We start from the raw sequence: 55,209 nt of genomic DNA, 5'->3' as shown, positions 1-55,209 counted from the left end.
CCCGGCAGCGCCAAACTCTCCAATGTCGTCCAGCGCCGAGGCGCGGGCGAAATCGAGATGCGCCATGGACAGGCTGCCCGACTTTAGAAGCCGCCGAACGTTCTCCATCTTCTCAAAGATCTCATCACCGCGGCCAACATGCGTCAGGCCGCTGCGCATCCGGTAGAGCTCGCCGTCCAAGGGGCGCAACGTTAGGGCGCGATCGATGTCTTGTAACGCCTCGTCAAAATGCCCCAGCGTCTGATGCAGCACGGCGCGGCGGCCAAGATAGACACCGGGCTGTTTGGCCACGAAGATCGCGCGCCCCAGCGTTGCAATGGCCTCGGCAAAGAGGCCCAGGGTCTCTTCCAGATTGGCGCGCATTTCCAGGAAGCGGGCAGTCGAGTTCGGCCCGTCCAGTATCAGGATATCATCCAGCGCCTCCCGCGGGCGGCCAAGCGCCTGCAAGAGCCTTACGCGGAAGACCTGGGCGTCTCGCGCGGCGCGCAGCGCGGCCTCTATGGAGGTCAGCGCGCCCGCCAGGTCACCAGACGCCGCCTGCTTGCGCGCGCTTTCAAGGTTTCGCCCAAACTCGTCCAAAGCGTCCTCCGGCACCGCTTGGGCGGCGACTGAAAGGTACAGATGCGCGGCGCATGTCGCGACCGCAGTGAAGATGGGGCAGGAATTGGTATTGGGTCTTGAGCCCCAAAAGTTACGTACAGCCGAAATCAGGCCGTTATCGTGTAGTTATGTGCTGATCTATGCGCACGGTAGGGTTGTCGTCAAATTTTTTTCTCACGTCGTTGTGAGGTCGCGTGACCCGCGCAGATGGGCCGCGCTTAATATGGGGGCAGGCGCGCGGTTTTTGGGGCGAAACCCTAGGGCCCGCACCCATCAGGTACGGCGCTGACGCCTGCCGCAGGCAGGCGCCCCGAGAGCAATGACGTGAAACGCGGCCCGCCAAGCGGGCGGCGGCTCAGTTCTGCTTGGTGACCTGGGTGTATTCCAGCTCCACCGGCGTAGCGCGGCCAAAGATCGACACCGTCACCTTCAGGCGCTGGTTGTCGTCGTCGACCTCCTCGACCATGCCGTCGAAGCCCTCGAACGGCCCGTCGGTGACCGAGACCTGCTCGCCGATCTCGAAATGGATCAGCGTGCGCGGCGCCTCGGCGCCTTCCTCGACGCGGTTGAGGATGCCGTTCACCTCGGCGTCGCGCATCGGCATCGGGCGGCCCTGCGGCCCCAAAAAGCCGGTCACGCGGTTGATGTTGTTGATCAGGTGGTAGCCCTGGTCGGTCATCTCCATGCGCACCAGCACGTAGCCGGGCATGAAGCGACGCTCGGCGGTGACCTTCTTGCCGCGGCGCACCTCGATGACCTCTTCGGTGGGGACCAGGACCTCTTCGATCTCGTCCTCAAGCCCGGCCTCTTCAACCGCGACCTTGATCTGCTCGGCGATCTTCTTCTCGAAATTCGAGAGCACGCTGACCGAGTACCACCGCTTTGCCATCTGTCGTTCGCCTTTCGCTTGCCGCGCCTTGGGCGCGCTCTGACCATTACCCCGGGGAGCGGACAGTCCGCTTTTGTTTGGTCCAACCGTGTTGGGGATGGCCCCGCCATAATCGGAAGCGGTGCCAAGCGCAAGGGCCAAGACGGCCCGCGGTGCTCTGAGAGAGGGCGCTAGGCGCCGAGGCTAAGGATCAAATCCAGCCCGGTGCGGATCAGAAAATCCACAAAGAAGAAGAAGATCGCAAAGAGCGTGGCCATCACGAACACCATGGCCGAGGTCATGAGCACCTCGCGGCGCGTCGGCCAAACGACCTTCGAGACCTCTGCGCGGACCTGCTGGATGAACTGGAGCGGATTGGTGCGGGTGGCCATGGGATTCTCTTTGCTTCGACTTGGGGGCAGATAATGGCTCCGGGCGGCACATGCAAGCGGTGCTGACGGGAATGCGTCTTCTGGGCGGGTTGCGGTGGCGTGATGTGCCTTGGGAGAGTTGTGGCGGATTCTAGGCTGGAGTGAGCCTTTGCGCGACCCAAATCTCTTGCAAGAGATTTGCACTTTCCTTCCAAGGAAAGTTCGGCCCGCAGACGGGCAAGATGTTGCGATAAAGGTATCATTTTGGGGCGCGGTGAAGAAACTCTTGCAAGAGTTTCGCAATTTTCTTGCAAGAAAATTGTGACGCGCCAAGATCCCCTGGAGGTCATTTCTGTTCAAAAACAGTGCCTTACTGGCGCATAAGGCGGGGTTCTGAACAGCGCGCCAGCGCCTTCCTGGCCAGGCTTTGCGCGATTTTCTGATGGTTCGGGCGACATCTCTGGCGTCCTCTTGTTCTTCGCGGGTTATCTTGCGCTTTGCCAACCAGTCCAACCTGGGGCCCGAGCCATGGACCGTATCAGCAATCAGGCGTTCTGGGTGTAGGTCCAACCGGTCTTTGACCATGCCTCGATGATGGACGACTTCTTCAACAAAACAAACGCTAAGCTGGCCCATTCTCGCATATGAAACCGATCTCTGGCAGCCATGACCAGCGCCATCCGGTCACGCCCAATCTCATCAAGCATTGCGGTCGCTCACGGCAAGCCGGTCAGGTCTTTTTGCGAAGGCAGGCGTATTGGGCGTAGCTGCGCAGTAATGGTCTGAGGGTGACATCCGCCTCTGGCAAGCTCGCAAGAAAGCGCGGCAGATCATCCCGCGGCTCGACATGAAAACGCCTGAGCCAGCCGCGCAGGCCCTTGTCGAACCAGCGCGGCATCTGGGACTGATCGCCGAAATCCACGATGTGCAATTCGCCACCGGGGGCGAGGTGATCCACCGCCTCCCGGATTGCGGATTGCCACTGCGGGATCATTGAGACGCAGTAAGACATCACGATGCGGTCAAACTTGCCGCGCCCAAACACATCGGCCGGATCGAAGGCGCAGGCATCCCCCAGCGCAAGCCGGGCGCGCGCGCCCAGCTTTGCCTGTGCGGAAATCAGCATCTCCGAAGAGATATCAAGCCCATAGAGGCTCCGCCCCGGGTAACGCAGATCAATTTTTTCCAGGTTGCGCCCGGTGCCGCAGGCGATCTCGAGTATATTTGCATCGGCGTCAGGGTTGAGTTGACGCAGAGCGTGGTCACGGCCCAGCAGGTAGAACTTCCGCGTCGCATCATAGACAAGCCGCTGCCTGCGGTAGATCTGATCCATCAGCGCGCTATGGGTCGCGTCCATATGCTCTAGCCTTTGAAATGGTACAGGTGGAAGCCGCCGTAGATCGCGGAGCGATCCTCGCGCAGGCCCTTGGCCGAGGCATCGGCCTGGTAGACCCAGCGTGACAGCGTCCGCTGATCCACGCGACCGGGCAGGATGTCGTCCTTGCCGCCCGTTCGGAAGATCACCCGCGCGCCGGGCGCCGCGGTCCGCGTGATCTCGTCCCAGAGCGCGTTCAGCTGATCATCATTCATCCAGTCTTGCGCATCCAGCAGCACATAGCATTGCTTTGAGCGCGTGGGGTGTTGCGCCAGAAGGTCAGTGAGGGACCTGTTCAGCACCGTCACCCGCGCCGCGTTCGCGCGCACGGCCGCGAAGTTCTCGGGCGCCAAATATGGCGGCGCCGAGGGTGTCTTGACCGGCTGATAGCCGCGATAGGCGGCCTGCCATGCAAAGTAGTTATCCGCGATAGGGAAGTCGCAGAACAACTTGCGGGTCCGTTCCTGCAAGACCGCAACGATGTCGCCGCCCGCATCCGCGGCAAGCTTGTCATATTGGGCGGGCGGGATGCCCAAACCAAAGAGGGATGCCCTGCGCCGCGCCAGAAATCTGACAAGGCGGCTTTGATAAAGCGGGACAATCTGGTTCTCAAAGAAGGCTGTCTGCTCGGCCAGGGATCGCGAAGCCAGGAGCGGCGCAAAATCCACGCGGGCCAATTTGGCCACCAGATGGATTATCCCAATGAAGCGGCCCAGCAGGCCGTGACGGTAGAGCCCCCGCGCCAGTATGCGTTTGCGCCGACCGGTCAGGTTGCGGGCGTTCCAGTAGGTCCGCGCTTGGTCATCAAGATGAGGCGCGACATAGGTGTCAAAATGCGCAACATTGCTCGGCTGATCGCCCCGACCCAGCATCGCAAAAAGCGTCGCATGGTCGGGCACATTCTGCACCGTCGCGAGCTTGAGTTTGTTCAACATCACATGCGCCGGAGACAGATCAACGGCGGTGATGGAGGCCGGGTTCGCGGTCAGGTATGACAGCACGTTGCAGCCCCCCGAGGCGATGCAGACTATGTTGTCTTCGGGCTGAATTTGCAGCGCCTCCATGTCGACAACCGGGTCCTCCCAGATCTGCGCGTAGACCAAGCCGTGAAACAGCCGGGCGAAGGCGCGTTCAAGCATGCCTTCGCGGCTCATGCCGGCGTTCTGGTTCACGGCGGCGCTGAGTTGTTCGGTGACGGATGCCATCTCGCTCTCCTGTTAGCTGTCCGCCTCGGCGAGCTGCTTTGCGGTTTTGGGCGGTGGTTTGCGATCAAGGGTGGCTTTTTCTTCCCAATCGATCAGCTCGATTTCGCCAGTGGGATGTTCCACAACGGCTGTGCAGCTCTCGACCCAATCGCCTGTGTTGATATAGGCGATGTCCTGAATCCGGCGGATGGTTGCGTGGTGGATATGGCCGCAAATCACGCCATCATAGCCGCCGCGCCTGGCCTCTTCGGCCAAGACATTCTCGTACTGGCCGATGAAGTTCACAGCGGACTTGACCTGGCGCTTGGCCCATTTGGAAAGCGACCAGTATTGGCCCCCCCAAAGCGACTTGACGCGATTGATCTTCGGGTTCAGCCAGATCAGAAAACTATAGGCCGCGTCGCCAAAATGCGCGAGCCACTTGGCGTTCATCACAACGGCGTCGAACTGGTCCCCATGGGTGACCAAATAGCGCTTGCCGTTCATCCCCACGAAATCCGCGGTCTGCATCACCTCGATCCCGCCAAAATGGGTGCCCAGGTAGTTGCGCATCACCTCATCATGATTGCCGGGGACAAAGATGATCCGGGTGCCGCGCCTGGCCTTGTCCAGCAGGGTCTGAACCACGTTGTTGTGGTCCTGCGGCCAGTGCCAGCCGCGCCGGGTCAGCGCCCAGCCATCGAAGATGTCCCCGACCAGATAGATGGTGGCCGCGTCATGTTTGCGCAGGAAAGTGACCAGCAGATCAGCGCGGCAGCCACGCGTGCCAAGGTGAATGTCGGACAGGAATAGAGTTCTAAACAGCATATGCCACCTAGCGCGAATCCGGTTGGGAGGGGCTTAAGCATATTGTGTGACGTGCGCATGACGACCGCTACATCTTGAGGATGAGTGCGAGACAGCGCACAAGCGAACCGCCGCCATAAGGCCGCTAGAAAAAGCGCCCACCTTGGGCAGGCGCTTGCCAGTTGCAAGGCACCGGAGTTTCTACTCCCAGAACACTTCCTGCCATGTCATGTCGGGGATCTCCTCGACAATCTCAAAGGCAATCGTGTCACTATAGGTGCGACCGTGATGATCCTCGCCGGTGACGGTCAGCGAATGGATGCCCGCAGGCAGATCCGCCGGCAGGTCCACCGTCCACAGATGCGGCGATGAATTGGTCCAAAGCCAGCTATCCAGCGGCCCGGCCTTGCCGTCCCAGATGCTGCCTTGGAACATCTCATACCCGTTATTGCCATTGGCCGAGGCCAAGGCCCGACGCGTGTCCGCGAATTGCCGGAAAGGCTTGACGTCAGGCGACGGCCGCAAACCTCAGGTCAGCTAACGGCAGCCCTGTCAAAATCGCTGAAACAAGCGCGTTCTGCGGCAATGGAACCCAAAAAGCAGCACCCGATTGCTACCAGCAGCAGAACCCTCCATCGACGAGCAGGTCCACGCCCGTGCAATAGGAGGCGGCGTCGGACAGAAGAAAGACCGCAGGACCGACCATCTCGTTGACATCCGCCATCCGCTGCATCGGGGTTTGGTCTTCGAATTCCTTTGTCTGGTGCACCATTTCTGGCCGGGTGTTCATGGGTGTCGCGGTATAGCCCGGCGATATCGAGTTGACCCTTATGCCGCGGTCCACCCATTCCATGGCCATGGATTTCGACATGTGGATCACGCCCGCTTTGGACGCGTTGTAATGCACTTGGTTAAGGCCTCGGTTCACGATCACGCCCGACATGGAGGCGATGTTCACGATGGACCCGCCCTGGCCGTGGGCCAGCATGGCGCGTGCCTCGGCCTGACATGACAACCACACGCCCTTCATGTTGATGTCCATCAGCGTCTGGTATTGCTCCTCGCTCATGTTCTCGCAGGCTTCCGCGTTGGCGATGCCTGCCGCGTTGAGCGCCAATCGGAGCGGGCCAAGCTCGGCTTCTGTTCGCGCAACAGCCTCTGCGATGGCCGCACCGGACGTGACATCGGCGCCGATCTGGATCGCGCGTCGGCCCGTGGCGGCGATGGCGTCTGCGGTATCCTGTAGCCCGCCATCCGTTCGACGGTCCAGCAGCGCAACATCCGCCCCGCATTGTGCCAGACCCAAAGCGATCCGCTGGCCGATCCCGCTGCCAGCGCCGGTCACTAGGGCCACTCGGTTCGACAGATCAAAAAGGTTTGGGGCATTCAGATCAGCTTGGGACATAGGGGTGCCTTATCGTTCTTTCGTTCATTAGATCGTGGCCAATTCCATGACCGACACATCGTTGGCGTCGTTGCGGTCCAGAATGCCCGCCTGTTTGCCCTGCGCCATGACCATAACCCGGTTGGAGACCCCCAGCACCTCTTCGAGATCCGAGCTGACGACGATGACGGAAACGCCTTCCTCCGCCAGGCCAACAATGATCTCGTAAATCGAGGACCGGGCGCCGACATCAATGCCGCGTGTTGGTTCGTCCAGCACCACGACGCGGGGATTTCTGGCCAACCATTTGGCAATCACCAACTTCTGTTGGTTCCCGCCCGAAAGCTCGTCGGCCCTCTGCTGGCTCTCGCCCTTGACGCCAAACTTGACGATGCCTGCGTCAGCAAAGCCGCGCGCGCGCTTCTTTGTGATCCAGCCATTGCGCGCGACCTGGTTCATATTCGAATAGGCAAAGTTCTCGCCCAGCGAGTGCGGCAGGACCAGGCCCTGCTGCTTTCGATCCTCGGGCACAAGGATGATGCCATGGCGGATGGCGTCCTTTGGGCTCCGGGGAGAGATATCAGTGCCGTCCAGAAGAATCTGACCGCTCGACACCGGATCAATGCCGACCATGGCGCGGACAAGTTCTGTCCGACCGGCCCCCACCAGCCCCGCGATCCCAAGAATTTCACCCTTGGCGACCGAAAAATTGACATCCCTAAAACTGCCTTGCGCGGAGGTCAGGTTGCGAACCTCAAGGACGGTTTCCTCCTGCGGCGCCGGAATCGCCGGGAACATCCGCTCCAGGCTGCGCCCAACCATGGCCTCAACAATGGTGCGCACTGGGACATCGGCGCTGTCGAATTCTTGGACCTTCTCGCCGTCGCGCATAACGACGATGCGATCTGCGATCTGTTTGATCTCTTCCAGGCGGTGAGAGATGTAAACGATGCCGACGCCGTCCGCCTTCAGCCGCTCGATCTGCTCGAACAGTTTCTGGGTCTCGTCACCGCCAAGTGCGGCGGTTGGCTCATCGAGTATCAACAGCCGGGCATTCAGCGTCAGCGCCTTGGCGATCTCGATCAATTGCTGATTGGCGGTCGACAGGCCCTCCACCAGGCGGCGCGATGAGATGTCGAGGCCCAAGCGTTGCAGGCCATCATGCGCGCGCTCCTCCATGGTCTTGCGGTCGATCATGCCAGCTTTTGTGGGATAGCGACCCACGAACACGTTCTCCGCGATGGACAGATGCGGCAGAAGCAGCAATTCCTGGTGGATCATCGCGACGCCAGCGTCGATCGCTTCTCGGGGGGTGGAGGGCGCGAAGGACGCGCCCTGCCAGGTCATCTCTCCAGAGCTTGGGAGGATAGTCCCAGAGATGATGTTCGAAACTGTGGACTTGCCGGCACCGTTCTCGCCCAAAAGCGCCACCACCTCTCCCGGATGAATATCCAGATCGATCCCATGTAGCACTTCAATCGGTCCGAAGGACTTTCGGATGTTACGAAGGGACAGGATCGGTGCGGCGGTATCATCCGACATTGGGGTGGCGCTTTCGGTTCTAAGCTTCGGCCGGTGCCTCCTAGGGGTGCTTCGCGACGAATTGCGCAGCGTCGTCACAGGTCGTCAGAACCGCGTTTGGAATCTGACGGGCGGGGACGGAGGCATCGTTGGCAACCGCGATCGCCGAGTTCACCGCCAGCACACCCATGGCTTGGGTGCTCTGCGTCGCGGTCACGATGAACGGCGTGTCACAGGCAACCAGCGATTCCAGAGCCGCGCCGTCCCCATCGTATCCGCCAACGATGACCTGATCTGCCAAGCCCGCGACCTCAACCGCCTTCGCGGCGCCCATTGCAAGGCCATCAGCCTGACCGAAGATGAGCTTGATGTCGGGATTGGCCTGCAACATGTTCTGAGCGATCTGGAAGCCCTCATCCGGCGACCACTGCTGGCTCCATTGCTGTGCGACGAGTTCCACACCGGGGTTCTCGTCGATGGCCATCTTGCAGCCTTCAAAGCGCTGGACTTCCGGCGTGGTCCCCTTCTGGCCGTGGATCACGACCATTTTGCCTTCGCCCCCGGCCAGGCCGATGATGTGGTCGCACACTTGGTAGGCCGACACGACGTTCTCACCATAGATCACCGTGTCACCCGGGGCGCCCTCTGGTTCGCGGTCGACATTGATGACCGGAATACCCTCGGCCCGGGCCAGGCGGGTCGGCACCGCAGCGGCCGCAGCCCCGGCAGGAATGTAGATGAACGCGTCGATCCCCTGAGTAAGCAGGTCCTGGACCTGGCTGACCTGGGTCGCGGTATCGTTTTTGGCGTCAACGACGATGACTTCAATGCCCAGCTTGCCGGCATAGCCTTCGACACCAAGCTTGATCTGGTTGAAGAAGTCTGCCTGCAAGTTCGGCACTGCAAGGCCGATCTTCTCAATTCCTAAGCCCTCGGCACTTGCTGCGCCCGCTGTCGTGGCGAGTGCGGCGGCGGCCAGCGCGCTTTTAATACCTAGTTTCATGATTTCTCCTCCTTGGTTGGACGGCCCGTGGAAAGTATCTGGACCTCTTGTGGCCCGAGGCTACGGACCTTTAATTGACTTGTGCTATGTGCTCACCTTGCGTTGCGGTGCTTGAAGGTTTCCGCCGCGACCGCCAGCACTATGACGAGCCCGATGATCACGGCCTGTAGAAATGGCGAGACGCTAAGCAGGTTTAGACCGTTGCGCAGCACGCCGATAATGAGCACACCAATGATTGTGCCGACGATGCCGCCGGTTCCGCCCGAGAGGCTGGTGCCTCCGATCACCACGGCCGCGATGGCGTCTAACTCATAGGCAACGCCAGAGCTCGGCTGGACCGAATCCAGTCGCGCGGCCAGCAAGATGCCTGCCAACCCGGACAGAAGCGCGCAGACCATGTAGACCATGATGGTGGTCAAACGGACATTGATGCCCGCAAGCCGCGCGACCTCCGGATTGCCGCCAATGGCGTAAAGCGCACGCCCCTCCTGGCGAAACCGCAGGAACAGGGTGGCCACGACGAACACCGTTATCATCACCGCAACGGTGATGGTCAGAAAGCCGAAGTGACGGATGATGGCGCCAAGGTTGAACCAGGTCGGAAACCCAATGATCTGCGAGCCGTTGGTGATCATATTCGCAAGCCCGCGGGCGATTGACATCATCGCCAAAGTCGCAATGAAGGCCGGGACCCTGAACTCGGTTATCAACAGCCCGGACACCGCGCCGGCCACAGCAGAGGCCAGCAGCGCGCCGATAATTGCAACGCCCATGGGATAACCGGCTTCCACATTCAGATACCCCAAGACCATCATCGACAGGGCCAGTATAGAGCCCACAGAGAGGTCAATCCCGCCGATCAGGATAACGAACGTCATGCCCACGGCCATGATGCCCAGAACAGTGATCTGGTCCGCGATGTTCAGGAAGTTTCGAAACGAAAAGAAGGAATCTGTAGCGAAAGAGAGGAATGCGCACAGAACCAGAAGCCCGATCAAGGGCCCCGTCGCCCCGCTAAGTGAGAAGAAGTCAGAAAGATTTGTCTTTCTTTCCGACCCGTTCAGCGTCGTCATTCGTAACTTCCCTCCCCCGTATCGCATATTTATTCACTCGCGATATTAATTTCGTAACGCCTCCGATTTGATGTGTCAATGGTAGGTATGTGGGGTATGATTGGGGAGGGGCTCAAGGGGCGGGGGTCCCCTGTCGCGCTTGACAGCTGCTCGTTTTGCATGTTTTTTAGGGCGTGAATTTTTATACACAGGCCGCTCATGAACACTCACGATCTCCGCGTCATTGCAAACCGTGTCAGGCGGCGCGATCTGCAGGCCGTGTTTGAAGCAGGCGCGGGCCATATCGGCGGAGAGCTTTCGGTCACGGACCTGCTTACCGCATTGTACTTCAAGATAATGTCGGTTGATCCGGCCAATCCGCGTGCGCCGGAACGGGACCGCCTTGTGCTCAGCAAGGGGCATACCGCGCTCGCGCTCTACGTTGTGTTGGCCGAAAAGGGCTTCATCCCCAAGGACGAAATCGCAACCTTTCTGAAGCCGCATTCCCGCCTCAACGGCCACCCGAATCGCACCAAAGTTCCCGGTGTTGAGACCAACACGGGCCCTTTGGGTCACGGTCTTCCGGTTGGTGTGGGCATGGCCACGGCCGCCAAGCTTAATAGGGCAAATTGGCGGACCTTCGTGATCACCGGTGACGGAGAGATGCAGGAGGGCTCGAACTGGGAGGCGATCATGAGCGCGGCCCAGCTCAAATTGGACAACCTAACGCTCATCATCGACCATAACCGATTGCAGCAGGGTGCGCGGCTCGCGGATACCAACGACCTTGCGCCGCTGGCTCCAAAGCTCGCAGCTTTTGGCTGGGACGTGCAAGAGATCGACGGCCACAACATGGATCAGATCTGTGCCGTGCTGGATGCGGGGCAGATCGTGACCGGTAAACCCAAATGCATCGTCGCCCATACCAACAAAGGGCATGGCGTGTCCTTTATGTCTGACAATGTCGCCTGGCATCACAAGGTCCCGAATGAGGAGCAATACAACCAGGCCATGACCGAGCTGAAAGAGGCAGCGCCATGAATGCCCCCGTTGAACCTGCCAAGATGCACGATTGCCGCGACGCTTTTGTCGCAACGCTGGAACAGCTGGGCGCGGCCAACGCCGACATCGTGGCGGTCTGCAACGATTCCGTCGGCTCGTCCAAGCTGGCGGGTTTTCGCGACAAATTCCCCGAGCGACTGATCAATGTCGGCATCGCCGAGCAAAACATGGTCGGCGTGGGCGCGGGTCTGGCCAATGGTGGCAAGATCCCGTTTGTCTGTGCCGCCGCGCCGTTTCTGACCGGCCGGGCGCTGGAACAGATCAAGGCGGACGTCGCGTATTCGGAAACCAACGTGAAGTTGGTCGGCATAAGCTCTGGCCTTGCCTATGGCGAATTGGGCGCAACCCATCACTCGATAGAGGATTTCGCCTGGATACGCGCCTTGCCGAATGTGCCGGTCATCGCTCCGGCCGACCGCATCGAGACCGCCGCCGTCATCGAATGGGCGGCCGGGTTCGAGGGGGGGTGCTTCTTGCGCCTTAGCCGTGTGGGTGTGCCGGATCTGTTTGCCGAAAATCACAGGTTTGAACTGGGGCGGGCCAACGTTCTGCGAAAGGGTTCAGACGTTACTTTGATCGCCAACGGCACGTTGAGCTACCGCGCGATGACGGCCGCCGATTTGCTCGATGCAAAGGGGATCTCGGCGCGGGTTCTGAATATGGCAACGGTTAGACCCATCGACACAGAGGCGATCGTGTCGGCCGCGGCTGAGACCGGCGCAATCGTCACCTGCGAGGAGCACACAGTGTTCGGCGGTCTTGGCAGCGCAGTGGCCGAGGTGGTCGTGGATGAATGCCCCGTCCCGGTCCCGATGAAGCGCCTAGGCGTGCCTGGCGTGTTCGCCCCGACCGGCTCGGCGAATTTCCTGCTGGACGAATTCGGCATGTCGCCGCAAGGCATTGCGGACAGCGTGACCGACTTGCTGAAGCGCAAGAGGTGAGCGTGGCGCGAGACGTCGTTCTTGCCATCGACGAGGGCACGTCGAATTGCAAGGCCGTGCTGGTCGCGCAATCCGGAGAGATCATCGCCTCCGGATCAGCCCCGGTTCCCATCGAGCACCCGCAATCGGGATGGGTCCAACAGGACGCCATGGCCATCTGGTCGGCGACCCAAAAGGCCATCTCGATCTGCAAAGCTGAGGCGCCCGACGCCAGGATCGTGGCCCTCGGGATCTCCAATCAACGCGAGTCCGTTTTGATCTGGGATCGGAGAACCGGTGCGCCGCTTGGACCGGTCCTGACATGGCAATGCCGCAGAACGGCCGCCGAATGCGAGGCGCTGAAGGCCGCAGGTCACGCGCAGGATGTGATCGCGCGCACCGGCCTTCCCATTGACCCGCTATTCCCTCCGACGAAAGTCGCCTGGCTGCTGGCCCATCACGGCTCCGGAACGGGCGATGTTTGCGTCGGCACCGTGGATAGCTGGCTGATCTGGCAGCTCTCTGGCGGGCGGGTCCACGCCACCGACCGCTCCAACGCCGCGCGAACGCAGCTCTTCAACCTCGCCGATGGCGCATGGGACAGCAGCCTATGCGACCTGTTCGGGGTCGATCCCGCCTACCTGCCAGAGGTTCGCGATTCCGCGCATGTCTTCGGCGAAACCAGGAATGTTGATGCCCTGCCTGACGGCATCCCCATTGCCTCGGCAATCGGCGATTCCCACGCGGCCCTCTTTGGCCACGGCGCGTTTGTGCCGGGCGATGGCAAGGTCACGTTTGGAACCGGCTCGTCGGTCATGGCCACGATCCCCGAATTCGTGGCCCCGCCCGATGGGCTGACAACGACCATCGCGTGGTCTCTGCACGGCAAGTCGACATTCGCCTTTGAGGGCAACATTCTGGTCAGCGCCTCGGTTTTCCCATGGACGGCCAGGATGCTCGGGCTTGGCGACGTGGATGCCTTGCTAAAGCTTGCGGGCACGTCCGCCTCTGCAGAGGGCGTTTGCCTGGTCCCGGCCCATGTGGGCCTCGGCGCGCCGCATTGGGCCCCGGAGGCCCGCGGCATGATCTCGGGCCTGTCCTTTGTAAGCGAGCCCGCCCATATCGCACGCGCGGCCGCAGAAAGCATGGCGCAACAGGTTGCCGATATATTCGATGTCATTGAGCGATCCGGCATGACCATAGGCCGGCTATCCGTCGATGGCGGCCCAAGCGAGAACCGGTTCCTGATGCAGATGGTCGCCGATCTGTTGGCGCATCCGGTGACGCCATGCCGAGATTCCGAGACCTCGGCCATCGGAGCCGCCTACCTGGCAGGCCTGGCGACGGGCTTTTGGCAAGATCTCGACCAGTTGACGGGTTTGGCCGCGCGCGGCGGGCGCCTCGTCCCCGACATGCCCGCCAAGGATCGCAAGGCCCTGCGCAGTCTTTGGAAAGACGCCGTTGCGCGCACCACGTTGCGCCTGTAGTGCATAATTATTCACAAGTTGCCTGGAGACCCCGCTGAATGTCACGCCTGAACGAACTTCGAATGATTGCGCGTGTCGCGCAGATGTATCACGTGGAAAATCAGCGTCAGGCCGACATCGCCAAGCATCTCAGGATCTCGCAGGCCACCGTGTCGCGCATGCTGAAGCGGGCGCAAGACGAAGAGATCGTGCGCACCACCGTGGTCGCCCCATCGGGCACCTATGCCGATCTGGAGGCCGCGCTGCGTCGCAAATATGGGCTCGGAGAGGCGATTGTCGTCGAATGCTCGGAGGACCGGGACGGGGCAATCATGGCGCGGATTGGCGAGGCCGCAGCGCATTTCGTCGAAGCCACCTTGCAACCCAATGAGATTATCGGCGTCTCAAGTTGGTCCGAGACTATCTTGAAGATGGTCGAGAACATCCACCCGATGAAGTCGGGAAAGGCAAAGTACATTGTTCAGACCCTGGGAGGGATGGGCGACCCCACGGTTCAGATTCATGCCAACCAGTTGACCACCCGCCTGGCAAAGCTCACCGGGGCAGAGGCCCATCTGCTGAGCGCTCCGGGCGTCGCGCAGTCGCGGGAGGCCAAGCTGGTCCTTCTCGGCGACACCTATGTGCGCGAAACCATGGAACTGTTCGAGAAGGTCACGCTCTCTATCGTGGGGATCGGCGCGGTCGAGCCCTCTGGCATGCTGGCGCGAAGTGGCAATGTCTTCGCCCCCCGCGAGCTTGCGGCCGTCAAAGACGCGGGCGGCGTGGGCGACATCAGCCTTAGGTTTTTTGACAGCGACGGGCACCCCGTAAAGACACCGCTGGACGAACGCGTCATCGGCATGACGCTGGATGAGCTTTCAAACACCGACCGCGTCATTGCCCTGGCCGGCGGGCAGTCCAAGACAGGTGCCATTCACGGCGCGCTCAAGGCCGGGGTCATTGATCTTCTTGTGACAGACAAATTTACCGCAGGGCGGCTTGTTTCAGACGCCTTTGGCCAAGAGGGAGGCGATTGAGGCGCATGGACAGGTTCGCGGGGAAATGCGTTGTCATCACCGGCGGCAATAAGGGCATCGGCTATGCGATGGCCGAGCGGTTCGCCTCGGAAGGGGCCAAAGTCGTCATCGCCTCAATCGAAGAGCAGGTGCATGACGCCGCCGAGAAGCTGGGCGGCGGGGCAAAAGGCTTTGTCTGCAACGTGACCGACAGGGCGCAAGTCGCAGAGCTCTACGCAATGGCGGCCGCAGAATTCGGCGGCGTCGATGTCTCGATTCAGAATGCAGGTATCATCACCATAGCCAAGGTCGAAGACCTGACCGAGCAGGAATGGGATGACACGATGGAGGTGAACACCAAGGGTGTATTCCTTTGCTGCCAGGAAGCCATTCGCCACATGCGCGCCTCCGGCAGGGGCGGGCGCTTGATCAACACCGCCTCCGGCCAGGCCCGCGACGGGTTCATCTATACACCCCACTACGCCGCCTCGAAATTCGGGGTCATGGGGCTGACCCAAAGCCTCGCCAAGGAGGTCGCGCTGGACAATATCACCGTCAACGCGATCTGCCCCGGCATCATCGAGACCGACATGTGGGCCTATAACGACAAGGTCTGGGGCGAAATGTTGGGCGACTACGGCCCGGGTGAGTTGATGGACAGCTGGGTGCGCAACAACGTGCCGATGAAACGCGCGGGCCAGGGCCGTGACGTGGCCGGGCTGGTGGCATTCCTTGCCAGCGAGGACGCCAGCTACATCACCGGCCAGACCATCAATGTGGACGGCGGACTGATCATGTCGTGACGCCCGGCGCGCTTGTGCGGGCCACGGCCTGAGCCGCTGGGCCCTGCGCCTGTTGGTCAATCCGCATAGCGTCCAAAGCGGCGCCACCCTTCTCGACAAACTGTGCACCAGGATAACCAAAGTGCTCTGCGGTTGGCTGGACGTGCCGCGGCGCAAGCGACACGGGCAAAGCCGTGCCGGTGGATCCCGCCGCCAACCACAGCTGCAGCATCCGCGTTGCACATTCCAAACCCGCCAAAAACATGGTACACTCCGCGCATGTACCGCTTTGCCCCCATGGCGCTTGCCGCCGCGCTTCTCGCTCTGCCCGCGCAGTCCCAGGACAGCGACCTCAAGGAGGGCGTGGACCTGCTGTCGGAGGGCACGAGGCTCTTGATGCGGGGGCTCATGGGCGAGCTGGAGCCGACGCTGCGCGAGCTCGAGGGCGCCTTGCGCGACTGGCAGGGCTACCACCCGCCAGAGGTGCTGCCTAATGGCGACATCATCATCCGCCGCAAGCATCCCAAGCCGGTGTTGCCGGATCCTGACACCGGCGAGATCGATCTTTAGGCCAAACGCCGCCCGCGTTTGACAGCCACAGGCATTCTTGCGACCCTCCGCGCGCCAAGCAACGCGGCAGGGCCATGAGCACACCGGGCATCAGTTACGAGACCTATGCGGCCCGGCCCACCGCCGATGGGCCGCAGGATCTGCGCGTCAAGATCTTCCGCCCCGAGGGGGCCGAGGGGCCATTGCCGTTGCTGATTTGGTTCCATTCGGGGGGCTTTCGCACCGGGGATATCGAAGCCCGCGGGCATGACCGCGTGGCGCGGCTGATGATGCGGCATGGCTACGCCTGCGCCTATGTGCAGTACCGCCTGAGGGCCCGCGCCGAGGACCTCTCGGACACCGCCCGCGCGCTGCTCCCGGACCTGGTCGAGGACGCCAGGGCGCGCAGCCCGGACCTCAACCCCGATTTCACCGGCGCGGCGGCGCTGGCGGCGACCGAAGACGGCGCGGCCTTCCTGGCCTGGCTTGAGGCGAACCGCGCGGCGCAGGGCTTCTCTGGGCATTATGTTCTGGGCGGCAGCTCGGCGGGCGCCATGACGGTGCTGAATCTGCTGACCCTGGCGCCACTGCTAAAAGTGGAGCTGCCAAAGATTGCCTCGGCCCTCGTGATGTCCGGGGCCTTTGCCTACCCGTCTTACTTTCGCCCGCCGCCCACGCGCGTGCTGGCGATCCACGGCACGCATGAGCCGCAGATCGGCCCGCTGTCGATCCGCGGCTACGCTTACATGGCGGGCGAGGCCTGCAGCCTGATCGAGCACGCAGAGCATCAGCACGGCGACCCGCGTGTCACCCGGGCCGAACCGTTGCGTCATGGGGTGCGCCGCTGGGTGAATTTTGACCGCGGCCAGAGCATCGCCTCAGAGCGCCAGGACCGCGAACGGGCGGTGGTCCAGCGCGCGCATAAGATCTGCGTGTTCACCTGCGTGCGTAACGAGGGGCCGTTCCTGCTGGAATGGATCGCGCATAACCGCGCTATCGGGGTCACGGATTTCGTCATCTTCTCGAACGACTGCGACGACGGCACGGCAGAGCTGCTGGACGCGTTGGACGCGCGCGGGATCGTCAAGCACGTGCAGAACCCCTCCGTGGCGCTGGGCAGCGACCAGCACCTGAACGTTGCGATCCACTGTGCGCAATACACCAAGGCGTTCAGCAGCGCCGATTACGCGATCCTCACGGATGTCGACGAGTTCATCCAAATCAACGTGGCGGACGGCACGCTGAACAGTCTGCTGGCGGTAACCGGCTACCCGGATGTGATCTCGCTAAGCGAGCTTCTGTTCGGCTTCGGCGGGGTGGAGCGGTTCGAGGACCGCCTGATCACCTCGCAGTTTCGCGTCTCCGACCCGCTGCGCCTGCCAAAGGGCGCGGCGCGGCGCGGGGTGACATCCATCATGCGGATCTGGCCCGGCGTGGAGTCCTATTCCGATCACCGACCGCAGCTTAAGCCTGGCGCGCAGGGCGACATAGACTGGGTGGACGGGGCCGGGGCGCAGGTGCCTGGCGGCTTCATCGAGAAGGGCCGGCGCGGGATGGTCGCCAACGGGCGCTACGCGCTGGCGCGGGTCAACCACTACACGCGGCGCTCCGGCGAGAGCATGCTTGTGCAGTGCCAACGTGACGAGGCGGTGCGCCCGGACCAGATGCGCGAGAAATACTTCCGCGACCGCAGCGGCGAGGGCATGCAGAACGATAGCTTCCAGCCCTTTGTGCCGCCCTTGAAGCGGGAATTGGCCGCTCTGCTGAGCGACCCCGAGATCCAGGGGCTGCACCAGGATTGCGTTGCACGCCACAGCGCCAAGATCGCCGCCCTAAAGGCCGATCCGGAACGCGCCGAGATCTGGCGGGCGATCCAAGAGGAGCTATCGGACGCAACCAAGGCGGCGCCTCAGGCGGCAGAATAGCGCTGCTGGCCCGAACGCGTGCCCCGAACGCGTGCCCCGAACGCGTGCATCGCCGCAGGGCCCGCGCCGCCGAGGCGCGCGCGGCCAGCTTACTGAGCCTGCTGGGAATGAGCGGATGCCCTTAGGCGCGCCAAATGATCATCCCAACCCTTGTCCATCGCCAGCGTCAGGTCAAACGCCGCCACGCCCTGGGGCATCCCCTCATGCCGCAGCGACAGGTTGGTGCCGCCCGCCACTTCGGTGAGTTGCCACTTCACGGTGCTCACCTGTTCGCCCATCGGCGCGATTGTGAACGTGTAGTGCAGCCGCAGGAACGGCTCGGCCAGCAGCACCTTGCCCCAAATCAGCCTGTCACCGCTTTCGACGCCGAACATCTCATAGGCACCGTCCACCAGAGGGGCTGATGGTTTGTGGAACCAGACCGCCAGCTTCTCGGGGTCGGTGAGATAGGCCCAGACCTGGGCGGGCGTCGCCTTGAGGTAGATGGACTTCTCTAAGATGGTCTCGGTCATTGCGCGTCCCTTTCGATTTCGGATTTCAGGGTGCTCAGCCTCTCGTCCCAGAAGGCGTCGAAATAGGCGAACCAATCAAAGAGCCGCTTGAGCCCGTCGGCGTTCAGCCTGTTGCGCCGGGACCGGCCCTCGGTCTGGACGGCGATCAGGTTGCCGTCCTGCAGGATGGTCAGGTGCTTTTTGACCGCCGCCCGGGTCATGTCGAAATTGTCGGCGACCTCGGCGATGGTCATGTCCCGCTTGGCCAGGAGCTGCAGGATGCTGCGCCGCGTCGGGTCCGCGAGTGCGCGGAACCCCATCTGCTCTGGCGCGTTCATGGCTGGGCGGGTCGCAAGTCAGGCGTCTCACGCGGCGGGCCGGGCGGGCGGGGCAGGGTGGGGCTATGTCTCATTCATCATCCCTTTGTGATACCAAACGGTATCGCGACTATATGAAACCAATAGGTATCATGTCAATCCGGCACTTATCTGAGCATTTGAGCGCTCCAAAACGCTTTGCCCCGCTTCCCCTCGGCGCCGCTTTCTGATCTAATCGGCCAAACAAACAAGAACAGAGCAGCGCAATGGCCGACGATCTTCTGACCAGTGCACCTGGTGCGCAAACCTATGACGCGTCCTCGATTGAGGTCCTGGAGGATATGGAGCATGTGCGCCTGCGTCCGGGGATGTATATCGGCGGCAAGGACGATCGCGCGCTGCATCACATGGTGGCCGAGATCGTCGACAACTCGATGGACGAGGCGGTGGCCGGCCACGCGACCTGGATCGAGGTCGAGCTGCACGAGAACGGGCACGTCTCGGTGCGCGACAATGGCCGCGGCATCCCGGTGGACCCGCACCCGAAGTTTCCCGAGAAATCGGCGCTCGAGATCATCCTTTGCACGCTGAACGCGGGCGGCAAGTTCTCGGGCAAGAACTATGAGACCTCCGGCGGCCTGAACGGGGTGGGCTCCTCGGTGGTGAACGCGCTGTCGGACCATATGCGGGTCGAGGTGGCGCGCAACCGGGAGCTCTTTGCGATGGAGTTCGCCCGCGGGGTGCCGCAGCACAAGCTGCAGAAGGTCGGCGCGGCGCCCAACCGGCGCGGCACGGCGGTGACGTTCAACCCGGACCCCGAGATCTTCGGCTCGCTCAAGCTCAAGCCGGCGCGGCTGTTCAAGATGGCGCGCTCCAAGGCCTACCTGTTCTCGGGGGTCGAGATCCGCTGGCGCTCGGCCATCGACGACGGCGAGACCCCGCGCGAGGCCAAGTTCCACTTCCCCGGCGGGCTTGCCGACTACCTCTCGGACGCCTTCGCGGGGGCGACGACCTACGCGGACCGGCCCTTCGCGGGGCAGGTGGACTTTACCGAGAAGTTCGGCGAGCCGGGCAAGATCGACTGGGCGATCAACTGGACGCCGGTGCGCGACGGCTTCATCCAGAGCTATTGCAACACGGTGCCAACGCCCGAGGGCGGCACGCATGAGGCGGGCTTCTGGGCGGCGATCCTGAAGGGCATCCGCGCCTATGGCGAGCGGGTGGGCACCAAGAAGGCGGCCCAGGTGACGCGCGAGGATCTGACCTCGGGCGCCGGCGCGCTGGTCTCGATCTTCATTCGCGACCCGCAATTCGTGGGCCAGACCAAGGACCGGCTGTCCAACGAGAGCGCGCAGCGCATGGTCGAGAACGCCGTGCGGGACCATTTCGACAACTGGCTGGCGGCGGACACGAAATCCGCGGGCGCGATCCTGGACTTTCTGGTGCTGCGCGCCGAGGAGCGGCTGCGCCGAAGGGCCGAGAAGGAAACACAACGCAAGTCCGCCACGAAAAAGCTACGCCTTCCCGGCAAGTTGGTGGACTGCTCCTCCTCAACACGCGAGGGCACGGAATTATTCATCGTCGAGGGCGACAGCGCGGGCGGCAGCGCCAAGATGGCGCGGGACCGCAAGACGCAGGCGCTTTTGCCCCTGCGCGGCAAGATCCTGAACGTGCTGGGCGCGGCCTCGTCAAAGCTGGGCTCGAACGCCGAGATCTCCGACCTCTGCCAGGCGCTGGGCGTGGGGCTGGGCACGAAGTTCAACGTGGACGATCTGCGCTACGACAAGATCATCATCATGACGGACGCGGATGTGGACGGGGCGCATATCGCCTCGCTCTTGATGACGTTCTTCTTCACGCAGATGCGGCCGATGATTGACGCGGGGCATTTGTATCTGGCCTGCCCGCCGCTGTTTAGGCTGACCCAGGGCGCGCACCGGCACTACTGCCTGGACGAGGCCGAGCGCGACCTCTGGCTCGAGAAGGGCGTCGGCGGCAAAGGCAAGATCGACGTCTCGCGCTTCAAGGGCCTGGGCGAGATGGACGCCAAGGACCTCAAAGAGACCACGATGGACCCCAAATCGCGCAAGCTGATCCGGGTGACCATCGACGAGGACGACCCCGGCGAGACCGGCGACTTGGTGGAGCGCCTGATGGGCAAGAAACCCGAGCTGCGGTTCCAGTACATCCAGGAGAACGCGCGGTTCGTGGAAGAACTCGACGTCTGATTGGCGCGCCCTGGCCGGTTAACAGGCCGAAGGCCCCGGCCATCGCCTGCGTCGCCATTGTCTCTCGGACCAATGGCGCTCCAATGGACGACTCCGGCGGGCTGGCGATTTGGCTCAGGACAGCACAAGCCTTTGAAGTCGTACGGAGCTTGGCAGGGATAAAGCGCTGCCCCTGCTGCCATTGCATCGCCATCCCACGGGCAGGCGGTGGCAAATGCGCTGCGGTTCCAGTAAGTTAAGATGAACGCCGTTTTGGTAAAGGAGTTGGATGTTTGAAGTCTCATGCCGGCCTCGATTTACGGAGAAAAGCGATCCGAGTTGCGTTGCGGAACCCTGCGACGATTTCGAGGAGTGAACTGGGGCACAACAATTACACAAATGGGTGCGTTGTAATTGTAGGAACTAGGTCGACTGATACTTTTAAAATGAGAGTCTCGGAAGTTCACGACGGTCATGTCGTTGGGGAGTGTGAAGGATCGCCTTGCTGCTTATCAAATGGCTTTTTGGCGACCGAAGATTTTGTTGTGGGCACCTTCAAATACGGAACTGTTTTTGAGTTCTCAGATCCAAAAATGTTCATACGAAGCCGTTGGACATTTTTTGCAGAAAGGTCAGCTCTCAAGGAGAGGGTCTCACAGTTTCTTTACAACCGAACTGTTCGATTCAGACGTGACCGTTTCTTTTTACTAGAGAAATTGATTCACTTGCACGTGGGTCAAAAAAAGCACTGGCACGGTGAAAGAATAGGGTTCGTTGAAACCGACATTTTCAAAGATGTCTATGGTCTACGGGCATACATGCACCCAAATTTTGAGGAAGAAATGTCGGCCTTCTTCCTTCATCTGGAGTCACTTAAAGAGTCCGGCGCACTACGATACTCCGATAGTAAGTACCACGTTACTGGGAAAGCCATCTTGGAGATGGCTGAACATGAGTTGGAAGAGCGACGCCATCGAGACCAATTGCGTCAGTCATGGTTGATCGTTGTATTGACCTGCGTTCTTGCTGGCGCGGCCGTTTTACAAGTGTTCTACAACTTCTCTCAGCAACCGTAGGGAGGGCAATTTTTAACACCGCTCCTATCAAGCGGTAGGGCGCGTGATCTCACACACCATCCCCAACAAACGTGTTGCGCACCGCACGCTCTGTTAACCCATCCAAAATCGGGCAACCTGCCCGACGCAAGGCCGACGTTTTGCCGACAAAAGTCCGACACGCGATTTGCCATGAAAATAAGGGATTAACACCCGATTCGCGGCAAAACCCGCTCGACACGGTAGGACATCGTTAACCACAGCCGTAGGGTGGGCAATTCTGCCCACCGCAATGTCTGACTTCATCAACAGCCCGCGAGGAGTGATCACCCGGTCGTAAAAATCATGCGGCGGGCAGCTCAGGCAGGGGCCCACCGGGAACGGGTAAGGCCCTGAAAACGGGTGCAAAATACTGGGACCAATGCGATGCGCCCAGGCCAGGCGCTTGCCGCCGGTGGACACGGGGAGCCTCCTCATGCAAACAGGCGCCGAACGGCGCAGCGGGGCAGGACATGACCACCAAGACCATCGAGATCGGCAACGTCACCATCGGAGGCCGCGCGCCCTTCGCGCTGATCACCGGACCCTGCCAGCTAGAGTCCCTCGACCACGCCCGCATGATGGCCGAGAAGATCGCCGAGGCCTGCTCGGCCACCGGCACCGGCTTCATCTTCAAGGCCAGCTATGACAAGGCGAACCGCTCCTCGCTGGGCTCCGAACGCGGGCTGGGCATGGCTAAGGGCCTGGAGGTGCTTGGGAAAATCCGCGAGGAGTTCGGCTGCCCGGTGCTGACGGATGTGCACGAGCCGGGGCATTGCGCGCCCGCAGCGGAGGTCTGCGACGTGCTGCAGATCCCGGCCTTCCTGTGCCGCCAGACGGATCTCTTGCTGGCCGCGGGCGAGACCGGGCGCGCGATTAACATCAAGAAGGGCCAGTTCCTGGCGCCGTGGGACATGGCGCATGTGGCCGCGAAACTGGCCTCGACCGGGAACGAGAAGATCATGCTCTGCGAGCGCGGGACCTCCTTTGGCTACAACACATTGGTGAATGATTTCAGAGGCCTGCCGATCATGGCGCAGACGGGCTACCCGGTGGTGTTTGACGCCACGCATTCGGTGCAGCAGCCCGGCGGGCAGGGCACGCATTCCGGCGGGCAGCGCGAGTTCGCGCCGGTGCTGGCCCGGGCGGCCTGCGCGGTGGGGGTCTCGGCGCTGTTCATTGAGACGCATCAGGACCCCGACAACGCGCCAAGCGATGGGCCGAACATGATCCCGGTGGACGAGATGGCCGGTCTGATCGCCGGGCTTCGGCAGATTGACGATTTGCTGAAGGGCTGAACCGCGCCACGTCTTCGCAATGTCCTTCGCCCGCAATGGAGCGGCGGTTTCATAAAATGAAACCGGTTCGGAAACCTTTAAGGTTTCCGCAGCGCGCGATCTCTAGCGGGCACTGCGCGTTTGCGCGTAGCCATCGCGCGTCTGCGGTGTCTTGATCCCCAGCAGCGCCCCCGCCACCTGCGTCTTCAGGATCTGCGCCGTCCCGCCGCCGATGGTGAACATCCGCACGTCGCGATACATTCGCTCCAGCGGCTCCTGGTCGCCATAGCCGCGCGCACCGAACATCTGCAGCGCGTCCGAGACGACCTTGATCGCCTGCTCCGAGGCGAAGGCCTTGGCCCGCGCCGCCATCAGCATGTCAGGAAACCCCAAGGGCCCAAGGGTCTTCGCCGCCTCTTGCAGCATCAGCCGCGAGGCATGCACCGCCGCGTCCATATCCGCCAGCATCCATTGCAGCCCCTGGAACTCCTGCAGGGGGCGCCCGAACTGGTGGCGCTCGGCCAGGTAGCGCTTGGCGTGCTCAAGCGCCCCCGCCGCCACGCCCATGGCGATGGTGCCCGCCCCGACGCGCTGGCTGTTATAGGCGCTCATGAGATCGGCAAAGCCGCGCTTGAACCCGGCGGGCGGGCGCAGCACAAAGCGATCCTCGACCATCAGATCGGCAAAGCGCAGCTCGGCCTCGGGCATGCCGCAGAGCCCCATCGTGCGCTCGCGCCGCACCACCTCGAAGCCCTTTGGATCATGGCCAGTCGCCGGGTCGTGATGCACCAGGAAACCGGTGATGCCCTCCTCGGCGCCGTCCTCATCCAGGACCCGTGCGAAGATCAGGTAGAGCTTGGACACCCCGCCGCCGGTGATCCAATGCTTGCAGCCATCCAGCACATAGCCCGCCGCCACGCGGCGCGCGGTGGTCTGCATCTCGGTCGCGGCGGAGCCCGCCTGGGGCTCGGTGATGCAGATCGCGGGCTTGTCGCCGGCCAGGACCAGCGGCGCGCAATAGGCGCGCTGTTCGTCCGTGCCATAGGCCATCACGGCGCTGATGCCGCCCATATTCGCCTCGACCACCACCCGCGCGGTCAGGGTGCAGGCGCGGGCGATCTCCTCGACGACTTGCACGACCTCGAAATAGCTGGCCCCAGCGCCGCCGAAGCGGGGGGGGATGGTCATGCCCATCAGCCCGGCGTCAGCGAGGTCGCGGATATTGTCCCAGCAATATTCGCGGTTCTGGTCCCAGCGCGCCGCCCGCTCGGCAAAGACCGGGGCCAAGGCACGCGCCTGATTAAGGTGATGATAACGGGTTTGGTCCAACATCTGGGCTGTGCCTCTTTGGGGGGGCGAATATCTGGACTCACAGTTTCGTGATCGGTGTCTTCAGGTCAATCTAATTTATTTTTCTGTTATCTTCAGCTAAGCTGAACTTATGCAGATCAACGCCCTAGAGACCCTGGTCGTGGTGCGCCGCGAGGCGTCGTTCTCCCGTGCCGCGCAGGTCCGGAACATGACGCTCTCGGCTGTGAGCATGCAGATGAAGGCGCTGGAGGAGGCGCTGGGCGTGCCGCTCTTCGATCGCGGCTTCCGGCCGCCAAAACTGACGCCCCTGGGGCAACAGGTGGCGAAGGATGCGGTTGCGGTCGTCGAGGCCCACGCGGTGCTGCGCGCGCGCTGCGCGCCGTCGGATGTGCTGCGGGGCCTGCTTCGGATCGGCTTTGTGCCCTCGATCGCCGCGCGGGTCTTGCCTGAGTTCCTAAGGATCGCGGCGCGCAAGGCGCCCGCCGCGCAGTTTGAGTTGACGACCGGCCTGTCAGAGACCCTGTCCGACGGCGTCCGCCAGGGCCGGTTGGACGCCGCCGTGGTGACCGAGATCGCGGAGGCCGGGGCGGGGTTGCAAAGCGACCGGCTGGTGCAGGAAGAAATGGTCGTCATCGCGCCGCAGCGCGCCGTGGCCCAGACCCTTGTGGACCTTTCGCGCGCCCTGCCGTTCCTGCACTTCATACCCTCCTCCGGGATCGGCAAGCTGATCGCCCGCTATGGCCGCGAGATGGGCCTGAGCCCCTCCCAGGTGATCAATCTCGACAGCATCGAGGCCATCGTCCGTTGCGTGCAGAATGGGCTGGGATATTCGCTGCTGCCAAAGCCCGATGCGCTGCGCTATGGCGACGACGGGGTGCAGGTCTTTCCCTGCGCCCCGGAGCGGCTCTACCGGGACGTGGCCCTGGTGTCGCGCGCCGACCAGATCACGGCGACATGGCAGCCGCGGCTCTTGGCGCTTCTTGGCGAGAGCATGTGAGAGAAGGGCCCGGTTCATACGGGTATCTCGGCTTTGTTAAGACTGGCCGGGAGTGGGCAGTGGTGCGACACAATTTTCTTGCAAGAAAATTGCGAAACTCTTGCAAGAGTTTCTTCAGCACGACCCGAGATAATCCCTCTATCACAACCCCTTGCCGCTTGCGGGCCCAACTTTCCTTGGAAGGAAAGTGCAAATCTCTTGCAAGAGATTTGGCCCGCTCAACGCCCGCTCCAGGCCAGAAACACCCTAGAAGAGGCCATCATAGCTGTGCCGGTCGATCACCGCCGCGATCACGGTGAATGTCTCCGCCGATTGCGCCTCTGCCAGCGCATCCCGCAACGCCGCGCGGTCCTGCACCGTCACACCGTGGCCGCCAAAGGCGCGCCCGATGGCGGCAAAGTCATGCTGGCCGAAATCCACGCCCGCGTTCGTCATCTGCCGCCCGCGCTGCTTGATCTCGATCAGCGCCAGGCTGGCATCCACGAAGACGACGAAGATCGGGTTGCCGCCCAGCTCCTTGGCGGTGGAGAGCTCGCCCATCACCATCAGCGCGCCGGCGTCGCCGGAGAAGCTGATCACCTGGCGGTCCGGGCTGGCGAGCTTCTCGCCGATGGCCATCGGCAGGGCGCAGCCCATGGTGCAGAGCGCGGTGGATTGGATCAACCCGCGCGGCTCGTAGCATTGCCAGAGCTGGCTGAGCAGGATGCGATGCGCGCCGCTGTCCACGGTGGCCAGGGCGTTGCGGGGCAGGGCTTTGCGGCACTCGTCCATCACCGCGGCGGGGCCCCACGCGGCGTCCAACGGGAAGGCCGCGGCCAGGTCGGACTTCAGTTTCGCCACCTCGCCGCCGCGCCAGGTATCGCGGCCCGCAGGGCCGCCGCCCCGCAGCAGGTCCAGCGTCTCGCCGGTGCCCGCGACAAAGCTCAGGCCCGCCTGGTGCATGTAATGGGTGTTGGGCTCTGCGGTGATGTCGATCACGTTCACGCGGCTGGGGTCCCAGATCTCGCGCCAGCCGGTGCGCATCTCGATCGGGTCGTAGCCCGCGCAGAGGATCAGGTCCGCCGATTGCAGGAAGGGGATCAAGTGGCGGTCGTTCAGGGGCGAGAGCCCCGCCCCGCCGAGCGCCAAGCCATGATCCTCGGGGATGATCCCCTTGGCCTTGTAGGTGGTGATCACCGGCATGTTGTAGTGCTCGGCGAAGGCCTGCACCTGCGCCGAGGCGCCCTCGGCCACCGCGTCCAGCCCGACCACCATGACCGGGCGCTGCGCCGCCGCGAGCCAGTCGCGCGCCGTCGCCAGATCCGCCCCCTCGCAGGGCACGGTGCGCGTCATCGCGGCCCGGCGCCGGGGACGCAGGGTGACCTCTTCGTCGGCGACAGAGATCGGCACGTCGATATGCACCGGCCCGGCGCGGCCCTCTAAGGCGATGTTCACCGCCTTGTCGGCGATGATATCGGCGCTCTTGGCGGTCAGGCGGAACGTCTCTTTGGTGATCGAGCGGAAGACCTGCTGATGGTCGAAAACCTGATGGGTGTAGGTCTGCGCCTCGTCGGCGTCCACGCAGCCCGACAGCACCAGCATGGGCACCCGGTCCTGCATCGCGTTGGCCACCACGTTCACGCCGTTGACCACGCCGGGGCCCACTGTGGCCACCAGGATGGCGGGGGCGCCGTCGCGGTGATGCACGCCCTCGGCCATAAAGCCCGCGTTGTTCTCGTGCTTGCACAGGATGAACCGGATCCCGGCCTTCTCCAGCGCGTCCACGAGGGTCAGCACCTCGCCGCCCGGCATGCCGAACGCATAGCGGCACCCCGCCTCGTAAAGCCGCCGCGCCAAATGGTCAGCGGCGCGGGCGGTTTTCAGGCCATCATTCATTTTCTCAACCTTCTCGCTTGGCGCGTCGCGTTTGGCGATATACCACTTGTGGAGGACTTCAAAGGGGGCGGCGGTTTGTCAGACGCGATGGGGACTCTGATCGTGAATGTGGCGCGCGGCGATGCGACCGAGCGGCGCAGTGAGCGCTTCGAGGTGCCCGCCTATGAGAGCCAGACCGTGCTCGACGTGGTCTCCTGGATCCAGCAGAACGCCGACCCCACGCTGAGCTACCGTTTCGCCTGCCGGGTCGGCATGTGCGGCAGCTGCGCGATGATGGTCAACGGCGTGCCGCGTTGGACCTGCCGGACCCATGTGCAGAAGGTGGCCAAGGGCGGGGCGCTTCAGATCGCGCCGCTGCGGAACCTGCCTGTGATCAAGGACTTGGTCGTCGACATGGACCCGTTTTTTGACAAATGGGTCGCCGCGAAGGCGGTGCATCACCCGTCACGCGGCCGGGCAGAGCCCATGGCCGAGATCGCCCCCGATGAGCCCGGCCGCGTGACGGCCAGCGCCGGGATCGAGTGCATCAATTGCGCGATCTGCTACGCGGCCTGCGACACCGTGTCGGGCAGCCCTGACTACCTCGGCCCGGCGGCGCTGCAACGCGCCTGGACGCTGGTCAACGACGCCAAGGACGGCGCGCGGGACGCCATCCTGGACGCGGTGAGCGGGCAGGGCGGCTGCCATAACTGCCACTCGATGGGCTCCTGCACGACGCATTGCCCCAACGATCTGGACCCGCTCTCGGCCATCGCCGGGCTGAAGCGCGAGACCATGCGCAAGGCGCTGCGCCGTGCTTAACGCAAGGCTCTTTCTGCTGCAGCGCCTCAGCGCGCTGGTGATGGCGCCCCTGGTGCTGGGGCATCTGGCGCTGATGATCTACGCGATCCAGGGCGGGCTGAGCGTGGGCGAGATTCTGGGCCGCACCCAGGGCTCGTGGTTCTGGGGGCTCTACTACGGGCTGTTCGTGCTGGCGGTGTCGGTCCATGCGGGGATCGGATTGCGGGTGATCGCGCATGAATGGCTGGGGCTGCGGCGCGGCTTGGACGCGGTGACCTGGGGCGTGGCCGTCGGGCTGGGTCTTTTGGGCCTCTCCGCCGTTTTGGCGGTCACATGAGGCGGCCGCTTTGGTTCGCCTTCCTGCTGCACCGGGTGTCGGGGCTGCTGCTGGCGCTGTTCCTGCCGGTGCATTTCTGGGTGCTGTCCTTGGCGGTGCGCGATGCGGACGCGTTGGAGAGCTTTCTGTCCTTGACCGAGCGCCCGCTGGTGAAACTGGCCGAGATGGGGTTGGTGTTCCTTCTGGCGGTGCACATCTTTGGCGGGCTGCGCCTGATGGCGCTGGAGCTTCTGGGCTGGAGCTCGGGGCAAAAGACGGCGGCGGCGGGGGCGGTGGCCTTGTCCCTTGGCGCGGCCACGCTGTTCCTGTTGAGGGCGATATGAGGCTGGAGCGGCATGACACCGACATCCTGATCCTGGGCACCGGGGGGGCGGGGCTGTTTGCAGCCCTGCACGCCCAGCAGACCGCGCCGGACGCCAAGATCACCATCGCCGTGAAGGGGCTGATCGGCAAATGCGGTTGCACGCGCATGGTGCAGGGCGGCTATAACGTGGCACTCGGCGGCGGCGACACCGTCGAGCGGCACTTCATGGATACGATCAAGGGCGGCAAGTGGCTGCCCAACCAGGACATGGCCTGGCGGCTCTGCGAGCAGGCGGTGGTGCGCATCCGCGAGCTGGAGAACGAGGTCGGCTGTTTCTTTGACCGCAACGCGGATGGCTCTTTGCATCAAAAGGCCTTTGCCGGGCAGACCGCCGACCGCACGGTGCATAAGGGCGACCTGACGGGGATCGAGATCATCTCGCGCCTGATGGAGCAGGTCCTGGCGCGGCCCCTCGAGAAGCTGCAGGAGCACCGCGCGATTGGGCTGGTGCCGACGGCGGATGGGTCTGCGCTGGCGGGGGTCTTGATGATCGACATGCGCCGCGGCGTGTTCCGCTTGGTGCGGGCCAAGGCGGTGCTGATGGCCACCGGCGGCGGCCCCACCATGTACAAGTACCACACGCCCTCCGGCGATAAGACGATGGATGGCTTGGCGATGGCGCTGCGCGCAGGCCTGCCCCTGCGGGATATGGAGATGGTGCAATTCCATCCCACCGGGCTTCTGGCGGGCGACCATACCCGCATGACCGGAACCGTTCTGGAAGAAGGGCTTAGGGGCGCGGGCGGGCATCTGCTGAACGGGGCCGGGCATCGCTTCATGTTCGATTATGACAGGCGCGGCGACCGCGCCACCCGCGACGTGGTCAGCCGTGGCATCTATGCCGAGATGCAGAAATCGAACATCTCGCCCAATGGCGGCGTCTATATCTCGATGTCCCATTTGGGCCCTGAGCATGTCGCGCAGAAGTTCCCCGGCATGGTGAAACGCTGCGCCGATTGCGGGTTTGACCTGGCCGCGGGCAAGGTCGAGGTCGTGCCCACGGCGCATTACTTCATGGGCGGGGTGGAGGTGGATGTGGACACCCGCACCGCGATGGAGGGGCTCTATGTGGCGGGCGAGGACGCGGGCGGGGCACATGGCTCCAACCGGCTGGGCGGGAACGGCGTTGCGAACTCGACGGTCTATGGCGGTGTGGCGGGGGACGTGATCGGGCGAGAGGTGGCGCGGCTGTCGCTGCGCGATCCTGATGAGGCGGTCCTGGAGGCCGAGATCGCCCGCGCGATGCACCCGCTGTCGCGCAAGCCCGGCCATGTGCAGACCCTGCGCAATGCGCTGCAAGAGGCGATGTGGGAAGATGTCGGCGTGATGCGCACCCAGGCCGGCATGGCACGCGGGCTGGCCCGGATTGCAGAGATCCGCGCCGAGCTGATGCAGACCGGTGTGGATGCGGCGAACCTGGCCTTCAACCTCACCTGGCATGACTGGCTGAACATGGCCTCGCTCTGTGACGTCTCTGAGGTGATCGCCAAGGCCGGGCTGGCCCGCGAGAACTCCCGCGGGGCGCATTTCCGCGAGGACTTCCCCGAGGAGGGCGCCCTGGAGGCCAGCTACTTCACCCGCGTGCAAGGCGCACAGGTGACCCGCGCGCCGGTCCAGTTTACAATCGTCACACCGGGCGAGACGATCCTGCCCGAGGGAGAGCCGGAAACACTGGTGGCGGCGCCATGAGCGGATATCTTCGCTTTGTATACGGCGAATTGATCGAGGGCGTGGGCTTTCGTGCCGGCTTTCTCGACGCCGCCTATTGTTTGCGGAATGACGACCTGACCGAACAAACCACCTATGCCGAGCTAGACAGGTTGGTCGTCTGGTACAAAGCAAACCTCCCAATTCCAGAGGTCTTTTCAAGGACCTCTAGCAAGGGTGCCTACCATAGGAACACAAAAGGCCTCAGTTGGTTCAAGGCCAGCGCACAGGAGCACATCGCGCGCGCCTATGAAGTCATGGCCATCCTGGCCGAGCACGATATCGCTGTAGATGTTCTCAAATCCGACCGCGTCGGCTACATCGTTTATGAGGACGAGTGGCAGGTCGTGGCCGAACCATTCGCGGACACGCCGACATAGGTGCCGGGCATTTATCGAACCCGAATTGACTCGATCTGACGTCGCTGATCTGATGGCCGGGGCCGCCGCTGAGGTCTCGCAAGACCGTCCCGCCCAAGGGGGGAGCCAAAGACGCTGGCGGTGGCGCCATGTGGCCGATGTTGGATTTGCGTATTTTTGACAAGATGAAGGAACTGGGTGGTGATTAAGATCCAAGACCTGCGGAACGTCGCCGGCGATCTGATGGCTAAGGCCGCCATCGAGATCCCGCAGGACTATCTTGACGGGCTTAAGAAGGCGGCGGCGAGCGAGGAGGGCGAGTTGTCGAGCTTCGTGCTCCAGGCCATGCTGGACAATTACGAGGCCGCCAAGGAGGACCGCCGCGCCATGTGCGGCGACACCGGCGTGCCGCGCTGGTTCGTCAAGCTGGGCAACGAGGCGCGGGTGGAGGGCGGCATGGTCGCGCTGGAGGAGGCGCTGCGCCGCGCCACCGCCGAGGCGACCACCGGCGTGCCGCTGCGCCCCAACCGCGTGCACCCCCTCTGGCGCACGGATCACGACAACAATGTCGGCATCGGCGCGCCGGAGATTGAATACGGGTTCGAGCCAGAGGGCGACTGGATCGACCTGATAACCGTGCATAAGGGCGGGCTCTTTGGCACCGATTACCGCATGCTCTTCCCCAGCGACGGCATCCAAGGGATCAAGCGGTTCTACCTGGACAGCCTCGTGGCCTTCGGCAAGCGGGGGCTGGCCTGCCAGCCGGCGATCATCGGGATCGGGCTGGGCGGGTCCAAGGATATCTGCATGACGCTGGGCAAACGTGCCTCGACGCTGCGCATTGTGGGCAGCCGCAATTCCGATCCGCGCATCGCCGAGTTGGAGGATGAATTCATGGAATTGGGTAATTCCATCGGCATGGGGGCCATGGGGTTTGTCGGGAAAAACATGGTGATCGATTGCAATATCGAGGTCGGCTATTGCCATACCGGCGGTATGCCCATGTCGGTCCACGCCTTCTGCCTGTCCTCGCGCCGGGCGGTGGCGCGGATCTGGCCCGATGGGCGGGTCGAGCATCGCACCGATCCCGACTGGTTCACCCCGTACCAACGCCGCGACACCGTGGACTGGCCCCTGCAACAGGAAGCGGCGGAATGAGCGTGCGCGCTTATTGTCATCGAATGGGCAGAGAGGCTGAATTGCTGACTTCGCAAGAATGGTATGCAATTGCGCCTCTTCTGGATGACATGATCGATGCAATTAAGCAGTATCTGAAAGACACCGGTGCTACGATCGACCAGGCGAGAGCTGACAACCACAAAGCGATTGCGGCTTTGAGCAAGTATACTGAAATTACGGGTGATAAGCTGGATCATCCCGAGCAGCTATGGGTGATTCGTGCGGATCTGTATGGGCGGTTGTGCGAGGTCTGCGGTAAGCCGTTTCGCACACCGCGGGCAAAATTATGTGCCGAATGCGGATTTCATTTGCCCGAAGGTGCGCTCGCTGGACCTTTGATCAAGGAGGGGAGCATTTGAAACTGAGCGAAATCCGGCTGTTGAACGCACGCTCGGTCAAAGACACTGCGCTGCCGCGCCTGGGCGTTATCGTTTATCTGGAAGGGCAGACCCACTCGGAACGTGAACGTGTCTGCCTGCGAGCACTCAAAAAGGCGGCCAACAACCTGATGGGGCTGCCCCTGACAAAGGAGGCTAATTTTCAGATGGTTGACCGCTTTTTCGGATGGACGGGGCAAATACTGGGCCGACCCGGATCGGTTCATCCCCGATTAGCGCCATGAAACGTTGGACTGGCCCCTGCAACGGGAGGCGGCGGAATAGATGACGCGGGCATTGCCACATCAAACCGATCAACGTTTTCTGGTTGCCGCAACCGGTACCGATCTGATTTTTAATCGAGGGGTCGAGGTGCCTGGATTTGCCACTTTTCCTCTGGTCGAGGATCCCAAGGTGCAACCGATTCTGATTGAGCAGATGCGCGACCTGATCGAGGTCGCCGAGGCGGCGGGCATGGGGGCGATCATCGACACGCTGACCTGGATGGCCAATCGCGACCGCGCCGCGCCGCTGGGCTATGATGCAGATCGTCTGGTGGCGCTTAATCGCCAGGCGGTGGGTTTGATGTTGCAGCTGCGGCAGGAAAAGGCAGCCAGCAGCGTGCTGGTGGCCCTTTGCGTCGGCCCGTCACGGGACGCCTATGCCAAGCTGGAGCCGATGAGTGTCAAAGATGCACGCAGCTATCACCGGGCGCAGATCGGGGCGGTTGCTGATATGGGGATCGATCTGGTCAACGCCTACACATTCAATCAGGTCGAAGAAGCCGCTGGTGCGGTTCTGGCGGCGCGGGATTTCGACCTCCCCGTTGCGCTGTCGCTGGTGGTGGAAACCGATGGGCGGTTGAACAATGGCGAAGAGCTGAACGCGGCAATCGACCGGATCGACGCGCTTACGGACGGGGCGGCGGCCTATTTCATGATCAATTGCGCCCATCCCAGCCATTTTGCCGATGTGCTGACGGGCCATCCGCGTCTGCGCGGCATCGTGGTAAACGCCTCGCGTCGCAGCCATGCTGAGCTGGACAATGCCGACGCGCTGGATGCGGGCAACCCCGAGGAACTGGCCGGTGAAGTGGCCGATCTTGTGCGGACTTACCCCGAATTGCGTGTGATCGGTGGCTGTTGTGGCACCGATATGCGTCATCTGAAACTCATGGCCGAACGGGTGATGTCATGAAACTCCGCGAAATCCGGTTGTCGACCACACCTTCGGCCGAAGACATTGCGCAGCTGCGTCTGGGCGACATCGTTTATCTGGACGGGCTGATGTATACGGCGCGCGAAGGTGTCTATATGCGCGCCCTCGAAGGTAAGGCCAATATCCCGATGGAGCTGCCCAGTGAAAGCGCGGCCAATTTCCATTGCTCACCCGCTGCCACGATCCGCAGCGATGGGTCCTTCGATATGGGGGCGGTGACCGCCACGGCCTCGTTCCGGTTTGCCAAATGGCTGCCTGAATGGATGGCCAAGACCGGGGCCCGGCTGATCGTTGGCAAAGGGGGCATGACATCCAGGGATTACAAAGAGTACTTCGTGCCCAACGGCGCAGTTTACCTGTCGACTGTGGGATATGGCACTGGCGCGCTTCTGGGGCGCGGGGTGGAGAATGTCGAGGCAGTCCATTGGAACGAGGAGCTGGGCCTGGCGCAGGCCATGTGGGTCCTGAAATGCAACAAGATGGGGCCGTTCATCGTGGCCAGCGACCTCAATGGCGATTGCCTCTTTGAGCGCGAGAACGCCAAGATCGCCGAGGGCCTGCATCGCGTCTACGAGGGCACCCGCCCGGCCACGCTGAAGCGCTACGGAGAGACCGACGACCGCAGCGACGAGGTGATCTAGGCGATGAGTGACGCGGCGATTGCGCGGGCGGCGGCGCTGCCCTGCTTCACCAACCCGACGGAGATCGAGCCGCTGGGCGGCGGCATCACCAATGTGAACCTGGTGGTGCGGGACGGCGACCGGCGGTATGTGGTGCGGCTGGGCGACGACATCCCCGAGCATGGCGTGCTACGCTGGAACGAGCTGGCACTGAGCCGCGCGGCCCATGCGGCGGGCATCGCGCCCGAGGTGGTGCATCACGAGCCCGGCGTCCTGGTGCTGGCCTACCTAGAGGCGCGCACCTTCGCCGAGGAGGACGTGCGCGCGCCGCAGAACCTGCCGCGGATCGTCGAGCTGGTGGCGCGGGCGCATCGCACCCTGGGCGCTCACCTGAGCGGGCCGGTACTTGCCTTCTGGCCCTTCCAGGTGAACCAGATCTATGCCACGCGGCTCAAGGCGCAAGGATCGCCGCATGCAGGGCGGTTGCCCGCCCTGATGCAAGCGCAGGACGCGCTGATCGCCGCCACCGGCCCGGTGGAGCTGGTGATCGGGCATAACGACCTTCTTGCGGCGAATATCCTGGAGGATGGCGCGCGGCTCTGGCTGATCGACTGGGAATATGGCGGGTTCAACACGCCGCTCTTTGATCTGGCTGGATTGGCGGGCAATAACGGCCTGGACGAGGGCCAAGAGCGCGCCATGCTGGAGCAGTATTTTGAGGCGCCCGTAGAGCCCCGCTGGCGCGCCTACCAGGCGATGAAATGCGCCAGCCTGATGCGCGAGACGCTATGGTCGATGGTGTCAGAGCTGCATTCAGAGCTGGATTTCGACTACGGCGCCTACACGGAAGAGAATATGGCGCGGCTGACGGGCTCGCTGGCGGATTTTCGCAATGTATGAGCGATACGGGACGGGGCGCACTTGGTGCGGGTCAAATCTCTTGCAAGAGATTTGCAACTTCCTTCCAAGGAAGTTGGTTGCGCCAGTTGCAGATGTGGCGCTTTGGAGTGCAACGCTTCTGTCGCGCGCAACCAAAACTCTGATTCCAGAGTTTTGCCGATTTCTTGCAAGAAATCGGCCCCCTGGAGGTGAAGATGGCGCTGCCTAGCTCGTCAAAAATCGTCATCATTGGCGGCGGCATCATCGGCTGCTCCACGGCCTATCATCTGGCGGCAATGGGCCAAGAGGTGCTGTTGTTAGAGAAAGCCGCGCTGACCTCCGGCTCCACCTGGCACGCCGCGGGGCTGGTGGGGCAGCTGCGCTCTAACGCCAACGTCACGCAGCTTCTGGGCTATTCGGTAGAGCTCTATGCCAAGCTTGAGGCCGAGACCGGCCAGGCCACGGGCTGGAAGCAGAACGGCGGGCTGCGACTGGCCTGCAACCAAGAGCGCTGGACCGAAGTGCGCCGCCAGGCCACCACCGCGCGCAGCTTCGGGCTGGAGATGGAGCTCCTCTCGCCGCAAGAGGCGCAGGACCTCTGGCCCCTGATGGATGTCAGCGACGTGGTCGGCGCGGCCTTCCTGCCCACCGATGGGCAGGCCAACCCTTCGGACATTGCGCAGGCCCTGGCGAAGGGCGCGCGGGCGAATGACGCGCATTTGGTCGAGCATTGTCCCGTGACGGAGATCCTAACAGAGGACGGGCGTCTGACCGGGGTGCGGACCACTCAGGGCGATGTGGCCTGCGAGAAGCTGGTGCTCTGCTGCGGGCAATGGACGCGCGACCTGGCCGCCACGATTGGCGTCGCGGTGCCGCTGGTCTCAATCGAGCATCAATACATGATTACCGAACCGATGGGCGTGCCCTCGGACCTGCCGACCCTGCGCGACCCCGACCGGCTGACCTATTGGAAGGAGGAGGTCGGCGGGCTGGTCATGGGCGGCTACGAGCCGAACCCGATCCCTTGGGCCGTCGGCGGACTGCCGGATCCCTTCGACTTCCAGCTTCTTGAGAGCAATTTCGACCACTTCGAGCAGATCACCGAGCTGGCATTGCCACGCGTGCCCGCCCTGCAAGAGGCGGGGATCAAGCAGCTGCTGAACGGGCCAGAGAGCTTTACCCCCGATGGGAACTTCATCCTCGGCGAGGCGCCAGAGATGGAGAACGTGTTTGTCGGCGCGGGGTTCAACGCCTTTGGGATCGCCTCGGGCGGTGGCGCGGGCATGGCGCTGGCGGAATGGGTCGCCAATGGCGCGCCGCCCTATGACCTCTGGCCGGTGGATATCCGCCGCTTTGGCACGCCGCATCGCGATCTGGATTGGGTCCGCGCCCGCACGCTAGAGGCCTATGCCAAGCACTACACCATGTCCTGGCCCGCAGAGGAGCACCGCTCGGCCCGGCCTTATCGCCGCTCGCCGCTTTATGAGATCTTGAAAACCGGCGGCGCGGTCTTCGGCGAGAAGCTCGGCTGGGAGAGGCCCAACTGGTTCGCCGCGCCGGGGGAGCTTGCCGAGGACGTCTATACCTACGCGCGGCCCAACTGGTTTAAGGCCGTGGCGCGGGAGCACCGCGCGGCCCGAGAGACCGCGGCGCTCTTCGACCAATCGTCCTTCGCGAAGTTCATCCTGCGCGGGCCGGACGCGGAGGCCGCGCTGGGCTGGGTCGCCGCGAACCGCGTGGACGTGCCGGTTGGGCGCGTCGTCTACACGCAGATGCTGAATGACCACGGTGGCATCGAGTGCGACCTAACCTGCACGCGCATCGCGCCTGACGCCTATTACATCGTCACCGGGACCGGGTTCGCGGCGCATGATTTCCACTGGGTGCGGCGGAGCATCCCCAAGGGGATGTCCGCGGCCCTTGAAGATGTGACCGATGCATTCTCCGTGCTGTCCCTGTTCGGCCCGCAGGCGCGGGCCATTCTGGCGGCGGTGACCGCGGCGGATGTCTCGGACGCAGCAATCCCATTTGCGACCGCGCGCGAGATCGATATTCAGGGCCGCGCGGTTCGCGCCATTCGCATCACCTATGTCGGCGAGCAGGGCTGGGAGCTGCATATGCCGATCGAGGACGCGCCGGTGATCTACGAGGCCCTGCTCAAGGCCGGCGGCCCCTTGGGGCTGCGCAACGCAGGCTACCGCGCGATCGAGACGCTTCGGTTGGAGAAGGGCTATCGCGCCTGGGGCAGCGATATCGGGCCCGACCACACGCCGCTGGAGGCCGGGCTTAGCTGGGCGGTGAAACTGCGGACGGATCAGGAGTTTCGCGGGCGCAGGGCGCTAGAGGCGCAGCGCGCGGGTGGTGTCAAGAAGATGCTGGCGAGTTTCACCGCGGCGCCGGAAGTGATCCTGCTGGGCCGCGAGACGATCTATCGCGACGGCGCGCGCTGCGGCTGGCTGTCCTCGGGCGGGTTCGGGCACACGGTTGGGCGCGCCATTGGGATGGGCTATGTGCGCTGCGATGCGGGTGTGGAGCGCGACTACGTGCTCTCTGGTGCCTATGAGCTGGAGGTCGCCGGAGAGCGTGTGCCCGCGCAGGTCTCGCTCGAGCCGCTCTACGATCCCGGCTCGGAAAGACTGCGTGGTTGATGTGCTTTGACGCGGCTCTGGCCTGGAACGGACGATTGGGCGCGCCAAATCTCTTGCAAGAGATTTGCACTTTCCTTCCAAGGAAAGTTGGGTCCGCAGGTCGGCAAGCGGTTGCGCATAGGCGATCATTTCGGGGCGCGGCAAAGAAACTCTTGCAAGAGTTTCGCAATTTTCTTGCAAGAAAATTGTGTCGCGCCAAGGTCTGATGGCGGCCAAAACTTGCCGTCAAACCAAACCTAACCGATCTGCGCCAACACCTCTTTAGTCACCGCCTGCGTGCCCATGTCGCCGCCGAATTCCATCGGTCGGAGGCGGTTGGCCGCAAACCCCGCGCTGACAGCGTCTTCGATCCGCGCGGCGGCGACGGCGAAGATGTCTAGCCCTGAGCGCTCCGCCAGGTATTCCAGCATCAGCGCGCCAGACAGGATGGCCGCCAGCGGGTTGGCCTTGTCCTGGCCCATGATGTCCGGCGCCGAGCCATGCGCGGGCTGAAAGAGCCCGATCTCGTCGCCGATCTCGGCGCAGGCGGCCATGCCCATGCCCCCGACCAGGCCCCCCGCCAGATCCGACAGGATGTCGCCGAACATGTTCTCCATGACCAGCACGTCGCAGTCCCAGGGCGCGCGGACGAGGTTCAGCGCCTGCGCGTCGACATAGGCATAGCCGGTCTCGACATTGGGGAATTCCGGGGCGATCTCGTCATAGATCTTGCGGAAGAAGGCCATGGAGGCGAATACATTGGCCTTATCCACGCAGGTCAGGCGGCCGGGGGCGCCCTTCGCCTTGCGCCGCTCGGCCAGGCGGAACCCAAAGCGGTGCAGCTTCTCGGTGGTGGCTCGCGTGATGCGCAGCGTGTCGCGCACCTCGTCGTCGCCGATCACCTGAGCGCGGCCATGGGCGGCGGCGGAGTAGAACAGCCCCTCGGTGGATTCGCGTAAGATCACCAGGTCGATATCCGCGGCCCGCGGATCGGCCAGGCGTCGCGGCGCGTTGGGATAGGCCTTTACCGGGCGCACGCCCGCATAAAGCCCGAAACGGTCGCGCAGGCGCAGATGCGGGCTGATCTCGGTGCCATCCGCGTGGCGCACAGAGGGCAGGCCGATGGCGCCAAGAAAAATCGCGTCGCATGCGCCGCAGCGTTCCTCGCCGCCCGGCTCGATGTCTTGCCCTGTCTCTTGAAAGTAGCCCGCGCCCGCCTGGATCGGCACATAGCGCAGCGGCGCGGCGCCGACCAAGGAAAGGGCGCGATCCACCACGGCCAGCGCCGCGTCGGTGACGTCAACGCCGATGCCGTCCCCCTTGATCACCGCGACGCTGAGGCCGGTCATCGCAGCACCTCGCCGCCCGCCATCAGCTATTGCTGCACGACCACGCGCAGGCTGTCATAGCCGTGCTTGATCACCATCTTGTAAAGCGTCTTGGCGTTGTCGGGGTGCAGGCGCACGCAGCCGGCACTGGCCGGGCTGCCGAGGCGGCTGATCTGCGAGGTCCCATGGATGGCGTAATCGCCGTTGTAGAAGATGGACCAAGGCATCGGCGCGTTATTGTAAAGCGAGCTCTTGTGCTTGGCCGATAACCACTCCACGCCCCATTCGCCCAGCGGTGTTTCCTTGCCAGGGCGCGCGGTGGACACGGGCCATTTGTGGAGCGGCTCACCATTCACCTCTACAACCATCTCTTGGGTCGAGATGTCGACCCATGCGACGATCTCTGTCGAGGCGTTCGCACCCCCTGATAGCAGCGCGATGGCGGTGCAAAGAGCAGCAATAATTCTCATCAGACTCCCCCGAATCTCTCAATGAGCTCATACTGCGGCATTCCCCTGTGCATCGCAAGTTTGCCAAAGTTATCCACAGGTTATGGGGCGGTCTGTATAAATTCGTGCCGCGCCAGAGAGCGTTGCGTCGCGCAACTGCGGCGGGTAACCTTCCAACAAATTTGGCGTTCTGGATATTGTGAACATGATCCGCAAGGCGATCATCATCTGGACATTCGTGGCAGCGGCCGCCGCCGCGCATGAGGATCTGGACGGCATTGCGCGCAGCCATGCGGACGAGATCTTTGTCCCCACAAACATCCAGCTCTTGAGCTTCATCCGCTTCACCCGCGCCGAGCATAAGCTGGTGCTCGATCGGATGCTGCGCGATGGCGCCGCGCATTTTGTTGGGACCATGTCGCGGCCGCTGACGGTTCAGGCGTTCCTGGCGGGGCGCGTGTCGCCGCGGGTGACGTCGAAATTCGTGTGGGAGATGGCGCAGCTGCCGGACTGGGATTCCCGCGCGGCGCGCCTGACCGAGCAGGCGGCGATCCTGCGCGAGGCGCAGGCGCGGTTGGGGGACACCATCGAGACGCTCCAGGCCGAGGGGACGGATGCCGCTGCCCGCGACGTGCAAGCGGCCGAGGAGGATCTCGCAGCGGTGGGGGCGCTGCTGGCTTTGGTTGAGTTATGGCAGACGAACCCCATGGATGGGGCGGGCAGCTAGGCCCCCTGGACACTCACCAGAACGCCCCAGTTTCAGTCGAATACTGGTCCAGACCAGGCATTTGAGCGCTGCAATAGCCGCCTATTTCAAGCTCAGATAACGCAAACTGGGCAATATCTGTCTCGCGCTGAGTCGGTCTGCTGAGTGTCCACCGGCCCAAGCCTACCCGACGATGCGCCCGGTCTCGAGCCGCACCACGCGGTCCATGCGCGCCGCGAGCTCTAGGTTATGGGTGGCGATCAGCGCGGACATGCCGGTCTCACGCACCAGCGCCATGAGCGCCTCGAAAACCACGTCCGAGGTGCCGGGGTCGAGATTGCCCGTCGGCTCATCGGCCAGCAAGAGCCCCGGCGCGTTCGCCAGCGCACGGCAGAAAGCGGTGCGCTGCTGCTCGCCGCCAGAAAGGGCCGCGGGGCGGTGGCTGGCGCGCTCAGCGATGCCCACGGTGGCCAGCAGCTCAGCGGCGCGGGCCTCGGCGGTGGCGCGCGCCACACCATTGGCAAGCTGCGGCAGCACGATGTTTTCCTGCGCCGTGAACTCCGGCAGCAGGTGGTGGAACTGGTAGATGAAGCCCACGGCGCGGCGGCGCAGCGCTGTGCGGCGGCGGTCGCCCAGGCCGGTGATCGCCTGGCCCGCGATGCGCAATTCGCCAGTATCGGCGTTGTCCAGCAGGCCGGCGATGTGCAGCAGCGTTGACTTGCCGGCCCCGGAGGGCGCCACCAGGGCCACGACCTCGCCCTTGGCCACGCTCAGATCCACCCCGCGCAATACATTGATCTCGTTGGGCTGGCCCGGGTTGTAGGTCTTCTTAACCCCCGTCAGCCCCAGCGCCTCATCACTCATAGCGCAGCGCCTCCACAGGGTTCATCCGCGCGGCGCGCCGGGCGGGGAAGATCGTCACCACAAAGCTCAAGCCCAGCGACAGCCCCACGGCGCGGGCCAGATCGCTCCACAAGAGCAGCGCGGGCGGGAAGATGTAGCCGTCGCGCTCCAGCGACTGGCGCTGCTGCCCGGTGACCAGGTCCACGACCTGATAGATGCTCTCGATATTCAGCGCGAAGAGCACCCCAATCCCCACACCCAGCGCCGTGCCCACCACGCCAATCGAGGCGCCCACGATCAGGAACACCCGCAAGATCGCGCCCTCGGTCAGCCCAACCGTGCGCAGGATGCCGATGTCGCGCCCCTTGTTCTTGACCAGCATGATCAGGCCGGAGACGATGTTCATCGTCGCGATCATCACCAGAATCGCCAGCAGGATAAACAGCGCGTTGTCCTGCATCTGCAGCGCGCGCAGGAAGGCGCCCGCGCTGTCGCGCCAGGTCCAGACGAGCGCCCGTTCGCCCGCGGCCTCCAGCAGAGCGGGAATGGCAGCGTCCACCGCCTCGGGCTCGGCCAGCATGACCTGGATCTCATCGGCCACGCCCTCTTTGTTGAAATAGGCCTGTGCCTCATCGAAGGGCAAAAAAACCCGCGTCTTGTCCACGAGAAAGCGCCCGGAATGGAAGATATAGGCCACCTCATAGGCGTTCACGCGCGGCGAGGTGCCAAAGGCGGTGCGCACGCCGTTGGGCGAGATCAGCTTGATCTTGTCGCCGACGCTGGCGGCAATCTCGCGGGCCACGCCGCTGCCGATGGCGATGCCCTGGCCGGGCCCGGTGCCGAAACTCTCAAGGCTGCCCAGGGACTGGGAGGACCCGGCGATGCCGGGGATCTCTAGCAGGTCGGGCTTGGTGATCCCGAACACCTCCACACCCGCATTGCTCGCCCGCAGGTTTGCCAGAACCTGCCCCTTCACCAGGGGTGCCGCGCGCAAAACGCCGCCCACGGCAGAGACACGCTCGGCCATCTCGGCGTAATCCGTCAGGGCGCGGGTCGTCTGCCCGGTCTCGGTGACATAGAGCTGCGAATAGACGGTCACATGCGCGTCGGTGCCCAGGACGGTGTCGACGAACTCGGCCCGGAACCCCGCCCGCACCGCCAGCGTGGCAACCAGGGCGAAGACCGCCAAAGTGACCCCGATCAGGCTTATCCAGGTCATGGTCGAGACCCCGCCCTCGGCACGGCGCGCGCGCAGGTAGCGCCAGGCGATCATCCACTCGAACGGGGCAAAGGGGGCGGTTTTCATGGAAGATGTGGTATAGGATTGTGCGAATAGGTCAAGGAGTGGCGTCTCCACAGCGTTGCAAACCCACAATGTAAAGGTGCGTAGGATGGGTTTTGAACCCATCCTTGTGACGGGGAAGGTGGGTTCGAAACCCACCCGACCAAAGCCAAAGAATCTACGGCTTCATCTCTGCTAGGTCGTTCCACAGTGGCTTTATCGACGCCCCATGCCCGACCGCCGTGGGCTAATCTGGCTGCCTCGCCTGATCCTCTTGCGGCTCGCTCTTGAGGCCATCGATCTGGTCCTCAAGCTCGCGCATCTGGTCCTCAAGGTCGCGGATCTGCTCTGTGGGATTCTCTTGCCAAGTCCTTCGAATGACGGCGCCGATGCCCTTAAAGAGCCCCATCAGGATCAACCAAACCGCGCTGAAACCAATTGCGGCACATATGAACCCGTCGATGGTGACCGGGACCGCGGGGCGGAAATCGTCCCAGGTGGCGCCAATAAGCGAGCGGTCGTTCAGCCGGTAGACCTGGCCCAGCCGCTGCAGGGGTGAGGCCTCGCGAAGCGCGACATAGTTGCGCTCTAAGGTGCTGAAGCGTTCGATCTCTGCGGCCTTGGTCAGCCCCTGGTCCTGCAGAAAGGGATCGTCAGACACGAGGAACCTGTCCAGCGCCTGTTGCCGAGTGATGCCCGCATCCGCGGCCGTGGCGTCAAATGCCTCAATAGCGGGTCGCAATCCGTCGGCGGCCCCGCCGAGGCGCTGCAAGTACTGCTGCGAAAACTCTGGAAACTGGCTGAGCCCCGCCGCGCCCCCAAGTCCCGCCACGAATGCCAGTATCCGGATCATCTGCCCGCCCCGAGCCGTTGCTTCGCGACCAGATTAAAGCAAACCCCGCGCGATGGGAATTGACGAAAATGCGGCTTTGCGCGCATTCTTGGCCTATGAGAGCTTCGAGACCAGGAGCTCTGGCTTGATCTCCTCGCTCTCGCCTGTCTTGCGGTTGGTCAGCTCCACCACGCCGTTCTTCAGCCCGCGCGGGCCCACGGTGACGCGCCAGGGGCAGCCCACCAGGTCCATCGTGGCGAATTTGGCGCCGGCGCGCTCCTCGCGGTCGTCATAGAGCGGCTCCAGGCCCGCCTTGGTCAGCTCCGAATAGAGCTGCTCGCACATCCCGTCCGTGCCCGCGTCGCCCTGCTTCATGTTGAGGATGCCGACCTTGAAGGGCGCGACCTCGAAGGGCCAGATGATGCCGTTCTCGTCATGGCTGGCCTCGATGATGGCGCCCGCCAGGCGGCTGACGCCGATGCCATGGCTGCCCATATGCACCGGCACCTGGTTGCCCTCGGCGTCCTGCACCGTCGCGCCCATGGGCTCGGAGTATTTCGTGCCGAAGTAGAAGATCTGCCCGACCTCGATCCCGCGGGCCTTGCGGCGGAACTCTTCGGGCGTCTCCACGAAGATTGCATCCTCATGGGTGTCGTCGGTACGCGCGTAGAGCGCGGTGAACTCGTCGAGGATGCTCCGGCACTGCGCGACACTGCCATAGTCGATCTCGCGCGCACCCAGCCGGATGTCCTCGATTCGCGCGTCATAGAAGACCTCGCTCTCGCCGGTCTCGGCCAGCACCAGGAATTCATGGGTGTGATCGCCGCCCACGGGGCCGCCCTCGGCCTTCATCGGGATCGCCTGCAGCCCCATGCGCTCATAGGTGCGCAGGTAGCTGACCAGGTGCCGGTTGTAGGCGTGCAGCGCATCGGCCTCGGTGAGGTCAAAGTTGTAGCCGTCCTTCATGTAGAACTCGCGCCCGCGCATCACGCCGAAACGGGGGCGGACCTCGTCGCGGAACTTCCACTGGATGTGATAGAGCGTCAGCGGCAGGTCCTTGTAGCTGTTGACATGGCTGCGGAAGATGTCGGTGATCATCTCCTCGTTGGTGGGCCCAAACAGCATGTCGCGCCCGTGCCGGTCCTCGATGCGCAGCATCTCGCGGCCGTAGTCGTTGTAGCGGCCGGATTCCTGCCAAAGCTCGGCGGGCTGGATCGTGGGCATGAGCATCGGGTGGTGGCCCGCGCGGATCTGCTCCTCATGCACGATGTTCTCAATGTTTTTCAGCACCTTGAAGCCCATCGGCAGCCAGGAGTAGATCCCGGCGGCCTGCTGCTTTATCATACCCGACCGCAGCATCAGGCGGTGCGAGACGATCTGCGCCTCGGCGGGGTTTTCCTTGAGGACGGGCAGGAAGTAGCGGGTGAGGCGCATGGCTGGGCTCTCCGGGGTCAAATCACGAGTTCCCGACGGGGATATGGGAAGCGCCGCCCGGGGGCAAGACGGGCTGGAGTGCGGCGCCGGTTTTACCTGGAGGCGCGTAGTGTTTGCGAATTGGTTTTGAGGCTCTTTCGCGGTCGGGTTGTGGTTTGGAGCGGGCATAAGAAACCCGCTCCGGGCTTGACCCGGGGCCTCCCCCTTGAACCAAGCGCAACCCGGGCAGCGGCCGACCTGGAGGTCGCCTGCGCATCAGCTCAATCGCTCACATCATTTCCGGAAATCGAAACGTTTCAAATATACGCGCGGTTGCAAATGCGGCCTCCTGGGGGAGGTCGGCCGCAGCCCAGGCAAGCTGGGCGGTCGCTCTATGTAAGTCCCGCTGCGTCTGGTGTCGGCAAACGTTGTCAGGGTGGTGCGCTTGATGCGCAACGTCCGCTCCAGGCCATTTCCGCCAATTCACATAGATTGCCCAAGGCCCCCTATGGTCCATCCGCATAGCGGGCGGGGTCCGGCTGCAATAAGCTGTCGAGCATTGGCGAAAGATCCTCGATCTGCTCGGCGATGATATGGCAGACCCCGCCCTCGCGCTGGATTTTGCCGGTCACCTTCAACAGTCGCCCGGCGATCACCGCGCGGCGGAACTGCTCGTAGACCTTGCGCCAGACGATCACGTTGGAGACGCCGAACTCGTCCTCCAGGGTGATGAAGATCACCCCGTTGGCGGTGCCGGGGCGCTGGCGCACCAGCACCAGCCCCGCCACGGCCACGCGCGCGCCGTTCGGCGGGTGCTCTAGCAGGGAGTGCGGCAGGACGCTGGGCGGGCGCGGCCATTCTGGGGAGGGGCGGGCGGCGTAGGGCATGAGAACATATATAGAACATCGACGGCGGTAAGCAAAGCAACGATTGTCACTGGAAAATTGCTCCAGAAAGCCGTATTTGGCCAAGTCGAGAAGAGACAAGAGGGCACCCATGGCGAAGATCACCTATATCGAGCACAGCGGCACCAAACATGAGGTTGAGGTGGCCAACGGCCTGACCGTCATGGAGGGCGCGCGCGACAACAACATCCCCGGCATCGAGGCGGATTGCGGCGGCGCCTGCGCCTGCTCGACCTGCCATGTCTATGTGGACCCGGCCTGGGTGGAGAAGCTGCCCGGCAAGGAGGCCATGGAGGAGGACATGCTGGACTTCGCTTTCGAGCCCGACCCCGCGCGCTCGCGCCTGACCTGCCAGTTGAAAGTCACCGACGCGCTGGACGGGCTTGTGGTGCAGATGCCTGAGAAGCAGATTTAAGTTGGCCGGAGCATTTCCAGAGGAAGTGGATACCGGTTCCTCGTCCGGAAATGCGACCAAATCTAAGAGAGCGCCGCGTCTGCCGTCGCTCCCGTTGCCCGCGGTCTTACGCGGCGCGGCGATAGCTTTGTGCGCGTTGCTATCGGTGCAGGGCGCTCAAGCGCAATGGGTCGAGCGTTGCGTCGAGGTCGAAAAAGGCCCTCTCGCGAAGGTCTGCTTCGCCAACGTGACCGGCGAGGCACCTTACGGCCACGGCGTGTTAGGCGATACCCTAGAATGGGAGACGCTCATACTTTGGCGCCGCGATGATGCATGGAAGGGGCGGGGTGCGGTCTACCTTGAGCCCCGCCATGTTTTTGAGGATGTATTACCGCGTGTTGTCGATCTTGATGCCGACGGGGTGCCAGAGATCGTTGCCGTTCAGTCAAGTTTCGCCCAGGGCGCGCGCCTGGTAATATTTCGCATGTCGCAGGACCTTGACAAGATGCTTGCCGCCGCGACGCCCTATATTGGCACGCGCTATCGCTGGCTGGCGCCATTGGGCGCGGCGGACCTGGACGGGGACGGGCACATGGAGCTGGCCTATATCGACCGGCCGCATCTGGCGAAGACCCTGCGCGTTTGGCGCTACAGGGACGGCGCGGTGAGCCAGGTCGCGTCCCTCCCTGGGCTGACGAACCACCGGATCGGCGAGAACTGGATCTCGGGCGGGATACGCGACTGCGGCGCGGGCCCCGAGATGATCACCGCCGACGCGCGCTGGCGCAGGGTCATCGCCACCCGACTGGAGGGCGGCGCGCTTATCCCGCGCGACATCGGCGCGTTTGACGGGCAGGGCTCTTTCGCGCGGGCGCTGGTCTGCGAGTGACCGGGGCACGCCAAGGCGCCTGACATCGGAGAAACTTTACATCGGAGAAACTTTGCCACACGGGCACCAGATTTTGTCATAGCATCTAGACATTTTGCCTTTAAGCTTTAGTTAATACAGGTGAATCCAAACCTGCCCGCTGCAGAGCTATTCTGGACCAAAAAGTGACTGCCATGGATATTCGTGAGTACCTTAAGGCCTTCACCCAAAAGGACAATCGCATCGCCTCGCTGAGCTTCTTCGGCACATTCGCGGCGTTCTTCCCGGGCCTCTATTTTGCCGCGCGGATCGTGGACGCGGGCTATTGGTGGGCCGCGGCGCCCTTTGTGATGGTGGTCACCTTCGGCCTGACGCGGCTATACGTGCTGCAGCACGACCTGGGGCATTACTCGCTGTTCGAGCGCAAGTGGCAGAACGACTGGGCGGGCGTGCTGGCGTCGATCTTCACCTTCACGCCCTACCGCACGGGGCAGTATAACCACAACATGCACCACGCCTATCTGGGCAATCTCGACCACCGCGACACGACCGAGATCTTCACCATGACCAAGCGGGAATGGGACGCGGCGGACTGGAAGACGCGGCTGGGCTACCGGCTGTATCGCAACCCGGCGATCCTGATCCCGGTGGGCGGGCTCTTTACCTACTTCATCGCCTATCGCTGGCCCAAGAACGCCGCTAAGATCGGCGTCGCGGGCGTGCTGGCGCATAACGCGCTGATGTTCACCTGGTTCGGGCTGCTCTACCTGTGGCTGGGCTGGGCGGGCCTGGGCGTGCTGGCCGTGGCGGCGGTGATCGCGGCCAATATGGGCGTCTTCATGGTCTTCCTGCAGCACAACTTCGAGGACACCTATTGGGAGCGCAAGCCCGACCTGGATTTCCGCATGGCGACCCTGCAGGGCTCGAGCTGCCTGGACCTGGGCCATTGGTGGGACATCGGCACCTGCAACATCGCCTATCATGACATCCACCACTTCATGCCCGCCATCCCCAGCTACCGGCTGCGCAAGGCGCATCACGGCATGCCCGAGCATCTAGCGCTGCGGCGTATCAAATGGCCCGAGGCCTTCGCCAGCTTCCGCCTAAAGCTGTGGGACGAGGAGGCCAAGCGCCTGGTGCCATTCCCGAAATCGCCCAAGGCCGCCGCCATCCCGGCAGAATAACGCCCCAAAAGGGCGAAACACTCACAGAATGACGCGCGCGATCATGTAACTCCAGCGTTGGGCGGGATTTGCGGTGGCCTGACCGCTCGGCGGGATTTGATGGCGACGATACTTGCAGGTCAACTGGGCGACGGTTCAGCGCGGTAAGTGACGTGGACGCCTCTGCGCGAGGCAAGGTGACGCGTCATCCGAGACCTTCGTCAACGCAGCGAGCCGTGCGGGGGGCGACAATCGCCCCGAATTTCTTGACCTTCATAGGGCGGCGCATCTTCCCCGAGTTGCCCCTGCGTTGGATCTCCGCGTCGCGCCTCTTGCCAAGTTTGCGCGCCCGCCGCGACGCCGTCTGACAGCTCGGGGAGGGGCTTGCGCTCCCCTGCAGCAAGCTGTCGGATGCGACGGTGAGGTGCGGCGCTCCGTTCGTCTGCGCAAAAGAGGCCATATATGACAAACATGACGCTAAACGTGGCCCTGACGCGTCGCAGATCGGTGCGCAGTTATGCGGATGCGCCGGTGCCTGCGGATGCGATCCACGGGATCGCCGGGCTTGTGCTGGGATCCGTGACCCCGGACGGCAAGCGCGCCGCGCCCTCTGCGGGTGGGCTCTACCCGCTGGGGCTTGGGGTGGCTGCGCGCCATGTCGATGGCATGGAAGGCGGGCTTTATGCCGCCAGCGGTGACGTGCCCGCCCTGCGCCGGATTGATGACCGGGACACGCTGCCCGCGCTGGGTGAGGCCGCGATTGGAGACCAGCCCTGGGTGGCGGGCTGCGCCTGCATCGTCACACTGATCGGGGATGGCGCCAGGATGGCGGGCCACTTCGCCGATCAGCCGCCCAAAGGCGCGCGCGGCGCGCGGTATCTTTACATTGAGGCAGGGGCCGCGGCGCAGAATGCCATGCTCTATGCGACCGAACGCGGCGTCGGCTCGGTGCTGGTGGCAGGGTTCGACGATCAGGCGACCGCGTTGGCATTGCGGGTCGAGGCGCCCGAGGTCCCGCTGCTGCATCTGTGCTTGGGGATGCCCGAGGGCTAGAGCTTTGGCGGCTTGTCCGGGTCCATGCCCGGCGCGCCTGGGATCTGTATCTGCTCGGGCTCGGGTAGGTCGAACCGGAGCCCGACTTTGGCCAGTCGCGCCGCTATGGGATCGCTGGCGTCAAAAAAGGCCACGTCCAGCGTCGCCGCCTCTAACCCTGAGAACGTCAGCGCTTCGTGCACCGCCTGGGCCAGCGCCGTCTCGGCGCCCGGCTGGGCGTCAATGAAGGCCAGCATATGCGAAAGCGCGCCGCTGTCGTAGCGCACGCCCGACAGGTAGGCGAGGCGCGCGAGCCCCGCCGCTGTGGCTAGTTTCGCGTCGATGCCGGTCAGCAGCGCCTCGGGCAATCCTGCGGGGGGCAAGAGCTCCTGCGGGGTGGCAGCGGTCTCCTGCGGGGTGTCCGCCAGGGTCGCGCTGAGCCAGTCCACCACATCGGTGGGCACCGGGTGGGCGGTCTCCTCGGCGTCGGCGTTGAGGATGAAGCCGATGCCCTGACCGGCCAGCATCTCGGCCAGCGCGCGCCCGGTCATGCCGGCATAGGGCGCGGGGCGCCCTACGAAGCTGGCCAGCCGGTCCTCGCGATCAAAGACCAACAGATAGGTGCCCTCTGGGGTCTCAAAGACCTCAGGCGACACGGTCTCGCCCTGCGGCTCCTCCGAGAGCAGCAGGAACAGCTCGGACGCGGCGAGCAGGTCGAAAAAGCGCAGCTGCGCGGCCTCGCCGCCATCCGCCATTGCGGCGCAGGCCGCGTCGAGCGGGGTCACGCCAGCACCTTTTGCACGCGGGCGCGCAACGCGGGCAATAGATCGGCCTCGAACCAGGGGTGCCGCTTGAGCCAGGCCGTGTTGCGCCAGCTTGGATGGGGCAGGGGGAAGGCACGCGGGGCGTGGTCGCGCCAGGCGGCCACGGTTTGGGTCACGGCGGTTTTAGCGCCGAGATGCCACTTCTGCGCGTATCCCCCCACCAAAAGCAGCAGCGGCGGCCGGTCGAGCGCCGCCATCACGCGCCCGTGCCAGGTCTTGGCGCAGACGGGCGGCGGCGGCAGGTCCGCGCCCTTGCGGTAGCCCGGAAAGCAGAACGCCATGGGCAGCACCGCGACCCGGTCCCGGTCGTAGAACGTGTCCCGGTCGATCCCCAGCCAGTCGCGCAGCCGGTCGCCAGAGGGGTCGTCGAACGGGATGCCAGACCTATGCACCCGCATCCCCGGGGCCTGTCCGCAGATCAGAATGCGCGCGCCCGCGTCGAACCAAACAACCGGGCGCGGCGCGTGCGTCGTCTCGGTCGCCGCGAAGCGGTCCGCGCAGAGGAGGCAGGCGGCGATCTCGGATTTCAGAGCGGCGAGGGTCATGGGGTGTGCTGGTAGCGGGGAATGGGTTGAGAGGGAAGGCGTGGGGTTGTTTTTGGTCTGGAGCGGTCATTGGCGCGTCACAATTTTCTTGCAAGAAAATTGCGAAACTCTTGAAAGAGTTTCTTCGGCGCGCCCCGAAATGATCCTCTATGCGCAACCCCTTACCCGCGTGCGGGCCCAACTTTCCTTGGAAGGAAAGTGCAAATCTCTTGCAAGAGATTTGACGCGCCCAGCGAGCCATTCCAGGCCCAATCCAACAAACTCCGAATTCTCAACTTGACATTATTTCGATAATTCTAGAAATAACGAAACATGAAAGCACACCGCGAGTCGCATATCACCACTGTCGAGGCCGCCTCGACCTTCGCCGCGCTGGGCTCCGAGCAGCGCCTGGGCGTGTTGAACGCCTTGGTGCGCGCCGGGCCAGAGGGGCTCTCTATCGGAGAGCTGGGCAATCGCACCGGCGTCACCGGATCGACACTGACCCACCATATGAAGGTGCTCGCGGGGGCAGGGCTCGTCGTGCAAGAGAAACGCGGGCGCTCGATCATCTGCGCGGCGGCGGCCTTTGACCTGGTCGAGGCGCTGTCGCAATTTCTTCTCTCAGAATGCTGCGCCGATACGGATGCAGGGCACAAGGACCATCGACATGGCTGATCTCACGCAACGCGCGCCCGGCGGGCCGAGCCTTTGGAAGCGGCTGGACAAGGCCTGGCTGGCGGTCGCGGTGATCCCGCTGATCGTGCTGGTGCTGGACGCGGCGATGTTCCTGCCGGTGGTGCGCACGGCGCTCGGCGCCTTTGCGGGCACGGCGCCGATCATCCTGTTCGCCATATCCGCGGTGGCCTATGTTAAGGCCTCTGGCGCCGAGACCTTGATCGCCAAGGCCTTTGAGGGTGACGTGCGCGTGATGATCGTGCTGGCTGCGCTCATGGGCGGGCTCTCGCCCTTCTGCCCCTGCGAGGTGATCCCCTTTATCGCGGCGCTCTTGGCCGTGGGCGCGCCCCTGGCCGCGGTGATGGCCTTCTGGCTGGCCTCGCCGCTGATGGATCCGGCGATGTTTCTGATCACGGCGGGCGAGTTGGGGCTGGCCTTCGCGCTGGGCAAGACCGTGGCGGCGGTGGCTCTGGGGCTCTTTGGGGGCTTTGCCACGATGGCCTTCGCGCGCTCGGCGGTCTTCGCCGATCCGCTGAAGGAGAAGCCCGCCGTGGGCGGCTGCTGCGGCGTCAAGAAGCCCTTCCAGGGCAAGCCCGTCTGGCGGTTCTGGACCGAGGCCGAGCGCCGCGTGGCCTTCCGCGACAGCTGGGTCGAGAACGCGCTGTTTCTGGTGAAGTGGCTCATGATCGCCTACCTCTTTGAGGCCATCATGGTCGAATACGAGACCACGCAGTTCGTGGCGCAGTTCCTGAGCGGCGAGGGCGTCTTTACCATCTTGATGGCGGCGCTGATCGGGATGCCGGCCTACCTGAACGGCTATATGGCCGTGGGCCTGATGGGCGGGCTGGTCGAGCAGGGCATGGCCCAGGGCGCGGCGATGGCCTTTGTGCTGGCCGGCGGCGTCAGCTGCATCCCGGCGGCGGTGGCGGTCTGGGCCTTGGTCAAGCCGCGGGTCTTTGCGGCCTATCTGGGTTTTGCCTTCATCGGCGCGGTGCTGGCCGGGCTGGCCTGGAACCTGGTCGCCTAGAAATCAGGCGCCGCGCTGAACTCAGCGCAGTTAAGGCGCAAACATAGTGCCAAGTTGTTGCCCGCAGGCGATTTTTGTTCTATCCCGGATGGACGGAATTAATGCGGGGGATTGTCAGTGTATAGGGTTTGGAACTTTGTCACGAACTACTCGATCCTCCTCATCGCGGGCGCGCTGATCGCGCTGGTCTGGGCCAATCTCGATAGCGCCAGCTATAAGTACCTCGTCGAATACCCGCTGTTAATGAACGACTGGGTCGGCGTGGACGCGTCCTATTGGCTGAAATCCTACGGTAAGTATTACGGCTACACGGAGCTGGGCGACGTCCAAAAGGTGCTGTCCTTCCACTACCTCGTCAACGACGTGCTGATGGCGTTCTTTTTTGCCATTGCCGCCAAGGAGGTCTGGGAGGCGGTGATCCTCAAGAACGGCAGCCTGCGCGGGCGCAAGGCGGCCACGCCCCTGGTGGCCACGGCGGGGGGCATGTTTGGGCCCATCGCGGTCTATCTGGGCCTGGCGCTTTACCTGGGCTCGGACACTTACAATGCGGTGGCGAATGGCTGGGCGGTGCCCGTGGCGACCGACATCGCCTTCGCCTACCTGGTGGGGCGGCTGGTCTTCGGGGCCGGGCACCCGGCGGTGCGCTTCTTGCTGCTGCTGGCGATTGCCGACGACGCGGCGGGGCTGATCATCCTGGCGGTGTTCTATCCCTCCGGAGAGCTGGCGCCGGAGATGCTGCTGCTCTCGGTGGCGGCGGCCATCGGGGTCTACGTGCTGTTCAACTGGCTACCGCGCCGCATGGACCAGGGCAACCAGTTGCGCCCAGTCTCGACCTGGGTGCGCAACCGGCTGTCGTTCTGGCCCTATCTTCTGGCCAGCGCCATCAGCTGGTACGGCTTCCAAGAGGCGGGGCTGCACCCAGCGCTGGGGCTTCTGCCCATCGTGCCGACGCTGCCGCATGCCGACCGCGCCTTTGGCATCTTCAGCGAGGCCGAGCAGTACCTGACCGACCTGCTGAACCACACCGAGCACCTGTTGAAGCACCCGGTCGAAATCGTGCTGTTCTTCTTCGGGCTGCTGAATGCGGGCGTCGAGTTCTCGGCCATCGGGGAGGCGACTTGGCTGGTGCTTGCGGGGCTGCTGATCGGCAAGCCGGTGGGCATCCTGCTGTTCGGCTGGTTCGCAGCCGGGCCGATGCGGCTTGGGCTGCCGGCGGGGATGCGCACGATTGATCTGTTTGTGATCGGCTTTGTGGCGGCGATTGGGTTCACCGTGTCACTGTTCATTGCCTCGGTGGCGTTCGAGAGCGGGCCGGTGCAGGATGCGGCCAAGATGGGCGCGCTGTTAAGCTTCTTTGCGGCCGTGGTCTCGATCATCGCGGGCCGATTGTTCAGGATTGAGCGACAGGAGAGCTGATTTTCCCTTTGAGATGGATGACATTGTTGTCATTCTCATACCAATCGGCGGAAAATCTGCCCGGATTTCGCCGCAATCCTATGGGATCTGTTGAATCTTAGGGATTCTATCCGACATAATGCTGCCCAGATGGTAGTTTACTCCTTATCATTAAGATCGCGTGTATAAATGCGGCACCTCAGCAGTACACAAAAAGGCACCCATGCTTGAATTTGAGAATGTCAGCAAGTCCTTCTGGACCGGCAAGCAGCGCAAGGTCATCCTTGATCGGGCGTCTTTTCGCGTTGAGCTGGGCAACTCGCTGGGCGTCCTGGCGCCGAATGGGACCGGCAAGACCACGCTGGTGAACATGATTGCCGGCCTGGAGAAGCCCGACGAGGGCGTGATTCGCCGCGATTGCCGCATCTCGTTCCCGCTGGGCTTCATGGGCGGCGTGGTGCCGCGCCATACGGCGCGCGAGAACTGCCGCTACATCGCGCGGCTCTACGGGCTGGACCCGGATTACATCGAGGCGTTCTGCCGCTGGCTTTGCGGGCTCGAAGAGTATTTCGAGATGCCGGTCGGCACCTATTCGGCGGGCATGAAGGCCCGGCTGAACTTTGCGTTGCTGCTGGCGTTGGACTTTGACATCTATTTGATTGACGAGGGCATGCCCTCGACGACGGATGTGGAGTTCAATCGCAAAGCGGGCTCGATCATGCGCGAGCGGCTGATGGAGAGCACGATCATCGTGGTCTCGCACCAGCCGAAAACGCTAGAAAAATTCTGCCGTTCCGCCGCTGTTCTGCGCGACGGCCAGTTCCACATGTTTGACAGCCTCGAAGAGGCAAGGGTGATGTATGAGTACCAAACCTAGAGCCAAAAAGTTCCGCATCCGCCGCAGTGGTCCGGCTCCTTTGGACCCGGCGCGCCGCGCGGGGGTGGCGGGCGAAGCGCCTGCGCCGCAAGGCGGGCCGACCGCAGCTGGTGCGCAGCCGGTCGATGACCAGATGTTCGCGCCATCGGACGCGGATGACGGCTTTGGCGACGCGCCGTTCCCGACCGCCGCCGCGGCTGGCGCTGGGACTGGTGCTGGCACTGGCGCTGGGGCTGGGGCGGCAAAGCCCGCGCTCGTAGAGGAAGCCCCCGAAGAGACCCTCGCGGAAATCCGCAAGGAAGGCCTGACGGGCCGCCAACTGCGCATGGCCCGCCGCGTGGCGCAAAAGCATGGGCTGGCGCCGACCTCCGATTTCGACGCTGTGCGGCTCTTGCGGGCCAAGGGCATCGACCCGTTCCAGCGCACCGGCGCGCTAGAGCTTGTTGTCTCGCCGCAGGGCGACGGCGCGACCATGAGCACCGCGGACGCGCGCGCTATGCCTGCCGGGGCTGGCGTGCCGCAGACCGTGCCGAAGCCAAAGCTGCCCGCGACAGAGGTCCTAACCGAGGACACCCGGGCCAAAGAAATCATCCGCATGCAGCGCGACATCGTGCGGCGGCGGCGGCGCAAGCTGATCCAGCTTGTCACCCGATTGGGTTTCTTTGTGCTGCTGCCGACATTCCTGGCCGGCCACTACTTCTATGTCACGGCCACGCCGATGTTCTCGACCAAGTCGGAGTTCGTGATCCAGCAGGCGCAGCCGGCCAA

At 63.5% G+C, this 55,209-nt stretch carries 58 protein-coding genes (2 of these 58 running past the window's edge); 33 read left to right on the top strand and 25 right to left on the bottom strand.

Features of this window, described 5'->3' with window-relative positions:
* The 12 genes from AIOL_RS12895 to AIOL_RS12845 all read right to left on the bottom strand — a co-directional run.
* Positions 1-579, bottom strand: the 5' portion of a protein-coding gene (locus tag AIOL_RS12895; protein ID WP_049643353.1) for a sulfotransferase. The gene continues 306 nt to the left of window position 1, outside the view; only the first 579 of its 885 coding nucleotides appear in the window; its start codon is at positions 577-579; its stop codon lies off the left edge, out of view.
* Positions 580-955: 376 nt separating this feature from the next.
* Positions 956-1,489 (bottom strand): transcription termination/antitermination protein NusG, encoded by a 534-nt coding sequence (nusG, locus tag AIOL_RS12890; protein ID WP_049643352.1) that lies wholly within the window; start codon positions 1,487-1,489, stop codon positions 956-958.
* Positions 1,490-1,659: 170 nt separating this feature from the next.
* Positions 1,660-1,860, bottom strand: coding sequence for a preprotein translocase subunit SecE (gene secE, locus AIOL_RS12885; protein ID WP_049643351.1), 201 nt, complete (start codon positions 1,858-1,860; stop codon positions 1,660-1,662).
* 524 nt (positions 1,861-2,384) lie between these two features.
* Positions 2,385-2,546, bottom strand: coding sequence for a hypothetical protein (locus AIOL_RS25725; RefSeq protein ID WP_200898752.1), 162 nt, complete (start codon positions 2,544-2,546; stop codon positions 2,385-2,387).
* A 23-nt stretch (positions 2,547-2,569) separates the two neighbouring features.
* Positions 2,570-3,196: a class I SAM-dependent methyltransferase gene (locus AIOL_RS12880; RefSeq protein ID WP_049643350.1), complete on the bottom strand. Its 627-nt coding sequence runs from the start codon at positions 3,194-3,196 to the stop codon at positions 2,570-2,572.
* A gap of 5 nt (positions 3,197-3,201) precedes the next feature.
* Positions 3,202-4,419 carry a DUF3419 family protein gene (locus AIOL_RS12875; protein WP_049643349.1) on the bottom strand — a complete coding sequence of 406 codons (1,218 nt, stop codon included), beginning with the start codon at positions 4,417-4,419 and terminating at the stop codon, positions 3,202-3,204.
* A 12-nt stretch (positions 4,420-4,431) separates the two neighbouring features.
* A complete protein-coding gene (locus AIOL_RS12870; protein ID WP_049643348.1) occupies positions 4,432-5,226 on the bottom strand; it encodes a UDP-2,3-diacylglucosamine diphosphatase in 795 nt (264 codons plus the stop codon).
* A 180-nt stretch (positions 5,227-5,406) separates the two neighbouring features.
* Entirely contained in the window at positions 5,407-5,730 is a 324-nt protein-coding gene (locus AIOL_RS12865) for a hypothetical protein (protein WP_152912518.1), read from the bottom strand.
* A gap of 88 nt (positions 5,731-5,818) precedes the next feature.
* Entirely contained in the window at positions 5,819-6,610 is a 792-nt protein-coding gene (locus AIOL_RS12860) for an SDR family oxidoreductase (protein ID WP_049643346.1), read from the bottom strand.
* Between the two features lie 27 nt (positions 6,611-6,637).
* Positions 6,638-8,131: a sugar ABC transporter ATP-binding protein gene (locus AIOL_RS12855; protein WP_049643345.1), complete on the bottom strand. Its 1,494-nt coding sequence runs from the start codon at positions 8,129-8,131 to the stop codon at positions 6,638-6,640.
* A gap of 40 nt (positions 8,132-8,171) precedes the next feature.
* Positions 8,172-9,113, bottom strand: coding sequence for a substrate-binding domain-containing protein (locus tag AIOL_RS12850; protein WP_049643344.1), 942 nt, complete (start codon positions 9,111-9,113; stop codon positions 8,172-8,174).
* Between the two features lie 92 nt (positions 9,114-9,205).
* Positions 9,206-10,186, bottom strand: coding sequence for an ABC transporter permease (locus AIOL_RS12845; protein ID WP_049643343.1), 981 nt, complete (start codon positions 10,184-10,186; stop codon positions 9,206-9,208).
* Positions 10,187-10,384: 198 nt separating this feature from the next.
* Here AIOL_RS12845 and AIOL_RS12840 point away from each other — a divergent pair, with 198 nt between their 5' ends.
* The 7 genes from AIOL_RS12840 to AIOL_RS12805 all read left to right on the top strand — a co-directional run bounded on the left by AIOL_RS12840 (position 10,385) and on the right by AIOL_RS12805 (position 17,885).
* A complete protein-coding gene (locus tag AIOL_RS12840; protein ID WP_049643342.1) occupies positions 10,385-11,206 on the top strand; it encodes a transketolase in 822 nt (273 codons plus the stop codon).
* Complete coding sequence (locus AIOL_RS12835; RefSeq protein WP_049643341.1) at positions 11,203-12,168, top strand: transketolase family protein; 966 nt, start codon at positions 11,203-11,205, stop codon at positions 12,166-12,168. The genes AIOL_RS12840 and AIOL_RS12835 overlap by 4 nt, the downstream gene beginning before the upstream one ends.
* Positions 12,165-13,634 carry an FGGY family carbohydrate kinase gene (locus tag AIOL_RS12830; protein ID WP_235439005.1) on the top strand — a complete coding sequence of 490 codons (1,470 nt, stop codon included), beginning with the start codon at positions 12,165-12,167 and terminating at the stop codon, positions 13,632-13,634. The genes AIOL_RS12835 and AIOL_RS12830 overlap by 4 nt, the downstream gene beginning before the upstream one ends.
* Positions 13,635-13,696: 62 nt before the next feature.
* On the top strand, positions 13,697-14,650 hold the full coding sequence (locus AIOL_RS12825) for a sugar-binding transcriptional regulator (RefSeq protein ID WP_235439004.1): 954 nt from the start codon (positions 13,697-13,699) through the stop codon (positions 14,648-14,650).
* 5 nt (positions 14,651-14,655) lie between these two features.
* On the top strand, positions 14,656-15,432 hold the full coding sequence (locus AIOL_RS12820; RefSeq protein WP_049643339.1) for an SDR family NAD(P)-dependent oxidoreductase: 777 nt from the start codon (positions 14,656-14,658) through the stop codon (positions 15,430-15,432).
* A 258-nt stretch (positions 15,433-15,690) separates the two neighbouring features.
* Positions 15,691-15,981, top strand: coding sequence for a hypothetical protein (locus AIOL_RS12810; RefSeq protein ID WP_049643337.1), 291 nt, complete (start codon positions 15,691-15,693; stop codon positions 15,979-15,981).
* A gap of 74 nt (positions 15,982-16,055) precedes the next feature.
* On the top strand, positions 16,056-17,885 hold the full coding sequence (locus tag AIOL_RS12805; protein ID WP_049643336.1) for a glycosyltransferase family 2 protein: 1,830 nt from the start codon (positions 16,056-16,058) through the stop codon (positions 17,883-17,885).
* Between the two features lie 89 nt (positions 17,886-17,974).
* Here AIOL_RS12805 and AIOL_RS12800 read toward each other — a convergent pair whose 3' ends face one another.
* Both AIOL_RS12800 and AIOL_RS12795 read right to left on the bottom strand, forming a co-directional pair.
* Positions 17,975-18,397 (bottom strand): SRPBCC family protein, encoded by a 423-nt coding sequence (locus AIOL_RS12800; protein WP_049643335.1) that lies wholly within the window; start codon positions 18,395-18,397, stop codon positions 17,975-17,977.
* Positions 18,394-18,714: an ArsR/SmtB family transcription factor gene (locus tag AIOL_RS12795; RefSeq protein WP_049643334.1), complete on the bottom strand. Its 321-nt coding sequence runs from the start codon at positions 18,712-18,714 to the stop codon at positions 18,394-18,396. Before AIOL_RS12795 ends, AIOL_RS12800 begins: the two co-directional genes overlap by 4 nt.
* A gap of 245 nt (positions 18,715-18,959) precedes the next feature.
* Between AIOL_RS12795 and parE the strand changes: the two genes are divergently transcribed.
* The 3 genes from parE (at position 18,960) to kdsA (ending at position 23,292) form a co-directional block, all read left to right on the top strand.
* Positions 18,960-20,921: a DNA topoisomerase IV subunit B gene (gene parE, locus AIOL_RS12790; RefSeq protein ID WP_049643333.1), complete on the top strand. Its 1,962-nt coding sequence runs from the start codon at positions 18,960-18,962 to the stop codon at positions 20,919-20,921.
* Positions 20,922-21,346: 425 nt separating this feature from the next.
* Positions 21,347-21,976, top strand: a complete 630-nt coding sequence (locus AIOL_RS25075; protein ID WP_152912517.1) for a hypothetical protein — start codon at positions 21,347-21,349, stop codon at positions 21,974-21,976.
* A 491-nt stretch (positions 21,977-22,467) separates the two neighbouring features.
* Entirely contained in the window at positions 22,468-23,292 is an 825-nt protein-coding gene (gene kdsA / locus AIOL_RS12780) for a 3-deoxy-8-phosphooctulonate synthase (RefSeq protein ID WP_049643331.1), read from the top strand.
* Positions 23,293-23,394: 102 nt separating this feature from the next.
* On the opposite strand, the gene acdA is transcribed toward kdsA, so the two are convergent.
* Positions 23,395-24,603 carry a 3-sulfinopropanoyl-CoA desulfinase gene (gene acdA, locus AIOL_RS12775; RefSeq protein ID WP_049643330.1) on the bottom strand — a complete coding sequence of 403 codons (1,209 nt, stop codon included), beginning with the start codon at positions 24,601-24,603 and terminating at the stop codon, positions 23,395-23,397.
* Positions 24,604-24,712: 109 nt separating this feature from the next.
* Here acdA and AIOL_RS12770 point away from each other — a divergent pair, with 109 nt between their 5' ends.
* Positions 24,713-25,579: a LysR family transcriptional regulator gene (locus AIOL_RS12770; protein WP_049643329.1), complete on the top strand. Its 867-nt coding sequence runs from the start codon at positions 24,713-24,715 to the stop codon at positions 25,577-25,579.
* Positions 25,580-25,825: 246 nt separating this feature from the next.
* Here the strand turns inward: AIOL_RS12770 and AIOL_RS12765 are convergent, their stop codons facing one another.
* Positions 25,826-27,454 (bottom strand): thiamine pyrophosphate-binding protein, encoded by a 1,629-nt coding sequence (locus AIOL_RS12765; protein ID WP_049643328.1) that lies wholly within the window; start codon positions 27,452-27,454, stop codon positions 25,826-25,828.
* A gap of 87 nt (positions 27,455-27,541) precedes the next feature.
* Here AIOL_RS12765 and AIOL_RS12760 point away from each other — a divergent pair, with 87 nt between their 5' ends.
* The 12 genes from AIOL_RS12760 (at position 27,542) to AIOL_RS12710 (ending at position 37,922) form a co-directional block, all read left to right on the top strand.
* On the top strand, positions 27,542-28,255 hold the full coding sequence (locus AIOL_RS12760) for a succinate dehydrogenase/fumarate reductase iron-sulfur subunit (RefSeq protein WP_049645431.1): 714 nt from the start codon (positions 27,542-27,544) through the stop codon (positions 28,253-28,255).
* Positions 28,248-28,571, top strand: coding sequence for a succinate dehydrogenase (locus tag AIOL_RS12755; RefSeq protein WP_049643327.1), 324 nt, complete (start codon positions 28,248-28,250; stop codon positions 28,569-28,571). Before AIOL_RS12760 ends, AIOL_RS12755 begins: the two co-directional genes overlap by 8 nt.
* Positions 28,568-28,894, top strand: coding sequence for a succinate dehydrogenase, cytochrome b556 subunit (sdhC, locus tag AIOL_RS12750; protein WP_049643326.1), 327 nt, complete (start codon positions 28,568-28,570; stop codon positions 28,892-28,894). The genes AIOL_RS12755 and sdhC overlap by 4 nt, the downstream gene beginning before the upstream one ends.
* The gene (locus tag AIOL_RS12745; protein WP_049643325.1) at positions 28,891-30,624 is read left to right on the top strand and encodes an L-aspartate oxidase; all 1,734 of its coding nucleotides are present in this window, start codon (positions 28,891-28,893) and stop codon (positions 30,622-30,624) included. The genes sdhC and AIOL_RS12745 overlap by 4 nt, the downstream gene beginning before the upstream one ends.
* Positions 30,621-31,022: a hypothetical protein gene (locus AIOL_RS12740; protein WP_049643324.1), complete on the top strand. Its 402-nt coding sequence runs from the start codon at positions 30,621-30,623 to the stop codon at positions 31,020-31,022. The genes AIOL_RS12745 and AIOL_RS12740 overlap by 4 nt, the downstream gene beginning before the upstream one ends.
* 222 nt (positions 31,023-31,244) lie before the next feature.
* Complete coding sequence (locus tag AIOL_RS12735) at positions 31,245-32,159, top strand: fumarate hydratase (RefSeq protein ID WP_152912683.1); 915 nt, start codon at positions 31,245-31,247, stop codon at positions 32,157-32,159.
* The gene (locus AIOL_RS12730; RefSeq protein WP_152912516.1) at positions 32,156-32,539 is read left to right on the top strand and encodes a hypothetical protein; all 384 of its coding nucleotides are present in this window, start codon (positions 32,156-32,158) and stop codon (positions 32,537-32,539) included. Before AIOL_RS12735 ends, AIOL_RS12730 begins: the two co-directional genes overlap by 4 nt.
* A complete protein-coding gene (locus AIOL_RS25070) occupies positions 32,536-32,802 on the top strand; it encodes a hypothetical protein (RefSeq protein WP_152912515.1) in 267 nt (88 codons plus the stop codon). Before AIOL_RS12730 ends, AIOL_RS25070 begins: the two co-directional genes overlap by 4 nt.
* A 169-nt stretch (positions 32,803-32,971) precedes the next feature.
* Positions 32,972-33,754, top strand: a complete 783-nt coding sequence (locus AIOL_RS12725) for a homocysteine S-methyltransferase family protein (protein WP_235439003.1) — start codon at positions 32,972-32,974, stop codon at positions 33,752-33,754.
* Positions 33,751-34,416, top strand: a complete 666-nt coding sequence (locus AIOL_RS12720; protein ID WP_049643321.1) for a fumarate hydratase C-terminal domain-containing protein — start codon at positions 33,751-33,753, stop codon at positions 34,414-34,416. The genes AIOL_RS12725 and AIOL_RS12720 overlap by 4 nt, the downstream gene beginning before the upstream one ends.
* Before the next feature lie 3 nt (positions 34,417-34,419).
* Positions 34,420-35,295: a choline kinase family protein gene (locus AIOL_RS12715; RefSeq protein ID WP_049643320.1), complete on the top strand. Its 876-nt coding sequence runs from the start codon at positions 34,420-34,422 to the stop codon at positions 35,293-35,295.
* Positions 35,296-35,489: 194 nt separating this feature from the next.
* A complete protein-coding gene (locus AIOL_RS12710; protein WP_049645429.1) occupies positions 35,490-37,922 on the top strand; it encodes a GcvT family protein in 2,433 nt (810 codons plus the stop codon).
* Positions 37,923-38,158: 236 nt separating this feature from the next.
* On the opposite strand, the gene AIOL_RS12705 is transcribed toward AIOL_RS12710, so the two are convergent.
* Both AIOL_RS12705 and AIOL_RS12700 read right to left on the bottom strand, forming a co-directional pair.
* A complete protein-coding gene (locus tag AIOL_RS12705; protein WP_049643319.1) occupies positions 38,159-39,250 on the bottom strand; it encodes an isocitrate/isopropylmalate dehydrogenase family protein in 1,092 nt (363 codons plus the stop codon).
* Between the two features lie 26 nt (positions 39,251-39,276).
* Positions 39,277-39,699 (bottom strand): L,D-transpeptidase, encoded by a 423-nt coding sequence (locus AIOL_RS12700; RefSeq protein WP_152912514.1) that lies wholly within the window; start codon positions 39,697-39,699, stop codon positions 39,277-39,279.
* A gap of 184 nt (positions 39,700-39,883) precedes the next feature.
* Here AIOL_RS12700 and AIOL_RS12695 point away from each other — a divergent pair, with 184 nt between their 5' ends.
* Positions 39,884-40,405 carry a hypothetical protein gene (locus AIOL_RS12695; protein WP_049643317.1) on the top strand — a complete coding sequence of 174 codons (522 nt, stop codon included), beginning with the start codon at positions 39,884-39,886 and terminating at the stop codon, positions 40,403-40,405.
* A gap of 162 nt (positions 40,406-40,567) precedes the next feature.
* On the opposite strand, the gene AIOL_RS12690 is transcribed toward AIOL_RS12695, so the two are convergent.
* From AIOL_RS12690 to AIOL_RS12670, 5 genes are all read right to left on the bottom strand, one after another.
* Positions 40,568-41,248: an ABC transporter ATP-binding protein gene (locus AIOL_RS12690; protein WP_049643316.1), complete on the bottom strand. Its 681-nt coding sequence runs from the start codon at positions 41,246-41,248 to the stop codon at positions 40,568-40,570.
* Complete coding sequence (locus tag AIOL_RS12685; RefSeq protein ID WP_049643315.1) at positions 41,241-42,533, bottom strand: ABC transporter permease; 1,293 nt, start codon at positions 42,531-42,533, stop codon at positions 41,241-41,243. Before AIOL_RS12685 ends, AIOL_RS12690 begins: the two co-directional genes overlap by 8 nt.
* Before the next feature lie 223 nt (positions 42,534-42,756).
* The gene (locus AIOL_RS12680) at positions 42,757-43,362 is read right to left on the bottom strand and encodes a DUF2937 family protein (RefSeq protein WP_049643314.1); all 606 of its coding nucleotides are present in this window, start codon (positions 43,360-43,362) and stop codon (positions 42,757-42,759) included.
* A gap of 93 nt (positions 43,363-43,455) precedes the next feature.
* A complete protein-coding gene (gene proS, locus AIOL_RS12675; RefSeq protein WP_049643313.1) occupies positions 43,456-44,775 on the bottom strand; it encodes a proline--tRNA ligase in 1,320 nt (439 codons plus the stop codon).
* Between the two features lie 485 nt (positions 44,776-45,260).
* Complete coding sequence (locus AIOL_RS12670) at positions 45,261-45,641, bottom strand: OB-fold nucleic acid binding domain-containing protein (RefSeq protein ID WP_049643312.1); 381 nt, start codon at positions 45,639-45,641, stop codon at positions 45,261-45,263.
* A 109-nt stretch (positions 45,642-45,750) separates the two neighbouring features.
* On the opposite strand from AIOL_RS12670, the gene AIOL_RS12665 reads away from it, so the two are divergent.
* The 4 genes from AIOL_RS12665 to AIOL_RS12645 all read left to right on the top strand — a co-directional run bounded on the left by AIOL_RS12665 (position 45,751) and on the right by AIOL_RS12645 (position 49,137).
* Positions 45,751-46,074, top strand: coding sequence for a 2Fe-2S iron-sulfur cluster-binding protein (locus AIOL_RS12665; RefSeq protein ID WP_049643311.1), 324 nt, complete (start codon positions 45,751-45,753; stop codon positions 46,072-46,074).
* 25 nt (positions 46,075-46,099) lie between these two features.
* The gene (locus tag AIOL_RS25920) at positions 46,100-46,942 is read left to right on the top strand and encodes an FG-GAP repeat domain-containing protein (RefSeq protein WP_326973179.1); all 843 of its coding nucleotides are present in this window, start codon (positions 46,100-46,102) and stop codon (positions 46,940-46,942) included.
* A 173-nt stretch (positions 46,943-47,115) separates the two neighbouring features.
* A complete protein-coding gene (locus tag AIOL_RS12655; RefSeq protein WP_049643310.1) occupies positions 47,116-48,105 on the top strand; it encodes a fatty acid desaturase in 990 nt (329 codons plus the stop codon).
* A 450-nt stretch (positions 48,106-48,555) separates the two neighbouring features.
* The gene (locus tag AIOL_RS12645; RefSeq protein WP_235439000.1) at positions 48,556-49,137 is read left to right on the top strand and encodes a SagB/ThcOx family dehydrogenase; all 582 of its coding nucleotides are present in this window, start codon (positions 48,556-48,558) and stop codon (positions 49,135-49,137) included.
* Here the strand turns inward: AIOL_RS12645 and AIOL_RS12640 are convergent.
* Positions 49,134-49,871, bottom strand: a complete 738-nt coding sequence (locus tag AIOL_RS12640; protein WP_049645427.1) for an SseB family protein — start codon at positions 49,869-49,871, stop codon at positions 49,134-49,136. The genes AIOL_RS12645 and AIOL_RS12640 overlap by 4 nt on opposite strands.
* A gap of 26 nt (positions 49,872-49,897) precedes the next feature.
* Positions 49,898-50,485 (bottom strand): uracil-DNA glycosylase family protein, encoded by a 588-nt coding sequence (locus AIOL_RS12635; protein WP_049643307.1) that lies wholly within the window; start codon positions 50,483-50,485, stop codon positions 49,898-49,900.
* A 312-nt stretch (positions 50,486-50,797) separates the two neighbouring features.
* Between AIOL_RS12635 and AIOL_RS12630 the strand changes: the two genes are divergently transcribed.
* The 5 genes from AIOL_RS12630 to AIOL_RS12610 all read left to right on the top strand — a co-directional run.
* On the top strand, positions 50,798-51,142 hold the full coding sequence (locus AIOL_RS12630) for an ArsR/SmtB family transcription factor (RefSeq protein ID WP_049643306.1): 345 nt from the start codon (positions 50,798-50,800) through the stop codon (positions 51,140-51,142).
* The gene (locus AIOL_RS12625) at positions 51,135-52,169 is read left to right on the top strand and encodes a permease (RefSeq protein WP_049645426.1); all 1,035 of its coding nucleotides are present in this window, start codon (positions 51,135-51,137) and stop codon (positions 52,167-52,169) included. Before AIOL_RS12630 ends, AIOL_RS12625 begins: the two co-directional genes overlap by 8 nt.
* 117 nt (positions 52,170-52,286) lie before the next feature.
* A complete protein-coding gene (locus tag AIOL_RS12620) occupies positions 52,287-53,585 on the top strand; it encodes a Na+/H+ antiporter NhaA (protein WP_049643305.1) in 1,299 nt (432 codons plus the stop codon).
* 202 nt (positions 53,586-53,787) lie between these two features.
* Positions 53,788-54,441, top strand: a complete 654-nt coding sequence (locus tag AIOL_RS12615; RefSeq protein WP_049643304.1) for an ABC transporter ATP-binding protein — start codon at positions 53,788-53,790, stop codon at positions 54,439-54,441.
* Positions 54,425-55,209: the 5' portion of a capsule biosynthesis protein gene (locus AIOL_RS12610; RefSeq protein WP_049643303.1), read on the top strand. 958 nt of this gene lie beyond the right edge of the window; 785 of the gene's 1,743 nt are visible here — the first part of the coding sequence; it begins with the start codon at positions 54,425-54,427; the stop codon falls past the right edge of the window. Before AIOL_RS12615 ends, AIOL_RS12610 begins: the two co-directional genes overlap by 17 nt.

The sequence above is a fragment of the Candidatus Rhodobacter oscarellae genome (assembly GCF_001078595.1).
GTDB lineage: Bacteria > Pseudomonadota > Alphaproteobacteria > Rhodobacterales > Rhodobacteraceae > Rhodobacter_B > Rhodobacter_B oscarellae.
Note: the sequence above shows the minus strand (reverse complement) of the source record. Positions and strands in the feature narration are given on the sequence as shown.

Bases quoted from the DNA above. Each gene is read 5' to 3' on its own strand.
- AIOL_RS12720 (WP_049643321.1), top strand. From the start codon at position 33,751: ATGAAACTCCGCGAAATCCGGTTGTCGACCACACCTTCGGCCGAAGAC.
- parE (WP_049643333.1), top strand. From the start codon at position 18,960: ATGGCCGACGATCTTCTGACCAGTGCACCTGGTGCGCAAACCTATGAC.
- proS (WP_049643313.1), bottom strand. From the start codon at position 44,775: ATGCGCCTCACCCGCTACTTCCTGCCCGTCCTCAAGGAAAACCCCGCC.
- AIOL_RS12630 (WP_049643306.1), top strand. From the start codon at position 50,798: ATGAAAGCACACCGCGAGTCGCATATCACCACTGTCGAGGCCGCCTCG.
- AIOL_RS12705 (WP_049643319.1), bottom strand. From the start codon at position 39,250: ATGACCGGCCTCAGCGTCGCGGTGATCAAGGGGGACGGCATCGGCGTT.
- AIOL_RS12645 (WP_235439000.1), top strand. From the start codon at position 48,556: ATGACGCTAAACGTGGCCCTGACGCGTCGCAGATCGGTGCGCAGTTAT.
- AIOL_RS12665 (WP_049643311.1), top strand. From the start codon at position 45,751: ATGGCGAAGATCACCTATATCGAGCACAGCGGCACCAAACATGAGGTT.
- AIOL_RS12740 (WP_049643324.1), top strand. From the start codon at position 30,621: ATGAGCGGATATCTTCGCTTTGTATACGGCGAATTGATCGAGGGCGTG.
- AIOL_RS12760 (WP_049645431.1), top strand. From the start codon at position 27,542: ATGGGGACTCTGATCGTGAATGTGGCGCGCGGCGATGCGACCGAGCGG.
- AIOL_RS12715 (WP_049643320.1), top strand. From the start codon at position 34,420: ATGAGTGACGCGGCGATTGCGCGGGCGGCGGCGCTGCCCTGCTTCACC.
- AIOL_RS12710 (WP_049645429.1), top strand. From the start codon at position 35,490: ATGGCGCTGCCTAGCTCGTCAAAAATCGTCATCATTGGCGGCGGCATC.
- AIOL_RS12765 (WP_049643328.1), bottom strand. From the start codon at position 27,454: ATGAATGATGGCCTGAAAACCGCCCGCGCCGCTGACCATTTGGCGCGG.
- AIOL_RS12695 (WP_049643317.1), top strand. From the start codon at position 39,884: ATGATCCGCAAGGCGATCATCATCTGGACATTCGTGGCAGCGGCCGCC.
- AIOL_RS12875 (WP_049643349.1), bottom strand. From the start codon at position 4,419: ATGGCATCCGTCACCGAACAACTCAGCGCCGCCGTGAACCAGAACGCC.
- AIOL_RS12655 (WP_049643310.1), top strand. From the start codon at position 47,116: ATGGATATTCGTGAGTACCTTAAGGCCTTCACCCAAAAGGACAATCGC.
- AIOL_RS12855 (WP_049643345.1), bottom strand. From the start codon at position 8,131: ATGTCGGATGATACCGCCGCACCGATCCTGTCCCTTCGTAACATCCGA.
- nusG (WP_049643352.1), bottom strand. From the start codon at position 1,489: ATGGCAAAGCGGTGGTACTCGGTCAGCGTGCTCTCGAATTTCGAGAAG.
- AIOL_RS12825 (WP_235439004.1), top strand. From the start codon at position 13,697: ATGATTGCGCGTGTCGCGCAGATGTATCACGTGGAAAATCAGCGTCAG.
- AIOL_RS12835 (WP_049643341.1), top strand. From the start codon at position 11,203: ATGAATGCCCCCGTTGAACCTGCCAAGATGCACGATTGCCGCGACGCT.
- AIOL_RS12625 (WP_049645426.1), top strand. From the start codon at position 51,135: ATGGCTGATCTCACGCAACGCGCGCCCGGCGGGCCGAGCCTTTGGAAG.
- AIOL_RS12700 (WP_152912514.1), bottom strand. From the start codon at position 39,699: ATGAGAATTATTGCTGCTCTTTGCACCGCCATCGCGCTGCTATCAGGG.
- AIOL_RS12850 (WP_049643344.1), bottom strand. From the start codon at position 9,113: ATGAAACTAGGTATTAAAAGCGCGCTGGCCGCCGCCGCACTCGCCACG.
- AIOL_RS12615 (WP_049643304.1), top strand. From the start codon at position 53,788: ATGCTTGAATTTGAGAATGTCAGCAAGTCCTTCTGGACCGGCAAGCAG.
- acdA (WP_049643330.1), bottom strand. From the start codon at position 24,603: ATGTTGGACCAAACCCGTTATCATCACCTTAATCAGGCGCGTGCCTTG.
- AIOL_RS25075 (WP_152912517.1), top strand. From the start codon at position 21,347: ATGAGAGTCTCGGAAGTTCACGACGGTCATGTCGTTGGGGAGTGTGAA.
- AIOL_RS12840 (WP_049643342.1), top strand. From the start codon at position 10,385: ATGAACACTCACGATCTCCGCGTCATTGCAAACCGTGTCAGGCGGCGC.
- AIOL_RS12845 (WP_049643343.1), bottom strand. From the start codon at position 10,186: ATGACGACGCTGAACGGGTCGGAAAGAAAGACAAATCTTTCTGACTTC.
- secE (WP_049643351.1), bottom strand. From the start codon at position 1,860: ATGGCCACCCGCACCAATCCGCTCCAGTTCATCCAGCAGGTCCGCGCA.
- AIOL_RS12810 (WP_049643337.1), top strand. From the start codon at position 15,691: ATGTACCGCTTTGCCCCCATGGCGCTTGCCGCCGCGCTTCTCGCTCTG.
- sdhC (WP_049643326.1), top strand. From the start codon at position 28,568: ATGAGGCGGCCGCTTTGGTTCGCCTTCCTGCTGCACCGGGTGTCGGGG.
- AIOL_RS12685 (WP_049643315.1), bottom strand. From the start codon at position 42,533: ATGAAAACCGCCCCCTTTGCCCCGTTCGAGTGGATGATCGCCTGGCGC.
- kdsA (WP_049643331.1), top strand. From the start codon at position 22,468: ATGACCACCAAGACCATCGAGATCGGCAACGTCACCATCGGAGGCCGC.
- AIOL_RS12640 (WP_049645427.1), bottom strand. From the start codon at position 49,871: ATGGCGGATGGCGGCGAGGCCGCGCAGCTGCGCTTTTTCGACCTGCTC.
- AIOL_RS12745 (WP_049643325.1), top strand. From the start codon at position 28,891: ATGAGGCTGGAGCGGCATGACACCGACATCCTGATCCTGGGCACCGGG.
- AIOL_RS25725 (WP_200898752.1), bottom strand. From the start codon at position 2,546: ATGCTTGATGAGATTGGGCGTGACCGGATGGCGCTGGTCATGGCTGCC.
- AIOL_RS12730 (WP_152912516.1), top strand. From the start codon at position 32,156: ATGAGCGTGCGCGCTTATTGTCATCGAATGGGCAGAGAGGCTGAATTG.
- AIOL_RS12735 (WP_152912683.1), top strand. From the start codon at position 31,245: ATGGCTAAGGCCGCCATCGAGATCCCGCAGGACTATCTTGACGGGCTT.
- AIOL_RS12870 (WP_049643348.1), bottom strand. From the start codon at position 5,226: ATGCTGTTTAGAACTCTATTCCTGTCCGACATTCACCTTGGCACGCGT.
- AIOL_RS12800 (WP_049643335.1), bottom strand. From the start codon at position 18,397: ATGACCGAGACCATCTTAGAGAAGTCCATCTACCTCAAGGCGACGCCC.
- AIOL_RS12690 (WP_049643316.1), bottom strand. From the start codon at position 41,248: ATGAGTGATGAGGCGCTGGGGCTGACGGGGGTTAAGAAGACCTACAAC.
- AIOL_RS12820 (WP_049643339.1), top strand. From the start codon at position 14,656: ATGGACAGGTTCGCGGGGAAATGCGTTGTCATCACCGGCGGCAATAAG.
- AIOL_RS12635 (WP_049643307.1), bottom strand. From the start codon at position 50,485: ATGACCCTCGCCGCTCTGAAATCCGAGATCGCCGCCTGCCTCCTCTGC.
- AIOL_RS12770 (WP_049643329.1), top strand. From the start codon at position 24,713: ATGCAGATCAACGCCCTAGAGACCCTGGTCGTGGTGCGCCGCGAGGCG.
- AIOL_RS12680 (WP_049643314.1), bottom strand. From the start codon at position 43,362: ATGATCCGGATACTGGCATTCGTGGCGGGACTTGGGGGCGCGGCGGGG.
- AIOL_RS12805 (WP_049643336.1), top strand. From the start codon at position 16,056: ATGAGCACACCGGGCATCAGTTACGAGACCTATGCGGCCCGGCCCACC.
- AIOL_RS12880 (WP_049643350.1), bottom strand. From the start codon at position 3,196: ATGGACGCGACCCATAGCGCGCTGATGGATCAGATCTACCGCAGGCAG.
- AIOL_RS12795 (WP_049643334.1), bottom strand. From the start codon at position 18,714: ATGAACGCGCCAGAGCAGATGGGGTTCCGCGCACTCGCGGACCCGACG.
- AIOL_RS12670 (WP_049643312.1), bottom strand. From the start codon at position 45,641: ATGCCCTACGCCGCCCGCCCCTCCCCAGAATGGCCGCGCCCGCCCAGC.
- AIOL_RS12860 (WP_049643346.1), bottom strand. From the start codon at position 6,610: ATGTCCCAAGCTGATCTGAATGCCCCAAACCTTTTTGATCTGTCGAAC.